The following is a 57,671-nucleotide window of genomic DNA, read 5'->3' as shown; positions in this document are numbered from 1 at the left end:
TCAAATGATCAAATTATACTTTTCACTAATCGAAACAGCACCACTGATTATCAGATAAATGACTTTAAAAGATTAGAAAAAAATGGAGAAATTGACACCACATTTGATTCAGGTGAAGGATTTGATGGTAACATCACTGCTATTAAAATTCAAAAAGACGGGAAACTTTTGGTGACAGGCAATTTTGTAAAATACAAAAACATCTGGTCTAATGGAACAGTCCGCTTACTTGGCACTGAAACTACATTAGCCACTTCTGATTATTTCTTAAACAATGACAATTCCAATCTTGTTTTATTTCCTAATCCGGTTAAAGATGTATTGAACATTTCATCAGATGAAAATCTATCTATAAAATCAATACAAATTTATAATACACTTGGACAATCTGTATTAGATACCAAAAACATAAAAAACTTCTCAAACATCAATGTTTCAGAATTGAGTAAAGGGATTTACTTCGTTAAAATAAGTTCAAACAAAGGAACAATAACAAATAAATTTGTAAAAAATTAGCAAAATGCTCTCTTAGTTGAGAGCATTTTTTTTGTTCCCTTATTCCCGTAAAATCTCCATTGCAAATAATTTAGTTATTTGCCAGATCTTTTACGGCTCATAACTTTTGTACATTTGCGGTACATTTCAAACTAAAAAACTAAATGTCTTCACACCATATCGTACGCGACGACCAGGAACCCGCTTTAATTATCGCCAACGGAGCAGCATGCAATCCGGAATTATTAGGACAATTACTCGAATGGTCTCCACTGGTTATCGTACTCGATTCAGCCATTGAAAGAGTAATTGAACTGGGCATCAAAGTCGATGTCCTTCTGGGAGATTTCGACCGTGGCTTTGATCCTGAAATTTACAAAACAACACAATACCCTATCGAAATCGTTCATACACCCGATCAGGACAAAACCGATTTAGAGAAAGCTTTTGACTATTTAATCGATCGCAAAATACCTGCTGTAAACGTCGTTTGGGCTACCGGAAAACGTGCAGACCATACCATCACCAATATTACCAACATTGCCCGTTACCGCGATTTGCTAAAAATTGTTATTCTGGACGACCATTCTAAAGTTTTTTTACTGCCTCGTAAATTCGAGAAGTGGTATACTGCAAAAACACCTATCTCCTTGATTCCGATTGGGATTGTCAATGGCATTTATTCTACCAATTTGCTCTATCCACTTACAAACGATACCCTAACGATTGGCTACAGAACCGGAAGCAGCAATGCTGTTCTACAGGATGGTTTAGTAACAATCACCCACACCGATGGTGATTTGCTGTTGATGGAATGCATGGATTAATTTTACAGGACGTTTCCTAAGAAAGGAATACCTATCTTTGCACGGAAATTTACAAAAATGAAAACAACAGACAATTCCGAAAAAAACAATTTACATCCTCGAAATCTTCATCGTTCCCGTTACGATTTCGAACTTCTTATCGCGAATTGTCCTGAGTTAAAGGCACAGGTTGCCGTAAACATTCACGGAATTGAAACTATTGATTTCAGTAATCCTCTTTCAGTAAAACTACTAAACAAAGCTTTACTGAAAACCTATTACGACATACAAAACTGGGATATTCCTAAAAACTATCTTTGTCCACCCATTCCCGGAAGAACGGATTATATTCATTATCTGGCCGATTTACTGGCAGAAACCAACAACGGAAATATCCCTAAAGGTCCGTCAGTGCTAGGTTTGGATATAGGAACAGGCTCTAACTGCATCTATCCTGTTTTAGGAAATGCGATTTACGACTGGAGTTTCGTAGGAACAGATATTGACGAAAAAGCGATCGCAAATTGCAGCAAAATTATCGAAGCCAATCCAAAACTGATTGAGGCCATAAGCCTTCAGCAGCAAACCGAATCGCGTTTTATTTTTAAAAACATCATCACCCCCGAAGATCGTTTTACTTTTACAATGTGCAACCCGCCATTTCATTCTTCGGCCGAAGATGCCAACCAAAGTACCGTTCGAAAAGTTTCAAACTTAAATCCGAAAGAAAAGAAAAAAACAAATCCTGTTTTGAACTTCGGAGGTCAAAATGCCGAATTATGGTGTGATGGAGGTGAAATTGGTTTTGTGACTCAAATGATTTATGAAAGCGCTAGATATGCCATGCAATGCTTATGGTTTACCACTCTGGTTTCAAAAAGAGACAATCTTTCCAGTATTTACAAAACCTTAAATAAAGTAAATGCCGCTACTATCAAAACAATCGATATGTCTCAAGGTCAAAAAACAAGCCGAATTGTAGCCTGGTCTTTTTTAAGTGAGAGTCAGCAAAAAGCATGGAAGCTGGAAAACGCTTAACATTGAAATTCTAATATTTTAAAATAAAATTCTGATATTCTGAGGGTTCACATTTTTCGTACCTTTAAAGTAATTTGAATTTTATTCCTATGCCAAAATTACTCTTCAAAGCAGTATTGTTATTTTTGCTTGCCGGTTGTGCCGCTTCAAAAAAGGCAAAGTTTGACGATTATGTTTTTAAAACAAAAAGCGAAAAACAGGCCTATATCGATTCTTACAATCAGACTTTAAAGCTTTGGGACCTTCCTTATACCGAAGAAAACATACAGACAGCTTACGGAACAGCCCACGTAATTGTTACCGGATTAAAAAATGGCAAAGACTTGGTTCTGCTTCACGGAATGGATGCAAGTTCCAGCATGTGGTATCCCAACATAAAAGCGCTCTCTAAAAAACACCGCATTTATGCAATTGATTTTATAATAGAACCCGGAAAGTCTACTTTGACCTCTAAATCTCATTCCTCAGAAGAAATTGTTCTTTTGTACAATGAAATTTTCAATCACTACAAATTAAAGAAATTTGATATTATAGGAGCGTCACGTGGTGGCTGGATTGCAACATTATTAGCGACTCAAAACAACAATTCTATTGATAAAATAGTGCTATTAAGTCCCGCACAAACTTTTAAATTTATAGACAAAGTGAGGAAAACAAGTTCGGCCCTAATGTTGAAACTGTTCCCAAATGAAAAGAAATTCGAAAAAACACTCCAAACTTTTTCTACTCATCCCGAAAAGATCAGTACTGTTTACAAAAAGCAATTCTATCTGGCCAATAAATATGCGAAATCAAATTCAAGCATGTTCAAAATGCGTCCTTTTTCAGATACTGAACTCCAATCAATTACCAATCCGGTTTTGATTTTAATTGGAGATCGTGATGTTATCAATTCCGAAGAAAGCTTAGAAAGAGCAAAAAAGTTTTTAATTCATAGCCAAACAAAAACAATATCAGATGCAGGGCATTTTCTGTCCATCGATCAGTCGAAAATAGTGAATAACGCTATGATTGACTTTTTAGAATAAATAAAAGACACAGTTCTTAGGGGAATTTACAGTAAACACAACCCATTTAATTCATCCTCTTTTTAAGTTTTTATATAGAATCCAAACTTTGTATCTTTACAAAACTAATCTTTCATCGTCCAAAAATGAATTTCCAGGTATCCTCTGAATACAGTCCAAAAGGTGATCAGCCGCAAGCAATTGAAAAACTTTCACAAGGCATTATAGATGGTGAAAAATACCAGACTCTGTTAGGAGTTACGGGATCCGGAAAAACCTTTACGGTAGCCAATGTCATTCAGGAAGTTCAGCGACCAACTTTGGTTTTGGCACACAACAAAACGTTGGCTGCACAGTTGTATTCTGAATTCAAGCAATTTTTTCCCAACAATGCTGTGGAGTACTTTGTTTCCTACTATGATTATTATCAGCCGGAAGCTTTTATGCCAGTCAGCGGAGTATTTATTGAGAAAGACCTGTCCATCAACGAAGAACTCGAAAAAATGCGTTTGAGTACGACCTCTTCGCTGCTTTCCGGACGTCGCGATATTTTAGTTGTAGCTTCGGTTTCCTGCTTGTATGGTATTGGGAATCCTGTTGAATTTCAGAAAAACGTTATTGAAATAGCGAGAGATCAGATCATCTCCCGAACCAAATTATTACACAGTCTGGTGCAGAGTTTGTACTCCAGAACCGAGGCAGATTTTACGCCCGGAACATTCCGAATAAAAGGAGATACAGTTGAAGTATACCCAAGTTATGCCGATGATGCTTTTAGAATTCACTTCTTTGGTGATGAAATCGAGGAAATAGAATCTTTTGATGCCAAGACCTCACAAGTCATTGAAAAATTCCAGCGACTGACGATTTATCCGGCCAATATGTTTGTGACTTCTCCTGATGTTTTGCAAAACGCTATTTGGGAAATCCAGCAGGATTTAGTCAAACAGGTTGATTATTTTAAAGAAATAGGAAAACATCTGGAAGCAAAACGTTTGGAAGAACGTACCAATTTTGATTTAGAAATGATTCGCGAACTGGGCTATTGCTCCGGAATTGAGAATTATTCAAGATATCTGGACGGAAGAGAAGCGGGAACGCGCCCTTTCTGTCTGTTAGACTATTTCCCAAATGATTATCTGATGGTGGTCGACGAAAGTCACGTAACAGTCTCACAGGTTCACGCCATGTACGGAGGTGACCGCAGCCGAAAAGAAAATCTGGTCGAATACGGTTTCCGTTTGCCAGCCGCAATGGACAACCGACCTTTGAAGTTTGAAGAGTTTGAAGCCATGCAAAATCAGGTAATCTACGTATCTGCAACACCTGCCGATTATGAGCTACAAAAAACGGACGGAATTTACGTAGAACAAGTCATTCGTCCAACCGGCTTATTAGATCCCATTATTGAAATCCGACCAAGTTTGAATCAGATTGATGATTTGATCGAAGAAATTCAGGTGCGCTGTGAATTGGATGAAAGAGTTTTAGTGACTACGCTGACGAAAAGAATGGCCGAAGAACTAGCCAAATATTTAACTAAAGTAAACATTCGTTGCCGCTATATTCACTCTGATGTCGATACGCTGGAGCGTATTGAAATCATGCAGGACTTGCGTAAAGGTATTTTTGACGTTCTAATTGGAGTAAACTTACTTCGTGAAGGTCTGGATTTACCCGAAGTTTCGCTTGTTGCTATTTTAGATGCCGACAAAGAAGGTTTTTTAAGAAGCCACAGATCGCTGACTCAAACGATTGGTCGTGCCGCAAGGAACCTAAACGGAAAAGCAATTATGTATGCTGACAAGATTACGGCAAGCATGCAAAAAACGATCGATGAAACCAATTATCGCAGAACAAAACAGATCAATTATAATACTGAAAATAACATCACACCTCAGGCCCTAAACAAAAAAATTGATAGTGCTTTTACTAAAAATCCTCTGGTGGAATATGAATTAGGACATCCCATACCGGTTGCAGCAGAACCTCAAACCGCTTATTTATCGAAATCGGAGTTGGAAAAAATGATTCGTGAAAAACGAAAATCAATGGAGAAAGCAGCAAAAGAACTAGACTTTTTACAAGCGGCAAAGCTGCGTGACGAAATTAAAAAACTACAGGAGCAACTGTCTTAAATACATCATTTTAAAATAATACGCATAAAAAACAAAGGAGGAATTTATTCTTAAAATTATTTAAAAAATGTTTTATAAGGAATTTCAAATTGATTAGTTTTAACAAAATTTTCAAACTCCAAAATGAAATACCACCTATTCCTTTTTGTTTTTTTTGCTTTCAGCGCTACTGCTGTCGCACAATCTAAAAATAATGATTTTTGGAATACCGAAATAGAAAATTCCTCGGACATTATAAAACCGAATATCCTTTCTAATCATCCGTTTGGAATTTATATTTCCAGACTGAATCACAATTTTAATGTACGTTCTCCTGATAAATATTCTTTTTCATTTGAAGTTTCGAGCGGTAATGTCGCGCTTCCTTATGTTAAATCATACGAATTAACAGATCCTAACGATCGGGAAATAGCCAAAAATTTAGCCTGGCATACACGGGAGTTTTCCTTTGATTTAAATAAAGTTCCCGCCAATACTAAAGAGTTTGTTGCAGATGGAGTTATTCGATCGTATCGATTGACTTTTACATTACCTATTACGACGCAACACGAGCTTAATTTCGGTTTGCGAATGAACTCACTCGATGGCGGAAAATATCCTTACTCTATTTTTACCTCAGATGAAACAATCGAATGGTTTCACAGTAATATTGCCGGTGGCGAAGATCCGTTTTCACGTCGACATTATGGTCTCAACAAAGCAGGAATATCGTATAAGGATGATCAAAATAAGGTTCTAACCCTGAACAATGGCAATTTCACTATTCCCGGAATTGATATCAATTACAACTATTATCCTAAATTGGAAATGAATGAAAAACATCATATCTATTTGAATTTTGGAACACAACTTGGGATTAATACCTCCAAATACAATCCGGTAGCGGATCTTGGCGTTTCTGCTTCTATTCTGAAAAAGAAAATCATTAAAAACAAAAACATCCTAAGCTTTGGTGCGAGTGCAGGAGTTTTGCGCCAGCATTTTTTAGAATATGGCGACCGTGTAAACATCAGCAGTCAGGATTTCTTTTATAGTTTTGAAGGTCTTATTGATTATAAGGTAAAGCTCAAAAACAACAACCGTATTTCGTATGGTATTAATTATAATTTTCAGACTTCTTACAACAAAAGAAATGAGCGGGATTATATCGTTCTGACGGGAGAAAGAATAAATACCCATTGGCAAAAAACGATCTCTCATTTATATGAAAACTTAGAAGGTTGGAATTTTATCTGTACCTACTCCACAAAGAGATTTTCTTATTTTATATACTTCAGAGAAGATTTAAACTTAGACAATGCACCCGATTTTCAAACCGGTATAGGTTTAAAAATGTCTATTAAAAAAGGCTAACCTCCTTTATTTTAAATGGCATAAGCTTCGTTCAAACGATCAAAACTTTGGTAAAACTAATTGTGCTGTTCCTGAAAAACTTTCAATAAAACTTTAGGGTCAATTATAGCGTTTGGCGCATTTTTCATTAAATCTAAAACGCGTCTCGTAGCGTTTGGATTCAATCCCATTTCAATGGAAATTTGCTGTATGGCTTTTGCTTCTTTTTCATGCAAAATACCGTCACAATACATAATCAAGGCCAGTCTGTAAAACTGTTGAATGCGCTGAAACTCCGATTTTATAACAGTACCAGCGCTTTCCTGATGAAATAAATCGCGAAAATCATCCGGGCCAATATTAAGCTCCTGGGCTACCAGCCACAAAAAATCATACTCTCTCTTGTGCAACTGCCCGCCAACGGTAGAAAAAGCAATCATTTCTAAAAGTAAACTTCTCTTTTCTGTTTCGGTATTCATCAATTTATTATTTTTAGCTAAAATATTGTTTTTAAATCTAAAACGCAACAGTACTCATGATTAGGAGATTTTTCTTTTTTATTTTCTTATGGGTAACGGCTATTGCCGGCGCACAGAACAGTACTTCTTCCAAAAACGTATCGACTTTTACGATTGAAGCCCCTCAATTAAAAACAACCAAAAAAATATGGCTTTATCTTCCTGATGGTTATTCGGCTACAGCCAAAAAGAGATACTCCGTGATTTATATGCACGATGCTCAGAATTTGTTTGATGCCAAAACCTCGTATGCAGGCGAATGGAATGTAGACGAAAAACTGGATAGCCTTAAAGCACCCGTAATTGTAGTGGGTATTGAACACGGAAATGACAATCGTATAAGCGAATTAACTCCCTATAAAAATGAAAAATACGGCGGAGGAAATGCCGATAATTATCTCGATTTTATTGTAAAGACCTTAAAACCGTATATCGATCAGCATTACAAAACAAAAACCAAGGCAAAAAACACCCTTATCATGGGAAGTTCGCTTGGCGGATTAGTTTCGTATTACGCCATATTAAAATACCCGGAAACTTTTGGAAAAGCAGGCATATTCTCGCCATCCTTCTGGTTTTCAAATGACATTTATACTTTGACAACACAAACTCCTAAAATCAAAACCAAGATTTATTTTTTATGCGGAGACAAAGAGAGTGATGATATGGTAACCGATATGACAAAAATGGAACGTTTATTAGATACAAAACGCTGTTATTGCCTCCATCTGACCAAATCTAAAATTGTAAAAGGAGGCGAACATAATGAAAAACTTTGGCGTGATGGTTTTGCGAAAGCTATAATCTGGCTGGGGTATTAACTAAAAAACAGACTTATGGAATTAATTTTAAGAGAGTACAATCTAAAACTCAAACATACTTTTACCATTTCCAGAGAATCAATTGATTTTCAGCCTTCGCTAATTATAGAGCTCAAAAGCGATGGTTTTTCAGGTTTTGGAGAAGCCACTTCAAATCCGTATTACAAAACAACCGTTCCGATGATGATTCAGGATTTGGAAAAAATCAGAGGCATTATCGAAAGCACAACGAATGAAACTCCTGAAATTTTCTGGGCAAAAATCTATCCGTATTTAAAGAATGACATGTTTGCTTTATGCGCGTTAGACATGGCTTATAACGACTTGTATGCACGCAAAAAGGGTAAAAAACTATACGATTTATGGAATTACACTATTGATCGAAATCCGCTGACAGATTACACGATTGGTATTGCTTCTATAGCAAAAATGGTTTCAAAAATGCAGGAGCTGCCGTGGCCTATTTATAAAATTAAACTGGGAACAAAAGAAGACATCGCCATTGTAAAAGAACTCCGAAAACATACCGATGCAATTTTTAGAATCGATGCCAATTGTGGCTGGGAGGTTGACGAAACCATTCATAACGCCATTGAACTAAAAAAACTAGGAGTCGAATTTCTGGAACAGCCACTGAAAGCGGATCATTGGGACGCACACAAAGAGGTTTTCAAACATTCAGTTTTACCCATAATAGCCGACGAAAGCTGTATTATTGAAGAAGATGTCGCCAAATGTTTCAATCATTTTCACGGAGTAAACGTAAAATTGGTGAAATGCGGTGGTTTAACCCCAGGGAAACGTATGATTGAGGAAGCCAAAAAATTAGGGCTAAAAACTATGGTAGGTTGCATGACCGAATCTACCGTGGGAATCTCGGCAATTGCGCACTTGTTACCTCAACTGGATTATGTGGATATGGATGGAGCCCTACTTTTAGCAGAGGATATTGCCACCGGTGTCACCATAAAAAATGGTGTAATCCATTATTCGGAACTTAACGGAACCGGAGTTACTTTAATCTAACTACTATGAACGTCGATCAATTTCCGGACAGAATCATTGAAATCAATCTGGAGCATTATTTGTATTTTGGAGGAACAGCTTATTTGGGATTACCCACAAACAGGGCTTTTCAGGAATTGGTCATTAAAAATATGCTGCGATGGGGAACCACCTATGGAAGCTCCAGAAATGCCAATATAAAACTAACGGCTTATGAAAACGGTGAAACTTTTCTCGCCCGACACATACAAGCCGAAAGCGCGGTTACCGTATCCTCCGGAATGCTTGCCGGAAAACTGGTCCTCGAACAATTGCTTAAAACCACCGATTGTTTCTTTCATTTTTCAGATTTGCATACCGCAATAAAAACTCCCGATAGTTTACCAGTATTTATAAATAACCAAATAAATCCAAGGCTGCTGGATGCTAAAGCAGAAAAAATCAGCATTCTAACTGACGGAGTTCCCTCCCATCAAACCAAAGCTGTTGATTTGTCGCTTTTAAAAGAAATTCCCCATCATAAAGAAATCACTTTACTTATTGACGAATCTCATTCGCTTGGAGTTTTAGGCAAAAATGGCTGCGGACTTTACTCGGGTATCGACCTCCCGATTAAGCGTAAAATTATGGTGTCGTCTTTAGGGAAAGCACTAGGCTTAAGCGGTGGCGTAATTGCGAGTGATGCTTCTTTTATCAATCAGATCAAAAACACGGATACCTTTGTCTCAGCTGCCGGAATGAATCCTGCTTTTGTTCAGACATTGGCGGATGCAACCGAAATTTACAGTGTACAACATCAAAAACTGCTGGATAACCTTCAGTACATCGATCAGAAACTAATTAAAAATGACGCGATCCAATTTGATAAAACATACCCTTTGCTTTATTTAGAAGATGAAAATCTAATCGAAACATTAAAAGGAAATAAAATTATTATTGCCAATTTCAAATACCAAAAAGACACAGCTCCTTTAAATCGAATTGTGATTACTGCCAATCATACTAAAGATGATTTAGACAAATTAATTGAAGTTTTAAATCAAAGCGGCGGCTTATAAAAAAACAGCTCTGATCAAAAAATCAGAGCCGTTTTGGTTTTTATTTGTCCCACCAAACGGGTGTGACCATTGATTTAAAGTTTAATTCATAATTTGCTTTATTAGCATTTCTTTCGTTGGTAGAATAAATAAATCTTCTTACCCATTTTCCTCCATTAGCAGGATCAGCGGCTTTTGGCAGGGCTAATCCGGGGAAAACGTTTGTAGAAAAATCATAGCGTCTGTAATCGTTAAATGTTTCGCAGTTCAAATAGAGTGTTATATTTTTTTGCCTCATAATATCTTTCAACTGCAAATTGGCCGCACCTTTATTGATAGAAGCATCTCCCAAATAAGCAGTTTTATCAGGACCAGAAACTCCTAATTTATCCATATTTGCGCCAATCGCATCCATATAGGCGCTATACCCTATTGCATTTGTTCCGGTACTTGTCGCATTACCTCCATTTAAAATAAATTGTGCTTCGGCCTGCATTAGTTTAACCTCAGAAAAGGACAAAATAACAACTGGCGAATCTATTTTTGAGTAATAAGAATACAACCCTATTTTAGCATTAGGTGCTGGTGTTCCTTTTGATCCCTGTCCAGGTTCTCCGCCAACATAACTACCCGGAACATTCGGATTTGGATCTTTAGGATTAACAACGCCATCTGTTACGGGATAACTTCTAAGATCAATCAGGAATGGCATTCTGGGATCCATCGTTACTGTTTTAAAAGTAAAGGTACTCCCGTTCATAAAACCAATAAATTGCCTGGTTATCAGATAAGATGCATTTCCGGTATTAAGTCCTAATTGGTTATTGTACCATGGATTTGTCTGTACTTTATTGAAAATCAATTGAAAATCATCTGCATTGGATGTTATTCCTTTTGCCAAATAAGTAGCTACAGTATTGGCAGCAGTTGTGGCATTGATTTTTGATAAGTGCAACGCATATCTCGCTTTAAAGGTGTACGCCGCTTTTATCCATTTTCCTATGTTTCCGCCATAAACAAGGTCTTCTTTTCCCGGAGTAAAAGAGGATGTATTAGGAGCCGATAAATTGGCAATTGCCTGATCTAATAGGTTGTTTATACCTTTGTAAACCTCTTCCTGACGGTCATATTCCGGTTTAAAATTCTGTGATGCCAACGAGGCCTGCGAAAAAGGTATATCTCCGTACAGATCCGTCAGCAATCCAAAATTTACAGCTTGCAAAATTTGAACAATACCCTTGTAATGTGATGATTTTGTTTCATCGGCTTTATCGGCTACTTCTTTCAGGTTTCCTAAAGCTTTTACATACGCAGAAGACCAATAGCTATCTAAGGATTCTTCGTAATGATTGTCTACCCCTACTGACGAATTAAGTGCAGAGGAAGTATATTGGGTTAGCAAAGAAACTCTGGTCGCAGCAGTATACTGAGCATCAAATGTGTAGTAAATTGCAGGACCCAATAAATCTTTTAGATTTTTATTCGCATCAGGTATTACATTTCCCGGTGTATTTATATCAAAATAATCATCACTACAGCTATAAGTTGTCAGGACAATGCTTATTATCAAGAAGGTTTTGAGTATATTTTTCATCTTTTATAAATTAAAATCCTAGATTAATACTAAATGAATATGATTGTGTAAGCGGAGTGGTCAAACCTGTAAATCCGTAAACATTGGTACCGGCACTGTAACTGGAACCTTCCGGATCGAAACCATCAAAGGGTGTCCAAATCAAGAAATTACTCCCCGATACCGTAAAAGACAAATTAGAAACACCAATGGTTTTTAATGCTTCTTTGGTCATGTTATAAGTAACCGACACATTTCTAAGTTTAAACCAGGAAGCATCCTGTATAAGAGCATCTGCAGCTGTATTATAAATCGTATTGTTGTAATAATTGTTGCGCAACGATTTATTTATAGGGATATCATTAGGCACATATCCTCCCGCTCCATCAGATTTTACACCGTCTAAAACAGCACTTTCGTTTCGGTCTGAAGTAACTCCCAAAACACCATTTCTAATTCCGTTTCTTCTGGCGGTATCATACGCATCTCCTCCTTTTTTGTATTCCAGCAAAAATCCGATATCAAAATTTTGAATTTTGAACGTATTGTTTAGCGTAGCTACCCAGTCCGGAAAAGCCTCACCAATTTTATTTATGGCTATGGCTCCGGTACTTGTTTTATTAAAAACGGGCAATCCGTTTGCACCAATCACTACTTTACCATCTACGCGTTGCCAGGACTGGCCATAAAGTGTTCCCGCTGCATCACCCAAACGCACTTGTGAAGTTATATTGGTAGCCTGAGAGTCATATCCGAAAATAATATTTTCAAAAGGCAATTCTGTAACTTTAGTTTTATATTGTGTAAAATTTAGCGTAGATGTCCAGCTAAACTTTGGATTTTTAAACCAATCTGCACCTAAAGTCAATTCGTTTCCTGTTGTTTTTAAAGATCCCCCATTGTCCCAAAATGCAGTAATTGAAGAGGATTGCGGCACGATTCTTTGAATAATCTGATCGTCACTAACTCTGTTAAAATAAGTATATTCCAGTCGTATTCTATCTCTAAAAAAACGTAAATCTGTACCTATTTCCCAAGTCGATATAATTTCGGCTTTCAAATTTGGATTGGCATCAACAGATGTAGCAGATACTCCTCCAACTCCGTTGAATGGAAAGTTTACATCTTTTATATTTTTTCTAAAGATCGCAAACGGAGGCGTTTTTCCGCTTTGTGCCCAGGATGTTCTTAATTTTCCATAAGACAAAATAGATTTGTTCTGGTCAATCAGATCTCCAAAAAGAAAAGACAAATTCGCAGAATAATAATCAAATTTATTATTTTTTACCGGCAAAGTAGATACCTGATCGTATCGCCCCGTAACACCCAGATAAATAATTTCTTTATAATCTGCTTTTGCTTCAAAAAAGTTTCCCACGTTTCTTACGCGCTCTTGACCCGAATTGTAAGCAAACAAATTGGTCGCATTAGAAATATTATTAAAATCTGTAATAAAAATTCCTTCTCCTCTTACATTTGAATAGGTGTTTTTGGTATCCAAAATTTGATTTCCTAAGGTAAGGGTGGTATTAAAATTTCCAAATTTTTTATTGGCCGTAATCACAAAACTGGAATTGAGTCCGGTAAAACCAATATTTTCATCCAGAATAAAACCATTTACTGCTGTTCCCACATCAAGATTAGCAGGAACATATCTGTTTCTCGTTTCAGAATAATTATCTACACTAGCTCTATAAACAAAATTTAACCATGAAGTTGCCTGATAGTTAAAATCGGCCGAAGCAATAATACGATTTACATCATCTTTTAAATTACTTACAGAAGTAAAATACCTTGGCTGATCGATAATGCCATTTGTATAATCTTTTTCTTTTCCCTCAGCAGTAAGATAATCATTTACATCAATAGAAGGTGACCAATATGCCAGAGAACTCATAACCGATTTGTCTCCATTATTAGATCTGATACCTCCCGATTTTGTATAAGCAAAAGAAGTCCCTATTTTAAATTTTTCAGAAATTTGATACCCTCCATTTGCTTTGAAAGTTTTTCTTTGGTAAGAAGTGTTCGGTACAATGCCTTCGTCTTTACTGGTAGAAGCAGATACAAAATAATTGATTTTCTCTGTTCCTCCGCTTACACTCACACCTAAATTTTGAGTCACACCCGTTTTAAAGAAATCTTTATAAAAATTTCTGTACTTAATTCCCGCACCATCTGAACTCGAATATTCCGGTCCAAAACTCCAGAATCCTCCCGGGCTTGCAGGATTTACCCATTCAAAACCACCAGGACTATTCGATACGGTACTTTTTACATAAGAAGCTCCGTTTAAACCTTCTCTGTATTTAGATTGCAGCTCTGGATAATGATTTACCTCACTAAAAGAAATACTGGAATTGATATTAATTTTTGGCTTTCCTTCTTTTCCTCTTTTGGTAGTGATAATAATCACACCATTACCCGCCAAAATACCATACAATGCTGTAGCACCGGCACCTTTAAGAACGGTGTAGCTTTCGATATCCTCCGGATTAATATCTATTGCTCTGTTAGAAAATGAAAACTGCTCTCCGCTACTCACAGAATTAGAGCCTTTTGAGGGAGCTACATTTCCTATAGCCGTAGAATTATTTACAGGGTTCCCATCAATAATTATCAAAGGCTGATTATTATTAGACGGATCTAAAGAAGAAACACCACGAATAACAATATCTACACCTGCACCAACTCCTCCGGAAGTTTTACTTATGGTTACTCCCGCTACTCCTCCTTGCAAACTCTCAAGAGCATTTAATTGGCCTGGTCGTTCAATATCCGAAGCCTTCAAAGTCTGGCTGGCATAACCCAAAGATTTTGTTTTATTTTTTATACCAAAAGCGGTTACCGTCACTGCATCCAACTCTTTGGAATCGGGATTCATTTTTACATTCAAAATACTTCCGGTTACGGTAGCTTCATTCATTTTGTACCCAACGAACGAAAATAGCAGGACTGATCCTTTATTTACGCTAATGGCAAAATCCCCGTCTAAACCAGAAGTAGCAGTATTGGATGTTCCTTTTTCCAGAATGTTTACACCTGGCATTGAAACTCCCCTCTCATCTGTTACGCTTCCTTTTACCGTTATTTTTTGTGCAAACAGTATGCCTGAAGCAAGTAAGAACAAAACGAAGGAAAAGGTGAAATTCTTTTGTTTCATAAAAATTTAGTTAAAAATGGTTAATAATTTGGTTTGTTAGACCCGTAATTTAACACTTTATTTCACTAAAAATCCTTTTTTACATCAAAAATTTAAAGATATTTCTTATAAATACCCTTTTGAGCAAAAAACAGTCAAAACCACATCAATAGCAAATTCATTAACCAATTCCGTGAATTTTCACTAATTAAATTTGAACGCAATACAATTTGCGAAAATTCGTGAAATTCGTAGCAAAAAAACTTCACCCCACTCAATAAATTGCAATCAAATTACTTTTAAAACGTACCTTTGTAAAAAATTAAACGATGACGAACAACGATATCCTAAAAACACTTCGCGTGGCTTTGATGCTCCGTGACGACCAAATAGTAGAAATTTTAGAATTAGTAGATTTTAGAATTTCAAAATCAGAATTGGGCGCTTTTTTTAGAGCCGAAGATCATGAGAATTATATGGAATGTGGCGATCAGGTTTTGCGTAATTTCTTAAACGGACTGGTGATTCATTTAAGAGGGACAAAAGAAAACCCTAAAAACCCAAATGATGTTTTAGCCAAGCATAAAGCTGAAATTCCAAAGAAAGACAGTTCAAACCGACCTGAATTTAAAGCTGCTCCAAAAGATCCTGAAAGAGCAAGAGGCGATCAAAGTTCATCTAAATCAAGTTCGGCTGCCAAAAAACCTAAGAAGAAAGAGTTCCCAAAAGGCAACGGAAAACCATCAGTGGTAGAAAAAGTGGTTTACAAAAACGGGAAGAATAAAAAATAGTACTGTTTGCTTAACCGCAAAGAGTGCAAGGATTTTTAATTATAAGAATCTATACAACCGCAAAGTTCGCAAAGCTATAATGGATAAAGCTTTGCGAACTTTGCGTTTATTAAGCACAATCTAAGAAAAAAACTTTGCGAACTTTGCGGTTACTAAGCGCAATCTAAGACAAAACTTTGCGTCCCTTGTGGTTAAATAACCACCATCAAAGTAAACTTATATCTTATTCTGATCAATTCGTTCGAAGAAACCATCTTTAAAAGTCGCTCCAATAGGCAGTTCTTTACCATTGACAAAAACCGAAAAACTATCTGTCGATTCAATTTGTTTCAAAGCCACCACATACGATTTATGTATCTGGACAAAATCTCTTTCGGGCAGCGATTCAATTACATTTTTTAAAGACGAATGTGTAATAATTTGCTGATTCTGCGTATGAATACAAACATAGTTCTGAAGACTTTCGACATACAGAATCTCGTCTAAAAACAGCTTTACAAACTTATTTTTTCCGTCTGTTTTAATAAAAATAAAGTCAGCGGAGTTGTTCGGTACAACCTCTGTTTTTGAATCAGTATTTAGTTTAGAAACGGCCTGATAAAATCGTTCAAAAGCAATTGGTTTCAATAAATAATCGACTGCATTTAATTCAAAACCTTCTAAAGCAAAATCCGGATAAGCGGTCGTAAAGATCACTTTGATCTCTTTCGAAATAATTCTGGAAAGCTGTAAACCAGTTAACTGTGGCATCTGAATATCGAGAAAAATGACATCAACCTTTTGCGTATTTAAAAATTCTAATGCCTTCAATGCATCATTAAAAACAGCTGTTTTTTCCAAAAAAGAGACTTTCCCGATGTAATTTTCCAGAATACGCGTTGCCGGCGGTTCGTCATCAACAATCATACACTTATATTTCATATTACTTATTTAACGGTATTTTTAAATAGGTCTTAAAGGTATTCTTTTCTGCTGTTTTCTCTAGTGTAAATTCCCCTTTATAAGCATGCTCCAAACGTTTCCTTAAATTATCAAAACCAATTCCGGTTGAAGAATAATTCTCCCCTTCAACATTATAGTTAAAGGTTGACAGCTCTAAAAAGTTGTCTTTTATTACAATCGAAATAACGGCTTTCTCGCTCTCATTGTTCAGTTTTCCATGTTTGAAAACATTTTCAATAAAATGAATCAAAGCCGATGAAAGAATCTTTTCTGTTGCATACTTTCCTTCAATTATAAAATCCAGGTAAAGCAGATCTTCAAATCTTTTTTTCTGCAAATGAATATAGTTTTGTACAAACTGAATTTCTTTAGAAAGCAAAACCTCATCCTTTTCCGTTTCTGTAATTACGTAACGCAGCAAATCCGAAAGTACTAAAATATCCGAAGCCATAGCATCATCTTTCAAAACCAACTGACTGTAAAAGGAATTTAAAGTATTGAACAAAAAATGCGGACTCACCTGCGATTTAAGCATTTGGAGCTCGGCCTTTTTATTTTCTAATACTAATTCCTGATTTTGTTTCTGCGCTTCCTGAAAATGAAAAAACAGATAAGCCAGACTGCTTAAAACAACAGCAGGCAGTCCAAAGAAAAAATTATCCTTGATATAATAGCCTATCTCTCTGGTTTCTTTTGCATAATTATGAATTCCGGTAAGCTCATAAAGGATCACTTCCTGAACGAAATACCGTAGTGCCGCAAAAATTAACAGGGAGACAGGAATACTCATCACATAAAAAAGAATTTTCCTTCTGTTTAAAAACCAATTGCAAAAAGTATAAAAGTTTAAGAGGTAAACGATGAAGATTACCAGTACGAAACTAATGTTAAACATATAGGAAATCCAGTTGAAGACTAACTCCATGTCCCGATTGTTAACACCAATATCCCAAAGGTTTAAGGTGATAAACAATCCTAAAAAAAGAGCGATATGATAGGAAAATGGAATTTTTAGCTTCATAATAACCGTGTTGTTCTTTCAAAAATACAACTATACCTTCATATGGATACTATATTTATACGAAACCGCTATTTTGGGTGACAAACTATCAAAATCGATACACCAAATTTTTCAACCGCTGATTCTCAAGGTTTGTAATTTGAAATCTACTGTTCATCAAAAACCCGAATTTCACCTGAAAAACTGGTATAGATTTGTCTTGAATTTAAAAACCAATCATCATGAAAAAAATCGCCTTATTACTGTTTTTTGCTATCGCATTCCATACTGTTTCTGCACAGTCCAAAAAGAAACAAGTGCTATTACTTGGAACCTTCCATTTTGAAAACCCGGGGCTTGACGTTGCTAAAATAAACAGCTTTAATGTTATGTCAGACAAAAGCCAGAAAGAACTGGAAAACATTACCAATAAAATTAAAAAGTTTGGTCCGGACAAAATTTTTGTGGAATGGAATTATCAGAAACAAGACAAACTGGATAAATTTTACAATAAAAATACGGATAGTTTGTTGCATAAGCGCGCCGATGAAATCGTACAAATAGCTTTAAGATCGGCCAAAAAATTAGGACACAAAAAGTTATACGGAATTGATTATAACAATACCGACTTCCCATACGACAGTTTAGTAAAAGGTATGACAGCTGCCAATCAATTTGATCTGATCAAAAAAAATGAAGAGACGATGAAGAGTTACGAAAAAGACCAGAATGAAAAAATTGCCAAATATTCCCTAACCGAATTACTTGTGGACATTAACTCAAAAGAGTCTAATGAAGACAATGTTAGCTGGTATCTGGAAACGGCAATTAAAGGAGGTAAAACAGACAATTTTGTGGGGGCATTTCTAGTTTCAGAATGGTACAGAAGAAACCTTTACATGTATGCTTTGATTCAAAAACTAACAGAAAGTAAAGATGATAAAATCATGGTTTTATTGGGAGCCGGACATACCGCTATGATAAGAGATTTTTTCAAGCACAACTCCGATTTTGAAATTGTAGAACTACCGACGGTTTTGAAATAACTTTTTATTTTAACCGCAAAGTTCGCAAAGTTTTTTTAGCCACGAATTCACGAATTATTTTTTATAATCTTTGAGAATAAAAATTCGTGAATTCGTGGCTATTTTGAACAAATAGCTTTCCGGTTAAAGACAAAAAAAAATCCACTCCTTTCGGAATGGATTTTCTATATAAATTGATTTCTTATTTAATTAAGAAAGTGCAGCTTTAACCTGATCAGCAGCTTCTTGAAATTGAACAGCTGATAAAATTGGCATACCTGAATTGTCAATTAATTCTTTTGCAATTTCAGCATTTGTTCCTTGCAAACGAACGATAATTGGCACATTGATAGCATCACCCATGTTTTTGTAAGCATCAACAACACCTTGAGCAACACGGTCACAACGAACGATTCCTCCGAAGATATTGATCAAAATAGCTTTAACGTTAGGATCTTTTAAGATAATACGGAAAGCAGTTTCAACACGTTTTGCATCTGCAGTTCCACCAACGTCTAAGAAGTTAGCAGGCTCAAATCCAGCGTATTTAATTAAATCCATAGTTGCCATTGCAAGACCAGCTCCGTTTACCATACAACCTACAGTACCGTCAAGATCTACATAGTTCAATCCTACTTCTTTAGCTTCAACCTCGATTGGATTCTCCTCACGGATATCTCTCATCTCAGCATATTTTGCTTGTCTGTATAAAGCATTATCATCGATATTTACTTTAGCATCAACAGCCATAATTTTGTTATCTGAAGTTTTCAAAACCGGGTTGATTTCGAACATAGATGCATCAGAACCAACATAAGCGTTGTATAATGAATCGATGAATTTCACCATTTCTTTAAAAGCATTTCCAGAAAGACCTAAGTTAAAAGCAATTCTTCTTGCTTGAAAACCTTGTAATCCAACAGTTGGATCAATTTCTTCTGTAAAAATCAAGTGTGGTGTATGTTCCGCAACTTCTTCGATATCCATTCCACCTTCAGTAGAATACATAATCATGTTACGTCCTGTACCTCTATTCAATAAAACAGAAACATAAAACTCAGAAGTTTCACTTTCGCCAGGATAATAAACATCTTCAGCAACTAAAACTTTGTTTACTTTTTTACCCTCAGCAGAAGTTTGAGGTGTAATCAATTGCATTCCGATGATTTGTTCAGCAATTTCTTCAACTTGTTGCAAGTTTTTAGCCAACTTCACTCCACCACCTTTTCCACGTCCACCTGCGTGAATTTGTGCTTTTATCACATGCCATCCTGTACCAGTTTCGGCAGTTAATTGTTTTGCAGCAGCCACAGCTTCAACCGCATTGTTAGCCACAATTCCGCGTTGAATGCGTACTCCGTAACTTGCTAAAATTTCTTTTCCTTGATATTCGTGTATGTTCATAATATAGAATTTGTCTGGTTCTGAATTTATTTCAGAATAAAAGTGCGACAAAAGTAGCAAAATTCAACTTAATAGTAAAATCTTTTTCAATTAAATAATACCTGTGATATGCACGAAACGTTTATTCTTTTTGAATGCAAAGAAATGGTTAACTAAACAATTTATTAATATTAACTAAAAACTACTAAAACGTTTGATATTTAACAAAAACACCACCGTATTTATTAGCCTTACAGCGATTTTTCCTAATATATTTTAATCCTAATTGTCATTTTAATAATTCGCAATGGTTAAAATAACAATATTATCAATTAAGAAGCCTTTTTCTATTATTACAACAAAAATGAAAGCCAAATCATCATTTCAATACATTATGTTTAACGAAATCTCTATTTTTGTAAAAAAAATATCAAGAATGAAAGTTAAAGAACAAGGGCTTTATTTGCCTGAATTTGAACACGACAATTGTGGTGCAGGATTTATTTGTAATTTGAATGGTATTAAATCAAATGATATTATTCACAAAGCATTGGATATCTTAATAAAATTGGAACATCGTGGTGCAGTTAGTTCTGATGGAAGAACTGGAGACGGAGCTGGAATTTTATTCGACATCCCACATGATTTTTTTAAAAAGGTCTGTGATTTTGAAATCCCTGAAACACGTGAGTATGCAGTAGGAATGGTTTTTTTACCAAAAAGCAAAAACCAGGTTTCTTTTTGTATCAACGCTTTCGAATCGACTATTAAGGATCAGAACTTACAAATCCTTGGTTGGAGAGATGTACCTGTTGAAGTGGAAAATTTAGGGCAGATTGCCGCAGAAAAAGAACCAACAGTTAAACAGGTTTTTGTTAGCAAAAACGGTCAGGATTTAACTGAAAATGAATTCAATGCAAAACTTTTTGCAGCTAGAAAAATTGCCGAACATGCCGTTAGAGGATCTAAAACCTCAGAAAGCCACATGTTTTATTTCTCTAGTTTATCGACAACTACCATAATATATAAAGGTTTATTGATGCCAGAAGACATCAGCCGTTATTATGTTGACTTAAAAGATCCCGATTTAGTGACTCGTCTGGCATTGGTGCACCAGCGTTTCTCTACCAATACTTTCCCTTCATGGGAATTAGCGCAGCCGTTTAGATACATGTGTCATAATGGTGAAATCAATACACTTCGTGGAAACGTAAGTCGTATGCGTGCCCGTGAAGAATTGATGCAGAGCAAAGTTTTTGGCGATGATATCAAAAAACTATTCCCAATTATCTTAGAAGGAAAATCAGATTCTGCTTCTATGGATATGGTGGTAGAACTTTTATTAATGACCGGACGTTCCTTACCCGAAGCAATGATGATGGTTGTTCCGGAAGCCTGGGAAAAACACCAGACCATGTCTCCTGAGAAAAAAGCATTCTACGAGTTTAACGCTTGTATTATGGAACCTTGGGATGGCCCTGCCTCTATTCCGTTTACAGACGGTAATGTGATTGGTGCTTTACTAGACCGAAACGGATTACGTCCTTCTCGTTATACCTTAACCAAAAGCGGTTTTGTAATCATGTCATCAGAAATTGGTGTATTGGATATAGAACCGGAAGATGTGATACAACACGGTCGTTTAGAACCGGGAAAAATGTTTCTGGTAGACATGAACGAAGGCCGTATTATTGAAGACGAAGAAGTTAAAAAATCAATCGTCACCAAACGTCCTTATAAAGAATGGATCGATGCGAACCTATTGCCTTTATCCAAAATACCGTATACCAACAACCAAACTCCGGTTGAAAAACTGGATTTCTTAACCAGACAAAAGCTATTTGGCTATACGATTGAAGATTTAAAAACAATCATTAACCCAATGGGAGGTCAGGGGGCTGAAGCTATTAGCTCAATGGGTAATGACACGCCTTTGGCCGTTTTATCAGACCAGCCTCAATTGTTGTACAACTATTTCAAACAATTGTTTGCTCAGGTTACCAACCCACCACTGGATGGTATTCGTGAGGAAATCATTACCGATATCAGTTTAGCCATTGGTGGTGATTTTAATATTTTTGAAATTGAATCGAAACAATGTAAAAAACTAAAAATTCAAAATCCGGTTATTTCGAACGAAGATTTAGATAAAATCAGAAACATTGATCATGTCGATTTCAAATCGGCCACTATTTCTACCTTATATAAGATCGAAAAAGGAGTAAATGGCTTAGAACGCGCACTTGAAAAATGTGTTGAAGCAACATTCAAAGCCGTTTCTGACGGATGCAACATCATTATCTTATCAGACAGAGGGGTAAGCGAAGAACTGGCTCCAATACCAATGCTATTGGCTTGTTCATATATTCACCACTCTTTGAATATTTTACAGGTTCGTTCTAAATTCGGAATCATAATCGAATCTGCCGAACCTCGTGAACCGCATCATTTTGCTTTATTGTTCGGATACGGAGCAAGTGCGATCAATCCTTACATGGTAAACGAAATCATTCACGATCAGGTGAATCAGGGCTTTATCAAAGGGGTAAAAGCGGATTATGCGATTGTAAATTACAACAAAGCAATTGCAAAAGGAATCGTTAAAATCATGAACAAAATTGGTATCTCGACTTTACATTCGTACAGAGCTGCACAGATTTTCGAGATTTTAGGTTTAAACAAAACCTTTACTTCAAAATACTTCCCTTACACCCCTTCAAGAATTGAAGGAATTGGTTTGATGGAAGTCGAAAAAGAAGTTAAAAAACGTTTCCAGAAAGCCTTTCCAAATTCAAAAATTGCCAACTTACTTTCCCTTGAAATTGGAGGTATTTACAGATGGAGACGTGGCGGTGAAAAACACATGTTTAACCCGACTACTATTTCTAAATTACAACAGGCCGTTCGTTTAAACAGTCCTGAAAGTTATAAAGAATACTCCAACATGGTCAATGAGCAAAGCTCAAACTTGATGACCATCAGAGGTTTATTTGAATTCAATAATCTAGATCCGATCTCGATCGATGAAGTAGAATCGTGGACTGAAATTGTGAAGAAATTCAAAACCGGAGCGATGTCTTACGGATCGATCAGTAGAGAAGCGCACGAGAATTTAGCGATTGCCATGAACAGAATTGGCGGAAAAAGTAATTCGGGAGAAGGCGGAGAAGATCCAAAACGTTTCCAGAAAGAAATTAACGGAGATTCGAGAAACAGTGCTATCAAACAAGTGGCATCGGGACGTTTTGGTGTTTCGATCAACTATTTGACAAACGCCAAAGAAATTCAGATTAAAATGGCTCAGGGAGCAAAACCTGGTGAAGGTGGACAGTTACCCGGAGAAAAAGTGGTACCCTGGATTGCCGAAACCAGAAACTCTACCCCTTATGTAGGTTTAATTTCGCCGCCGCCACACCACGATATTTACTCGATTGAGGATTTATCGCAGTTGATTTACGACTTGAAAAATGCCAACCGTGAAGCGCGTGTAAACGTAAAATTAGTTTCTGAAGTTGGAGTTGGAACGATCGCTGCCGGTGTTGCCAAAGCAAAAGCTGACGTAATCTTAATTTCAGGTTATGACGGAGGAACCGGTGCTGCACCCTTAACTTCTTTACAGCACACAGGTATTCCGTGGGAACTTGGACTAGCCGAAGCGCAGCAAACTTTGATCTTAAACGATTTAAGAAGCCGTGTGGTTCTGGAATGTGACGGACAATTGAAAACAGGCCGTGATGTGGCGATAGCAGCATTGTTAGGAGCCGAGGAATTTGGTTTTGCAACTGCACCGCTGGTAGCCTCAGGATGTATCATGATGAGAGCTTGTCACTTAAATACCTGCCCAGTTGGTATTGCTACTCAGGATCCTGAATTGAGAAAAAATTTCAAAGGAACTCCGGAACACGTCATAAACTTCATGTATTTTATTGCCGAAGAGTTAAGAGAAATCATGGCGCAATTAGGTTTCAGAACTTTAAAAGAAATGGTGGGTCAGTCGCAAAAATTAAATGTGAACAAAGCGATCCAACATTACAAAGCCAATGGTTTGGACTTATCATCGATTTTATACAAACCGGAAAAAGCCAAAACGGTTCCAAATCACAATACGACTGCACAAGATCATCAACTTGAAAACGTATTAGACTTTGCCATTATCAAAGAAGCGATTCCGTCTATTTACAGAAAAGAAAAAACAAGAGTTACCTTTAAAATTAAAAATACAGACCGTTCTGTAGGTGCCATTTTGAGTAATGAAATCTCAAAAATTTATGGTGCACAAGGATTACCTGATGATACTATTTTAGTTGATTTTGAAGGTTCTGCCGGACAAAGTTTTGGTGCTTTTGCCACAAACGGATTGTCGTTTAAAATTCACGGAAACTGTAATGATTACTTAGGAAAAGGGCTTTCGGGCGGAAAACTAATTGTAAAAGTACCTCCAACTGCCACTTTTAAACCTGAAGAAAATATCATTATCGGGAACGTTGCCCTTTACGGAGCTATTACCGGAGAGGCTTATATTAATGGAATTGCCGGAGAGCGTTTCTGTGTTAGAAATTCGGGAGCAACTGCGGTTGTAGAAGGAATTGGAGATCACGGATGCGAGTACATGACCGGTGGTACGGTGGTAGTTTTAGGAAAAACAGGGCGAAACTTCGCTGCCGGTATGAGTGGCGGTGTTGCCTATGTTTACGATCCAAAACAACAATTCGATTCAAGGGTATGCAACATGGAAATGGTTGCTTTTGATCCTATCGAAGACGAAGACGTGAGAAAACTAAGAAAACTTATCAAAAACCACTCTCTGTACACCAACAGTCCATTAGCAAAAAGAATTTTGGCAGACTGGGAAAATGAACAGCAAAATTTCGTAAAAGTAATGCCAACAGATTATAAAAAAGCATTACAACGAATTGCAGAAGAGAAAAAAATAGAAGAATTAATAGCGGGATAAAAATCAATTTCAAAAAATAAAATTCCAAATTCCAATGGCAATGTCTTCCTGAGCGGAGTCGAAGGAAGCAAAGTCGAAGGATTGGAATTTGGGATCTTAAGAAATTGGAATTTAATTTAAAATGTCATGGGTAAAATAGGCGGATTTAAAGAATATAGCAGAGCCGACGAAAGTAATTTAGCAGTTGCAGAACGTGTTACGAACTACAACGAGTTTACTATTCCGTTAGCAAAAGATAAAATAAAAGAACAAGGTTCAAGATGTATGGATTGTGGTATTCCTTTTTGCCACAGCTCCTGTCCATTAGGAAATTTAATTCCTGATTTCAACGATATGGTGCATCAGGAAGAATGGCAAAGTGCTTTAGAGATTTTACAATCGACGAATAACTTTCCTGAATTTACGGGTCGTTTATGCCCTGCTCCATGTGAAAAATCATGTGTATTGGGAATCATCAAAGAACCAGTTGCCATCGAAAACATCGAGAAAAACATCATCGAAAGAGGTTTTGCCGAAGGCTGGATCAAACCACAGGCCCCAAAAACCAGAACCGGAAAATCGGTTGCTGTTATTGGTTCAGGTCCTGCAGGTTTAGCAGCAGCACAGCAATTAAACAGAGCCGGTCACACCGTTACTGTTTTTGAAAGAGACAATGCCATTGGCGGTTTACTGCGCTACGGAATTCCGAATTTTAAATTGGAAAAAGGAATCATCGACAGACGTGTTGCGATTCTTGAAGCAGAGGGAATCACTTTTAAAACCAATGTAAATGTTGGTGTTAACTTTAGCGTAGCCGAATTAAATTCTTTCGATTCTATCGTATTGTGCGGTGGAGCAACTGAAAGAAGAAGTTTACCAACGAAAGGTATCGAAAGCAAAGGCGTTGTTCAGGCAATGGATTTCCTGACACAGCAGACTAAAGTTTTATTTGGAGAATCGATTCCGGATCAGGTTAAAGCAACCGGTAAAGATGTAATTGTGATTGGTGGTGGAGACACTGGTTCAGATTGTATCGGAACCTCGAACAGACATGGTGCTAAATCGGTAACCAATTTTGAGATTTTACCAAAACCTCCGGTTGGAAGAAGCGAGACAACTCCTTGGCCTTTCTGGCCACTGCAGTTAAAAACATCTTCTTCTCACGAAGAAGGCTGTAACCGAAACTGGTTAATCAATACCAAAGAATTTATTTCAAACGACAAAGGAGAACTTACTGGATTAAAAACCGTTGAAGTACAATGGAAAATGACTCCTGAGCAACGTCCGGAATTAATTGAAAAAGAAGGTTCAGAGAAAATCTGGCCCTGCGATTTAGCTTTATTGGCTTTAGGATTCACAGGTCCGGAGAAAACTTTAAGCGAGCAATTAGGTTTGGAAATCGACATGAGAAGCAACTATAAAGCCAAAAATTACCAAACGAATGTACCACACATTTTCACTGCCGGTGATATGCGAAGAGGACAATCGTTAATTGTATGGGCGATTTCAGAAGGTCGTGAAGCGGCAAGAGAGGTCGATTTATTCTTAATGGGCTCTACAAATCTGCCAACTAAAGGAAACGGAGATTTACCGAGTTTGTAAATCGCAGACTCATTTCACCTTTATAAAAACAAAAGAGGCTGTCCGAAAAGTAAGGACAGCCTTGTTTTTATAAATAATTTAGATTGAACTATAATCCAAAAGCAGTTTATTTGGTCGGCAAAAATTATACGTCTTAATTTAACGCTGATTTGACAGATTCGCTATCGCGAAGACACTGATAAAAACGGATTCTAAAAATTAAAAAAACTTTTAAATGAGGAAAAAAATCTGTTTTTATCCGCTTTTTTACGAAGTAAATCTGTTTTATCCGCGTCGAACTAAAGTAGAGATTTTAAACAATAACATAACTGAGAGGAAGTTCATACTTTTCGGACAGCCCCTTTGTTATGAAATTATGGAATTACACTTCAAATCAGAAAGATTCTTCTAAATTTAAAAATTATACTGAATTTGTAAAGTCGTACGTCTTCCAGGAGCATTTACAAAGTCTTTATCTCTGGCTTGCCACCATGCAATATTGGGTGCATAATCTTTATTAAACAAATTCTCAACTCCCAATCCTAATCGGAATGATTTATTGATAAGGTAAGAACTGCTTAAGTTAAAAACGGTATATTTTTTTACTGGACCTTCGTTAAAACTGTACACATTTGTTGTTGGACTTGGATCAAAGCGGTCTCTTTTAAAGTTATGCAAAGAGCTTAATTCAATCTCTAAATTTTTTATAGGGTGTACCTGAATATAAGTCGTAAGTTTTGGAGCCATTATTCGGGATCCGTTAATGTATTTTTCGTAGGTTCCGTTATTGTCATTATCTACTTTACCTTCTATCCAGGCAAAAGCACCACCAAAACTTAAAATATCCAACGGTTTAAAACCTACAACCGCCTCGTAACCCCAAATATTTTCGGGAGCACGCTGCATCGCAAAAGAACCATCAGCAGACTGAATCGATGTAGCTCCTAACTCTGATGTACTCCAGAAACTGGTTACTTCATAGTTGAACCACTTTTTAATCGCTCCGGCCACACCCATTTCGTAATTGTTCACAATTATAGGATCGGTTGGTAATTTTGAAATCACACTTTCGGTAGACGTTCTTAAAATACGCCCTACCTCATTGATCGAAAAGGATTGAGAATAACTTGTAAAAACATTTACCTCCGGCATGATGTTATATCGTAATCCAATGTTTCCAACAAGGGCATTGTAATCCAATTCGCCTCCCTGAACAAAAATACTTTTGGTGTAGGTATTGTTTTTAGCATTCAATACCGGCAATGTATTAAAATCATCCGCCTTAACTTTGATATTTTCATATCTCGCACCTGCTTTTATGGTGAATTTCCCCCAGGCATCAAATTTGATTAAGGCAAACGGAGCCGTATTGACCATATTCATTTGTGGTGTCCAGAAACGACCATCTTCTAATTTTTGAACCGTTTTGTCCTGCAGCAAATCCAAACCATAAATTACCTCTGCTTTATAGGTATCATTTGCAAAAAGACGGGAATCAAAATTAATACGCAGCCCTTTCTTTTGCGAAGCTACATTCGACTGTCCTCCATTTAAAAACTGATCTCTGTCGTACGAGTAAACTGTTCTGAAGTCCTGTGCATAAACATTAACGTCCAAAGAAGTATTATTCCAAATCTCCGAATTGGAATACGACAATCTAAAATTATGATTTCTAGGAGTTCCTTCAGGCGTTCCTAAACGGCCACCGGCATCCACTCCAATAGTTGGAATTTCTCCCCACTTACCAATCTTAACATCCTGATCTAAAAATGACTTCGATGCATAACCCATATACGAGAATTCCAGTCTTTGCTTGTCTGTAAGCGAATATCCAACTTTAAACAGTCCGTTATAGGTATTTAAATTGGACAAACTGTAAAAAGGCGAAAGATTAACACCATTTGCATCTTTAGACACACCTGATCTTTCCTGTGTAAATCCAACAACATAATCGAACTTTTTTAGTTTTCCGGCTAAGGAAAGTGAAGCTCTGTAACCAAATGATTCTGCAAATGTTTTAGGCTGTGTAATCAAACCAACTTGTACCGAACCACCAATCTTTTCTTCCGAATGATTTTTCTTTGTAATGTAATTGATGATTCCTCCATCGGCACCATTACCATAAATTGAGGTGGCCCCTTTAATTACTTCCACTCTTTCGATAGACGAAGGATCAATTACCTGAAGATCTCTACCTCCATTTCTCAAAGGCGTAGATTGTGGTATTCCATCAATCATCACCAAAAACGGTCTTCCTCTTAAAGTCTGACCAAAATTTGAAGTCTGATTACTTGCCGTTGCTAAACCCGGAACTGTATATTGTAAAATATTGCTGATATTTGAATTCACCATTGTCTGACTTTGGATCTTTTTCGCTCCAACAATCGTAATAGAAGAAACAACTTCTTTGATACTCTCTTTTTTTCGACTTGCCGTTACAATAATATCATCTAAATTATTGGTCTGCAAACTGTCTTTTGATTTTTCCTGAGCAAATCCTACCGTAGTTGTAAGGATAATCAAGCAAAATGTAGTGATTTTTTTCATAAATAATCTTTAAAAATAGAAATTTTTTGCAAATATAATTTTAATTTGTTCTAAATAAGAAATTATTCATTTTAAAAAAACTTCCAATTTTTCATTGTTATTTTTATAACAATTTGTTACAATTTGTTATTTTTCATTTTAAAATTTGTCAATCCCCAAAAGAGTAATAAGTTTGCTGAAAATAGTTTACAGATGCAAGCAAAAGATTTACTGCAGTTAGCAGAACAATTTGGAAGTCCATTATATGTATATGATGCCGAAAAAATCCAATCTCAGTACAACAGATTAACTAAAGCTTTCTCTAAGGTAGAAAACTTAAGAGTTAATTATGCCATGAAAGCATTGTCTAACGTTGCTATTCTTCAGTTATTAAAGAACATGGGGTCTGGCCTGGACACTGTATCTATTCAGGAAGTTCAATTAGGACTTCATGCTGGCTATGATCCTGACAAAATTTTCTTTACACCAAACGGAGTTTCTTTAGAAGAAATCGAAGAAGTTGCTGCAATGGGTGTTCAGATCAATATCGATAACCTATCTATTCTGGAGCAATTCGGAACAAAATATCCACAAATTCCAGTATGTATTCGTATCAATCCGCACGTAATGGCGGGTGGAAATGCCAATATTTCTGTGGGACATATCGATAGTAAATTCGGAATTTCGGTACATCAGATCCCTCATATTTTACGAATTGTAGAAAATACAAAAATGAGTATCGTGGGAATTCACATGCACACAGGATCGGATATCCTTGATATCGAAGTATTCTTGTATGCAGCTGAAATTTTGTTTGACACCGCAAAACATTTCAAAGACCTGGAGTTCTTGGATTTTGGAAGCGGATTCAAAGTGCCTTACAAAAAAGACGATATCGAAACCGATATTGAAGAATTAGGCAAAAAATTATCAAAAAGATTCAACTCTTTCTGTGCTGAATACGGTAGAGATTTAACGCTGATTTTCGAACCTGGAAAATTCCTGGTAAGTGAAGCCGGTTTCTTCTTAGCCAAAGTAAATGTAGTAAAACAAACTACTTCTACAGTTTTTGCCGGAGTCGACAGTGGTTTCAACCACTTAATTCGTCCTATGTTTTACGGTTCGTCACATCATATCGAAAACATCTCCAATCCAAAAGGAAAAGAGCGTTTTTACTCGGTAGTTGGATACATTTGTGAAACTGATACTTTTGCCAACAACCGCAGAATCTCGGAAATTACGGAAGGTGATATTTTAGCATTCAGAAATGCCGGAGCTTATTGTTTCTCTATGGCATCCAACTACAATTCAAGATACAAACCAGCCGAAGTTTTATGGATGAACGGAAAAGGAATCTTAATCCGTCAACACGAAACATTCGAGGATTTACTTAAAAATCAAATTCCGTTGCCACAAGAAGTTGCTGCAACAGTTTAAAATAAAAAAAAGAGAATATCACTTTAATCCCGTTTCTTAATTGAGGCGGGATTTTTTTTGAAGTTTTTCACGTTATTCAAACCCGACAGGTTTTAAAAACCTGTCGGGTTTAATTGATCTTATAAATTTTTAATGAAGCACACTATTCGCTCAACTTCGGTAAAACCAGCTTTTTGATGAAAATCAATGCTTGCTGAATTACCCAAGTCGGTGTCAGAAGCGATTTGTTTAAATCCTTTTTGTTTCGCCCAGTCTTCGGCAACTTTTGTTAACCTTCTGGCAATACCTTGTTTTTGATAAGCAGGCTTCACATAAATGGCTTCCATATAAGCAACTGGTAAATCTTCAGCACCTTCAACGTAATCATTTCGCGTACTTAAATGTACAAACGCAATGTAGTCTTCCTGATCCCTAACCACATAACAAATTTCATTTTCTGAATCTATAATCGATTTATAGCTTTCAAATTCTTCGTCAAACGAGCAGTCGTTCCAAAGCTCTAAAACCAATTCGACAAGCTGTTTTAAATTTTGTGATGAGATTACTTCAATGTTCATTTTAAAATTCCGGTCTTTTTAATTCAACAATTCAGTCAAAATTATAAAAATTCCGCATAAGATGTTTGGCTAGAGCATACTTAACCAATAAATAAATTATCAAAATAAATCTCATTCAAACCCGACAGGTTTTAAAAACCTGTCGGGTTTAATAGCGAAAAATGAATTTCAAATAACTCAAATAAAAAAACTATTTTAGTTTGATAAATTAAAACCCTAAACCATGAAAATTACGATTCCCCTGTCGGTATTATTCTTATTACTTACTACTACTTTATTCGGCCAGACAATTGCCGATTTAAAATTAAAAAACAAAGAAATTCCCAAAGGCTACACTTTAAACGATGGCAATATTTGTATCACTCCCCAAGCCTGTACATTTTATAATGATATTGAAACCTATGCTAGCATTGTTGGAACCTTAAAAAGTAAAGCGATTCAAAATTTTAAAAGTAAAACGGATCGTGGATCTGTAATGTATTTTGAATTTGAGCACACCTTTAAAGGCGATCGATTTCTGCAAGGCTTGCTTTGGGGAAAAGACGGTCAGCCAACTGATGAGCGTCCGGAAGAATATCTTGCAAAAGGAAAATTCTTGATTATCTGGAATTTTCGTCCTAACAGTGTCCTCAAAGAAAAATCAGAAACTAAGATCGAGGCGATTTTACAATAAGAAAAAACAGAGTATATCTACAATTCTAAACTCCTTAATACAATTTTACATCATAACCAGATCTCTATGAAAAGCCCCTTTTTACTAATTTTAATCACAACAATTAATTTCTACTCTCAAACCAAAATCGAATTGCGAGATGTCAGTTTTCAGGTTCCGAGCGAGTTTTCGCAAATAAAAAAAGAAAATAAGGGATTAAATTATGATGCTTTTTATGAGAATGGAAAAATTTTCACAGACTCTACTGCGATTGGCAAAACACCAATAATTGCATATCAATATTATGAAAATCCAGGAGCTGGTGCAGAAAGATCAGAAAGTGTGCTGAAAATGCTAAATAAAATTACTGCCGAAGATTTCAAATGCGATACCTTAATAATTAACGCCAATCAAAATTATTCGCTTGCCAGATATAATATGTTCGGAAGAACATTGTTTGAAGCAAAAAGTCTCGGAGAAAAAGGCTGGATCAACATTCTCCTTTCTGATGATCCTAAAAATGATAAATCAAATTTTCAAAAAATGCAATCTGTTCTCGGATCTATAAAACATTCCGGTCCTTATGGCAGAGAACATCAGGCACGAATGAGTGCATCCGGAAATGCATCAAAATTGGCAATCTTAGCTTTTATTTTCTTTTTAGTGGTTCTTTTTTTAAGAAAACAAATGAAAAAAAACGCTTTCTAAGGGTCAATATATAATACAAAATTCAACTAACAGATCTTAACGAGATGAGCGTCAAAAATTTAATTCCAAAAGATAAATTTGATTTCGAAACAGTCGAAAAATTAAAAAATTACTCATTTGAAGAGATCGAGTCTTTTATTCCGGATTTACTTAAATGGTTACAGGATATCAATTGGCCCATTAGCAGACCAATTGCAGAACTTTTAATTCCATATACAGAAAAAATTTCTTCTGAAATATTGAAAATTTTACAAAGTCAGGATCAAGTTTGGAAATATTGGATTCTTGATACTTTTGGAGAAATCACCAAAGATAAAATCGTTTTAAATGAAATCGAAAGAATCGCAAAAGATCCGACTAAAGAAGAAATCGACGAAGAAGTTTCTGAAATTGCAAAAAAAATAATCAACAAATAAGAAAATGAACAGACAAGGAGCAGTTGGCGCATTGCTTGATATCTACGAACAGGCAATTTTAGATCTTACCAACGTTATTAAAAGTATTCCGGACGATGCTTTGACCATTATTATAGACAAAGAAACAACAAACGAAGATTGCAAATCCATACAAACCATACTGTCGCATGTTGTAAGTTCCGGTTATAGTTATGCCATCAGCATCCATAACCTGAAAGGAAATACTATTCAACGACCTGACAAAATTTTTCATTTGACCATTGCCGAATATTTGAAAGATTTAACGAATGTTTTCCTCTTTACCGAAGACATTTTCAAAGAAATTAAAGACGATGAATTAGAACAATTTGACGATTCACTAAAAATAAAAACGGGTTGGGGACAATTGTACGACATTGAACAAATTACGGAACATGCGATTGTACATATTCTTCGACACAAACGACAAATTGAAAAAATAAAATCCAGCAAATTGAACTAAAATTTTCTCTAACTTCGCTTACACTAAAAAAATACCTTACAAAATGAAAAACAAGTCAAACCCCGTTGTTTATTTTGAAATTCCGGTAGCCAACATCGAAAGAGCCATACAATTTTACTCGGCCGTTTTTAGTTTTGAATTTGAGCGGGAGCGTATTCATGATAACGAAATGGCTTTTTTTCCGCTTACCGAGGGTAATAATGGCATTTCGGGAGCTTTGGCGCAAGGAGAAATATACAAGCCAACCTTAAACGGAACTCTTGTGTATTTTAATACTGAAGATATTGAAGAAACGCTGAATCTGGCTGTAAAAAATGGTGCCGAAATCTTATTTCCAATAACCTCAAATGGCGAATTCGGCTGGGTTGCAGAGTTTAAAGACTGTGAAGGAAATAGAATTGCGTTGCATATGAGGAAAAAAGAATAATTTAAAATAGAAAACAAATCCATTCCTGTCTAATTACTCCTATCCATAAAGACAACCTAAAACAAAATCAACATTTCATAAAACTTCTTTTCTACAGTTTTATCTAAAAAACATCAAAATGAAAATCCAAATACGAATCCTGCTTTACGCAATCCTTTTCTTTTTATACCTTACTTCAACTTCACTTTTACTTTCTCTGGGAGAACTATTAAAAACAGATCCGTATATCACGCTCGGATGTGGTTTTGCCGTTTTAAATATCATTTATTCCTTTTTGGGATTAAAATGGAAACCTATGCTGAATGTAGTCTGTTCTATAGCAATTGCAGCATTGTCACTATACTTAGCGGTTCAGTTTGCCAACTTACATCTGCTTTCCAAATACGATCCATATTTAGTTAAAACAGCTATATTCACCAATGCTATTTTATCAATCCTCTTTTGGGAAATTGTATATCAGGTGAAAATTAGAAAATAATGAGACCCTAACCATGTATTAGACGCACTGTTGCGTTCGTGCCTACGTTAAAAACGATACATAATAAAGTCATCAACATTCTCGCTGAACATCTGAATCTGTACGCGCGCAATAGTATGTGGACGTTTCTGCAATTCCTAAATTTAAATTTCATAAATTTATTATCCTAAAATTTTAGCAGTTAAAATCTAATATTTTAAAAAAACATCCTATGAAAACTAAAAAAATATGGGCAAATTTAGGCGTAGAAAATTTAGACCGAACAACTAAATTCTACAATGATTTAGGTTTTACACCAAACGGTCACAATACAAATGAAGAACTCCGAAGTTTTATTTTTGGTGACGACAATTTCATTATTCATTTTTTTATAAAAGAACGTTTTAAATGGGCCGTCAACGATGAAATGGCCGACCTTAAACTGGGAAACGAAATTATTTTCTCGCTTTCAGCCGAAAGCAAAGAGGAAGTAGACCAATGGTTATCTGACGTAAAAAATGCAGGAGGCGTTATTTTTGCTGAACCTCAAAATTATGCCAAAGGCTATTTCTTTGGATTCTCTGATCCGGATGGTCATAAATTTAATGTGCTGTATTGGCCGGAGTAAAACATAAAATTCCAATCGATTGTTCTTTATGAAAACTAAACTCTATTAACTAGCCCTGATGGAAGCGGTATCCTTTTTTGCCGGGTTTCGGCAAAAAAGATTTAGCGTACAGCGGGACTGAAGGTTATGATAAAAATTAAAACTTCTGCTTCTTAAATTAAAATCACAACCTCTAATTTGTCTAAAAAACAGATATCTTTGCTCCTTTAAAATCAATTGTCTTTAGCATGAAAAAAATCACTATACTGTTTTCTATATTATTTTTAACACTGTCGTCTTGTGGTGTAAAAACGACTCAATCAATGCTTAGCGATGGAAATTATGACGGAGCGATAGATCGTGCGGTCGAAGCTTTAAGAACCAAAAAAGATTCTAAAGGAAAACAGGATTATGTGTATTTACTGGAAGAAGCTTTCGCAAAAGCCAAAGACAGAGACTTGCGTAGTTTGGAGTTAATGATAAAAGAAGCAAATCCGATAAATGCCGAACGCACTTACAATACCTACATGCAGTTGAACAATCGTCAGGAGAAAATCAGACCGTTATTGCCTCTGCAATTGTTGAAACAAGGAAGAAGTGCCACATTCCAGTTCGATAATTATACGAATCAGATCATAAGCAGCAAAATTGCATTGTCGAGATATTTGTATGAAAATGCATCTGCACTTTTAAAATCAAAAAACAAAATGGATTTTAGAAAAGCCTACGATGATTTTTTCTATCTGGAAAGTATTAGTCCAAACTACAAAAACACCAAAAAACTGATGGACGATGCACAGTTTAAAGGAACTGATTTTGTAGATGTTTATGCTACAAATGAAACCAATATGGTCATTCCGAAACAGCTTCAGGATGACTTGCTGGATATTAAAACTTACGGACTAAATGATAAATGGACGGTTTATCACAGTTTTAGACAAAAGGGAGTCGTTTATGATTATAGTTTGATTGTGAACTTCGTACAGATTAATATTTCACCTGAGCAAATCAAAGAAAAAGAGTTCATCAAAGAAAGACAGATCAAAGACGGTGTAAAAACACTACTGGACAGCAGAGGAAGGCCGGTTAAAGACAGTCTGGGCAAAGAAGTAAAAGTAGACAATTACAGAACCCTTCGTGCAAATGTATACGAATTCAGACAATTTAAATCCTGTCAGGTTACGGCAAAAGTTGATTATGTCGATGCAAGAACAAATCAGTTGGTTCAGTCCTTTCCTGTGAGTAGCGAATTTATTTTTGAGAACGTTTACTCTACTTTTAAAGGAGACCGAAGTGCCTGTGAAGACAGTTACATCAACTATTTCAATAAACGAGCAGTCCCATTCCCGAACAACGAACAAATGGTGTTTGATACAGGAGAAGACCTGAAAGCCAGATTGAAAGACATTATCGTTAGAAATAAATTCAGAAGCTAAACCGATGGCAAATGAATTCATTTGCTGAAGAAATACCTGAAATCTAATGTTCAGCTATATATAGTGCTTGCCCTGAGTAGTACTGACATTAAAGTATAAATTTGATATCAAATGAAAAAAGTAACAATCCTGTTTTTAGTATCATTTTGTTTCACAGGCTGTGTCGCTCAAACGCAGACAGCCAAAACTCCTACCGCAATGACAGAGCAGCAACCTTACCCCAAAGCATTAGTTGATTATGATGATTTTAAAAATCTGGTTACCGAAGTCGAAAAAGCAAGAGCAAAGCATCTGGTGAGTCTTGATCGCTTTCTTAAAATGAGCCGCGAAGACAATACCATTATTCTGGACACACGCTCTGATTTTCGTTACAACCGAAAACACTTAAAAGGGGCTATCCATATTGATTTCACCGATTTTACGCAGGAAAACCTGCATCAGTTAATTCCCGATCCCAACACCAGAATATTGATTTACTGCAACAACAATTTTAATGGCGACCCGATAGATTTTGCCTCAAAAATGGCTTTGCCTAAAAGTGCCCTTGAATCTCAGATTTTAACCAACAGAAAACCTGTTATGCTGGCTCTGAACATTCCTACACATATTAACCTTTATGGGTACGGCTATAAAAACATCTACGAACTTGACGAATTGGTTCACGTAAATGATAAAAGAATTAAGTTTGAAGGAACCGAAGTGAAGTAATTTCCACTATCTATTTTAAACTTTTGAGGACAATTAATTTAGTTGATAAAAACAAAAATCTGCCAAAAAAAACTGCTTCATTTATCCTAACGTATACATTTACAAACGACAGGACAAATACCACTACTAAATTTCCCTACTAACAAATCGGGAGCTTTACGGCTTTACGTAATGTATTGCCGATTTCGCACATTACATTTACACTCAAAAAATAATGCTGCTATTTTTTTATTCAAGGATTTATCTAACTAACATTCACTAAATAAAACCAATAATAATCAACAACCAAATTTTAATGAAAAAACAAGCCTTATTTCTTGTATTAGCTCTTATAATAAGCATTAACAGTTATTCTCAAATAGTTTTCGAACACGGTTACATTATTAACCAAAATAATCAAAAAATAGAGTGTCAAATCGAAGATCAAGACTGGAAAAATACTCCTACCAACTTCAGATACCAACTCCCTGACAATACGAATATCATTACTGCGGATATAAAAACTGTAAAAGAATTTGCAATCACCGGACAAAGTAAGTACATCAGATCTTTAGTTAAAATAGACCGCTCCTCAAAAAACATAGAAAGTATGAGTACGGATAAAAATCCTGATCTTAAAGAAGAAACGCTCTTCCTGAAAGTACTTGTTGAAGGAAAAGCATCTCTCTATTCATATAACAACGGAAACTTAAGACGTTTCTTCTACAAAATGGACAATACCGAGATAAAACAGTTGATTTACAAAACATATCTAAGCGAAAATTATTCAATTGCCAAAAACAACTACTTTAGAGAGCAGTTATTTATTGACATGAAATGCGAAAATATCCTTCAAAAAGAATATGAATTTTTAGACTACAACTCCACTAAACTGCTAAAATTTTTCATCAAGTACAACAAATGCAGTGATACTAATTTTGCCACTTTTGAGCCTAAAGAAAAGAAAGATGTCTTTAATTTAACCTTAAGACCAAGACTAAATAATAGTTCTTTATCAATAAGCGATCATTTTGACTTTAAGTTTGATTCGAAAACAAATCTTAGTCTGGGTATTGAAGCAGAATTTATTCTCCCTTTTAATAAAAATAAATGGACAATAATCGCAGAGCCAACTTATCAATACTATAGTGGAGAAAAATCAAAACAAACCTCCAATTTGTCTGGTGGTGAAGTAAACGCAAAAGTAGATTATAAATCAATAGAACTGCCAATAGGAATTAGGCATTACTTTTTCCTTAATAATAATTCCAACATATTTGTAAATGCTTCTTTGTTGTTTGATTTTGATTTGAACTCGAAAATAGAACTCACCAGAAAAGACGGTTCGTTAGTAAATAAATTAGATGTTAGTTCCCGTAACACCTTAGTATTTGGAATTGGTGGAAAATTTCGTGACAGATACAGTATAGAGTTTAGATATTTGGCTGGCAGAAAGATTTTAAGCAATTATCAAACCTGGAGCTCCTCATTTTCAACGACATCTGTCATACTAGGTTATTCCTTTTTCTAAAACATTTCACTAGCATCAAACACTTAATAAATCCCTTTCATTGCTTGATGAAAGGGATTTATTTTATAGTCGTTTTTTAACAATGTTTTCCCTTTTATTAAGATTTTAGCATGCTATAAATTTGTATTTTCGTTCTACACAACTTTCCTGTTTCACGCTGTGACATTTTACCCTATTACTATTAAATAACACCATAATGAACAAACTTTTTACCCTTGCCCTTTTATTTCTCTCTACAACTTTTATGTTTGGCCAAACCAATAAAACCAAAACAGCAGAAACCAAAAAACCATTTGTATTAGGAGTTATCGATGAAATTCAATCGAAAGAACTGGGCGAAAAGAGGATACTGAATATTTATCTTCCGGAAGGATACAAAGCGGAAGAGACAACAAAATATCCGGTAATTTATTTGCTAGACGGCTCAGCTGATGAAGATTTTATTCATATCGCCGGTCTGGTACAGTTTAATAGTTTTGAATGGATCAATCAGGTGCCTAAATCAATTGTTGTGGGAATTGCAACTGTCGACAGAAGAAGAGACTTTACCTTTCCGACAACTATTGAAAAAGATCAAAAAAGATTTCCAAGTTCCGGTCATTCTGATAAATTCATTGCTTTTATCGAAAAAGAACTGCAACCTTTTATTGAAAAAAACTACAAGGCCAATGATTCAAAAACCATCATGGGGCAATCATTGGGAGGCTTACTCGCTGCTGAAATTTTATTAAAGAAACCAACACTTTTTAATAAGTACGTTATCGTGAGTCCAAGTATTTGGTGGAATAATGCATCGATTCTAAATCAGGATAGTGCTCTTTTTCAGGAAAATTTTAATCAGCAAACCCAAATTTACCTTGCAGTGGGCAAAGAAGGGCTTACTCCAACCGAAATTTCAAGAGTAATGGAAGTGGATGCCAATTTACTGGCTGAAAAGATTAAAGCCTCAAAAAGCAAAAACATAAAAGTCTATTTTGACTATCTCCCACTGGAAAATCATGCTACTATTTTACATCCCGCAGCTTCGAATTCGTTTCGTTTTTTCTATCCTGTAAAAGAGAAAGAATAAAAACTAAATATAGCGTGCTCTGGAAAATTATTTTCTAAACTAATGAAAAATAAAAACGAGAATAAATTAGATAATCCGGTTTGGCATTCCTTATCCGAAAGTCATTCCGCATTTGCTCTTGATTATGACGGTACTAAATTTTACAATCCGGAGTATTGCCCGTTTGGAGGTTTTATAAAACCGGAAAGCACTTTAAAAGCCGCAAAGCAATATGCATCTATATCGGATTCTTTTTTTATAGTGGGTGAAAAACCTGAAATTGCCGATTCTTTAAAAATAGTCAAAGAACTGGTTTGTCTGCAAATGGTTGTTCCCGACAAAATTCAGCTTGCAATAGACACTGAAATTGTCAAACTTACCGAAAATCATAATGCCGAATTATTACAATTGGTTAACTTGGTTCAGCCGGGGTATTTCAAACCCAAAACTCCTTTATTAGGCAATTATTACGGAATATTTAAAGAAACCCAATTGGTCGCAGTTACTGGCGAACGCATGAAAATGAATGATTATACAGAAGTGAGCGCTATTATCACACATCCCGATCACACCGGAAAAGGTTATGCCAAACAATTGATTACAGCTGTTGTCAATAGGATTTTAGACGAAAATAAAACTCCTTTTTTACATGTGGTCGAAAGTAATATTGGAGCCATTAGCCTGTATGAAAAACTAGGTTTTAGGACAAGAAGAAAAATCAGTTTTTGGAATATTTCTAAAAAACAGTAACTTTATACTACACCTAAAATAGTCGTTCAAAAATCAGTTTTAACATCGTAATCCTAAAAACATGACAGTAAATAAACAAACCGTAACCGAATATATGGAAGCTTTTAGGGTAAGCGATCATAAACGAATTTTAGATTGTCTTACTGATGATGTGATTTGGGAAATGCCCGGAGTTTATCAGCATGTTGGTAAAGAAGCTTTTGATAAAGAAATTGAAAACGACAATTTCACAGGCAGTCCCACCATTCAGATCCTAAAACTGATTGAAGAAAATGATATCGTTATTGCTGAAGGTGCGGTTCAGGGAAACATGAAAAATGGCAATAAACTGGATGCTGTTTTCTGTGACGTTTTTGAAATGGAAAAAGGAAAAATTAAAAAGCTCACCTCCTATTTAATGTCTAAAAATGCCAGTTTAAAATTTGAATAAGGTGAAACTCAAATCTTAAAAACTATTTTTTGTATCTTTGCAGCAATAAATAAACCGTACCATCTCTATGTGAATAAAAATTTCTTTCGGACAATTTTAAGGTAAGCTATTAAAATGGCTTGCACATTTGCTTATTCCCTAAAGAAAGAAATTATGGTTATTTTACAGCATATCTCCTACTTACATTCAAACAAGAATTTGTTGTTTGATAAAATTACTTTTACAGTTAACCCTCACCAAAAAATTGCTTTAATTGGCAATAACGGTGTTGGAAAATCAACCTTATTAAAAATTATTGCAGGCGAATCAGAACCTGTCGACGGTTTATTAAAAACAGATTCCAAACCCTATTATCTGCCTCAAATTTTCGGGCAGTTTAATCAGCTTACGATTGCTCAGGCGCTTCAGGTTGAAGACAAACTGAATGCTTTGCACGAAATTCTTAACGGAGTCGTTTCTGAAGAAAACCTTACTATTTTAAACGACGACTGGACAATTGAAGAGCGTTGCAATGAAGCCTTACAATACTGGCAGTTGCAGGATTTAGATCGGAACCAAAAACTCGGAACGCTGAGCGGCGGACAAAAAACAAAAGTTTTCCTGGCCGGAATTTCGATTCATGAACCAAAACTGGTTTTACTCGATGAACCAAGTAATCATTTGGACATTTCGGGAAGAGAATTATTATATGAATTTATAAAAAAGAGCGCTTCAACTTTGATTGTAGTAAGTCACGATCGAAAATTATTGAATTTACTGCAGGTTGTTTATGAATTATCAGGACAGGGAATAACAGTTTACGGTGGTAATTATGATTTTTATACTGAACAAAAACAGATCGAAAATAAGGCTTTGAGTCAGGATATTCAAAGTAAAGAAAAAGCGTTACGCAAAGCAAAAGAAAAAGAACGTGAAACTCTGGAACGTCAAAACAAACTGGACTCCCGTGGTGAAAAGAAGCAGAAGAAAGCCGGAGTTTCAAGAATTATGATGAACACTTTGCGAAACAATGCCGAAAACAGTACGGCCAAAACAAAAGGTGTTCATGCCGAAAAAATTGGAACTATTGCTAAGGACCTGCAAAAATTGCGGTCAACATTACCTGATATTGATCAAATGAAATTTGGTTTTGATAAAACAAACCTTCATAAAGGAAAAATACTTTTCAAAGCATCAGCAATTAATCATAGTTATAACGATCAGTTGTTGTGGAAAAATAAGCTTCATTTTCAAATTCTAAGCGGGCAGCGTATCGCCCTCAAAGGTGCAAACGGCTCCGGAAAAACGACATTGATAAAAATAATCACGGGCCAATTGCAACCCAAAACAGGAAATGTTTACAAAGCCAATTCTAAATCAATTTACATTGATCAGGATTATTCACTTATTGAAAATCAAATTTCAGTTTATGAACAAGCACAGAAATTTAATACTTCCGGTTTACAAGAACATGATCTGAAAATGAAACTTGATAAGTTTCTGTTTTCACAAAATGATTGGAACAAACCCTGTTTTGCTTTAAGCGGAGGTGAAAAAATGCGACTGATGCTTTACTGTTTAACCCTCAATAGTGAGGCTCCGGATATGATCATTCTGGATGAACCAACAAACAATCTTGATATTCAAAATATCGAAATTCTGACCGCAGCTGTAAACGAGTACAAGGGGACTTTAATTGTGGTTTCGCATGATATCCTTTTTTTAGATGAAATTCATATTGAGAATTTTATAGAATTAAGTTAAATTTTCGCTCCAAAACAGTAAAATCTAAAATCTCAAACTCAGCCAGCCCTCACGATCCAAACTTCTGTACTGAATCGCTTCGGCAATATGCTGCGAGATTACATGGGGCACTCCTTCTAAATCGGCTATCGTTCGCGCTACCTTCAAGATTCTGTCATAGGCTCTTGCTGACAGATTCAATCGGTCCATGGCCGTTCTCAGCAACTCTTTTGATTCCTCATCCAATACACAAAACTCCCGAATGAGTTTACTGCTCATTTGTGCATTGTAATACACATTTTCGATTGCTTCAAAACGTATGCTTTGAATTTCTCTCGCGGCAGTAACCCGTTTGCGAATTTCGGCACTGCTTTCGGCTTTTTGATCATCGGCCAGTTTTTCAAAAGGAACCGGTGTGACTTCAATATGAATGTCGATTCTATCCAGCAATGGCCCCGATATCTTACTCAAATACCGCTGCATCTCATGCGGCGAAGAAGTATTGGGCATCGCAGGATCATTGAAAAAACCACTGGGACTCGGATTCATACTAGCCACAAGCATAAACGAGGAGGGATAAGTTACTGTAAATTTAGCACGCGAAATAGTGACTTCCCGATCTTCAAGCGGCTGGCGCATTACCTCTAAAACATCACGCTTGAATTCCGGCAATTCATCTAAAAACAAAACGCCATTGTGAGCCATCGAAATTTCTCCGGGCTGCGGATAACTTCCTCCACCCACAAGCGCAACGTTTGAAATAGTGTGATGTGGACTTCTAAAGGGTCGTTGATTCATTAACCCTACTTCTTTTAACTTTCCTGCAACGCTGTGAATTTTTGTTGTTTCAAGAGCTTCACGCAAAGTCATTGGGGGTAAAATACTAGGCACTCGCTTGGCCAGCATCGTTTTTCCTGCTCCGGGCGGACCAATTAAAATAATATTATGACCGCCGGCCGCCGCAATTTCCATACAGCGTTTTATACTTTCCTGCCCGCGTACATCTGAAAAATCAAATTCGGGGAAATCCAGGTTTTTATAAAATTCGGCACGAGTATCAATAATGGTAGGCTCAAGCGTTCCTTTTCCATTAAAAAAGTGAATAACATCCTGCAGTTTTTCAACACCATAAATCTCCAAACCGGTCACTATAGCGGCTTCTTTTGCATTCTGAATTGGCAGAAAAAAACCTTTATACCCCTCCTCTTTTGCTTTTATCGCGATAGGCAGTGCTCCCCGGATAGGCTGCAAACTACCGTCCAAAGAAAGTTCTCCCATAATAATGTATCTTTCAATCTCGGGTGCTTTTAGCTGATCGGAAGCTACTAAAATTCCCATCGCCAAGGTTAAATCATAGGCAGAACCTTCTTTACGAAGGTCGGCCGGAGCCATATTTATGGTTATTTTTTTTCCGGGAAAATTCAATCCGTTGTTCTTAAGCGCGGCAGCAATCCGGTAGCAGCTCTCCTTTATGGCATTATCCGGCAATCCAACTAAATGATAACCAATCCCTTTGTCCATATGTACCTCTACCGTGATTGTTGTTGCTTCTACTCCAAAAACGGCACTTCCGTAAACTTTTACCAGCATAAATCCTATTCATTAAATGTTTCTAAATCTAATGAAAAATATTTAAAAGTAGGTTTATTATTACAATTAAATAATTCAGACCCACATTAAATTATTTTAACAATCAATCCATCCCCTAAATCATTCATTATCAAATATTTTTCTCAAAATTTATCATAAAACTCTAAATTAGCGTTATAATATAAAAATCCAAAAGCAACATGAAGCACCTCCTCAAACCTTTTCGACACAAGATTTTTATTTTTTGCAACAAACCAGTTCTTTTCCTCCTTCTGTCTTGCCTTACACTATCGGGTGTAAACAGTCAGCAAAAGAAAATAACCGAGAAATTTAAAAAGGAAACTATCTTAAAAATAGATTCCCTGATACAAAAGGAATACATATTTCCTGAAAAGGGAAAACTGATGGGCGCTCATTTAAAAAAGGCTTATAAAGAAAATAAATTCAAAAAATACGATTTGCTGGATTCCTTTGCTGTAGCCTTAACAAAAGAAGTCCGGTTTATCAACGACGACAAACATCTTAGAATCAGACCCAAATTTGTTCCTGAAAAAGACAAAGCAATTGCGACCAAAGATTCGTACGAAGTTTATCTTCACAATTTAACCGACGATCGAAAACTCGCCAATGGTTTTAGAGAAGTTAAAATACTTGACGGCAATATTGGCTATCTTAAGTTTAACTATTTCATACACGAAACTCAAAAGACTATCGATTCTTATATGCTGCTGTTGGCTAAAACAGATGCCATTGTTGTCGATCTAAGAACTAACGGCGGTGGGAGCCCCAAAACCGTTCAGTACCTGTGCAGTTATTTCTTTAAAGAACCTATATTGTTAAATACTTTATACTTTAGAAAAGACAACTTTACAGAGGAATTTAAGGTCATCGAAGTAAACGGCAAAAAACGAACCGATGTTCCTTTGTTGATTATCACCGGAGCCAGAAGTTTTTCGGGAGCAGAAGAATTCAGTTATAACATGCAAACACAAAAAAGAGCAACCTTAGTTGGTGAAGTAACCGGTGGCGGTGCCAATCCGGGTGAAATTCTTGAAGTGAACCCTCTCCTGGAAATATTCATTCCTACCGGAACTGCCATAAATCCAATTACTAAAACAAACTGGGAAGGTATTGGTGTAATTCCGGAATATAAAACAGTCAAAGATTCCGCATACAACAAAACAATAGAATTGGCCGCAAAAGCAGCCGAAGGCTATCGAAACAAAATAGCAGCTGAATCAAAAAAACTGTATCTGGAATTGCAATCCGTTATCGATCAGCAAACACAACCTCTTAACGAAACTGATTCGGCTAAGATGGACCAGCAAATCGCAACGGTAGTTAAAAAACTAACCGAATCTGATTTGTTTTCAGAAGAAGACATTGCCACGCTATCTTCTGACTATAGTAAGACAAAACCATTTATTGCAGAGTCCATTTTAAAAAGCAATACCGAATTGTATCCAAAATCTCCGATGGCATTTTTAAAATATGGTGATCTTTTGGAACAAAATGGAAAAAAAGATCGTGCGGCGGCAGTCTTAAAAAAAGCAGTAGAAATTGCAACAGAAATCAAAGCTCCTTATCTGGAAGGTCTAAAAAACCGCTATGAGAAAATCCTAAAATAAAAAGACATTCTTAATAACTGCGCTCACAAAAACAATACAAAACATCAAAAACACGGAAAGTACTAAATCGTTTTTGGTACTTTCTGTATAATGTAAAAAATTAATTTTAATTAAAACTTGCTTAAATATTAATATTTGCTATTTTTATTAAAAATTTTATTAATTATCCATGAAAAGAAAACTACTACTACTATTTTTGAGTGTTTTTTTAACAAAAACGTATGCTCAAGATTACTTTCCTGTAAATGAAAGTGTCCACAACAAAAACAACAATTACACCGTTTTTACCAATGCCACGATTTATGTTACTCCAACACAAAAAATCGAAAAAGGAACTTTACTCATCCAAGATGGAAAAGTGGTTGCTGTTGGAAACAACATCACCGTTCCTAAAAACAGCATTGCGATTGATCTTGCCGGAAAAACTATTTATCCTTCGTTTATTGATATCTACACCAGTTTCGGGGTTGAAAAACCTAAAGCCCCTGCCGGACGTGGACGTGATCGCAGCCCTTTATACGATACTAAAAAAGTAGGTTACTACTGGAACGAAAGTGTTCGTCCTGAAGTAAATACTTATGAGACTTTTAAATACGATCAGCCTAAAGCGGAAGAATTACTAAAAGCCGGTTTTGGAGTAGTTGGAACGCATATTGCCGACGGAGTTGCTCAGGGAACCGGAATTCTGGTAGCCCTAAACAATACCGAAAACAGCAAACAAATTATTGCCAATAAACTAACCAACCATTTTGCTTTTACAAGAAGTGCCTTAACCAATCAGGCTTATCCAAGCTCATTGATGGGGATGACGGCTTTATTACGTCAGATGTATCTGGATTTAGACTGGTACAAAAAAGGAAATTCAGAAACGAAAGACTTATCATTAGAAGCATTAGCAGACAATGAAAAACTAGTTCAGATTTTTGCTACAGAAGACAAATTAAACAGCTTAAGAGCAGCAAAAATTGCTAAAGAATTTGGACTAAATTATATCTTGAAAGGTAGTGGAAATGAGTTTGAAAGAATCGAGGAAATTAAAGCTACCAATGCAAAATACATCATTCCAATCAGTTTCCCTGAGGCATATGATGTTTCTAATCCGTATTTGTCCAATCAGATCGAACTGGCTGATATGCGTTTCTGGAATCAGGCGCCAACTAACTTAAAAGTACTTGCAGACAACGGAGTTGTTTTTGCCTTAACCACAGACAAATTAAAAAAGACCGAAGATTTTAAACCTAATTTATTAAAAGCTATTAAGTACGGTTTTGATAAAACAAAAGCGTTAGAAGCTTTAACTACTGTTCCTGCTGCTTTACTTGGAAAAAGTAATGAAGTGGGAAGTTTAAAAACAGGTGCTTTTGCCAATTTCATTATTACTTCAGGTGAAATCTTTGACGAAAAAACTGTTTTATACGAAAACTGGGTACAGGGAACGAAATATGTAGTGAATGACGTTAACGCAAAAGATATTCGCGGTAACTACGACTTAACCGTTGGAAAAGACACTTACAAATGGAAAATTGAAGGAACAGCTGATGCTCCAAAATCTGAAATTACAACTGCAGATACCAAAAAAGTAAGCAGCACTTTTGCCGTTTCTAAAAACTGGATCACACTTTTGATTAAACCTACAGATTCTATCAAATCAAACTTTACACGTTTAACCGGATTAATAGAAAAACCGGAAAATTTATCCGGAAAAGCGGTTTTGGCCAACGGAACTGAATTGTTTTGGAGCGCTACAAGAACAAGTCCGTTTGTGGCAGTTAAAGACTCTACTAAAGTTGAAAAACTAAATCCGATTATCCCGACAACTTACCCAAATATTGCTTTTGGAGACTCCAAAAAATTAACTGCTCAAACTTTATTATTCAAAAATGCTACAGTTTGGACCAACGAAAAAGAAGGTATCCTAACCGAAACAGACGTTTTAATTAAAAACGGAAAAATTGCTGCCGTAGGCAAAAACCTTTCAGATGCTTCTGCTACGGTTATTGATGCAAAAGGAAAACACATCACCAGCGGAATTATCGACGAGCATTCGCACATCGCTATTTCAAAAGGTGTAAACGAGATGGGGCACAACTCTACTGCCGAAGTTACGATTCAGGATGTTGTAAACTCTGAAGACATTAATATCTACAGAGACCTGGCAGGAGGTGTAACCACTTCGCAATTATTACACGGATCTGCAAACCCAATCGGAGGGCGTTCTGCAATTGTAAAATGGAAATGGGGTGCTGCACCTGATGAGATGTTATACAAAAACCAACCAAAGTTTATCAAATTTGCTTTAGGAGAAAATGTAAAACAAGCCAATTGGGGAATTGATAACCCAACTCGTTTTCCACAAACCAGAATGGGAGTTGAACAAGTTTTTATGGATTATTTCCAACGTGCAAAAGAATACGATGAAAGCTGGAAAAAATTCAACGCAGGTTCTAAAAAAGGAAAAGCCCCTAGAGTTGATTTAGAAATGCAGACTATAGCTGAGATCCTTAACAAGGAGCGTTTTATTACCTGTCACTCTTATGTAGAATCTGAAATCTTAATGTTGATGAATGTTACCGAGAAATTCAATTTCAAAGTAAACACTTTTACGCACATTCTTGAAGGTTATAAAGTTGCCGATAAAATGAAACAACACGGTGTTGGAGCTTCTACATTCTCTGACTGGTGGGCTTACAAATTTGAAGTAAACGATGCAATTCCGTTCAACGGACCAATTATGCACAATGAAGGATTGGTTGTGGCTTACAACTCAGATGATGCCGAAATGTCAAGAAGATTGAATCAGGAAGCTGCAAAAGCAGTGAAATACGGAAATATCTCTGAAGAAGAAGCCTGGAAATTTGTAACCCTGAACCCAGCTAAATTATTACATATTGACGATAAAGTAGGAAGTGTGAAAGTGGGTAAAGATGCCGATGTTGTATTGTGGAGCGAAAATCCATTGTCTATCTATGCTAAAGTCGAAAAAACAATGATTGAAGGTGTGGTATATTTTGATGTTGAAAAGGATGCCGAAAAACAATTGGCTATTTCAAAAGAAAGAAGTTTACTTATTGGACAAATGTTGCAGGAAAAAAACAAAGGTATGAGCACGCAACAGCCAACCAAAAAAGAGAAGAAAGAATATCACTGTGATACTTTAGAACAATAATAACGGCTTTATAAAATTCATAAAGATAAAAACAGCTAACATGATCAATAAAAACATATATATAACTTTGCTCGCCTTTTGTGCCTCGCTACAAATGAAAGCGCAGCAAATACCTGCCCCTCAACAAACCAAATCGGTTTTGATATTAAATGCCACTGCTCACTTAGGTAACGGAACCGTTATTCCAAACAGTGCGGTTGGATTTAAAGACGGAAAAATAACACTGGTAGCCGATGCAACAACGATAAGACTTGCAGCCGATGCATACGACACCACTATTGACGCCAGCGGGAAACATGTTTACCCGGGATTTATCGTTGCCAATGCCACATTAGGTCTTGTAGAAATTGATGCTGTAAAATCATCAGACGATCAGGAAGAAATTGGAACTTTTAATCCTAATGTAAGAAGTATTATTGCGTACAACTCTGAATCAAAAGTAGTAGAAACTGTTCGTCCAAATGGTATTTTGATGGCGCAGATAACCCCTCGTGGAGGCCGAATTTCAGGAACCTCTTCTGTTGTACAGTTAGATGCCTGGAGCTGGAAAGATGCGATTATAAAAGAGAATGACGGAATTCATCTTGACTTCCCTTCTAATTTCAGAAGATCAGGATCATGGTTTGAGCCGGGAATTATTGAAGCCAACAAAGATTATCCAAAACAAGTGGAAGAAATTGCTGCTTTCTGGGGTAATGCTAAAGCTTACAATCAGGCTGCTTCAAAAGAAAGAAACATCATTTTTGAAGCTACAAAAGGTCTTTTTGACGGAACTCAGACACTTTATGTACACGCAGATGAAGAAAAACAAATCGTTGATGCCATTCAGTTAGCAGTAAACAATCAGATCAAGAAAATAGTTATCGTGGGAGGATTTGAAGCTTATAAAGCTGCCGACGTATTGCAAAAATATAATGTTGGTGTATTCTTAAGACGTGTTCACGACATGCCTTCAAGTGATGACGAAGATGTAAATCTTCCTTACAAAATGGCCAAAATACTTACCGATAAAGGTATCGTAGTTGGGCTTGAAAACAGTGGAGATCACGAGCGTATGAGTGTGCGTAACCTGCCATTCTTAGCCGGAACCTGTGCTGCATTTGGTTTAGATAAAGAAAAAGCATTACAGCTTATCACTTCAAATACAGCAAAGTTATTAGGTATTGATGCTACTTGCGGTACATTGGAAACGGGTAAAGATGCTACTTTATTTATCTCTGAAGGTGATGCACTGGACATGAGAACCAATAAACTAACGACTGCTTTCATTCAGGGAAGAAAAATTAATTTAGAAACTTTCCAGACGAAGCTGAATGATAAATTCAAAGCAAAATTCAATCAGAAATAAGCGATAGTTTTTTAAAACAAAAGGCATCATTTGAAAATTCATCTGATGCCTTTTTTATTTGAAACAAAAAAGAAGCCCGAACTTTAATGGTTCGGGCTTCTTTTTAAATGAGTGCCATCTCTAAAACTTGTAGAGATAGCTTAAGGTGAATCTGGCACCATTACCTTTTACATAACTCAAATTATCAGCCATCCATTGCGAAGGAACTGTAAAATAATCTTTATTGAAAACATTCTCTACCCCTAGTTGTATACTACTGTTTTTATCCAAATTATAATTACTAAAGAAACTAAAAGTCGTAAAGGAATCCATTGGTCCTGTTCCGTAGCTGTACTTACCATTTACAGGATCAAAACGCTTGCGGTTACCTGCGCTAAGCATTTGCAATCGCAATGTCCAATCGGATAAAGGACTATAAGAAACATAGGCCGTAGTTTTTGGAGGACCAATTCGGTCGCCACCAAGATAAACTTTCTTGTCGTTAATTTCTCTTTTGCCTTCGGTATACGAATAAGACCCTCCCAAGCTTAAATTATCTAATACGGCATAATCTGCAGCCAATTCAAACCCATAAATAGTCTCCGGAGATCTGGCAATTTGAGCTTTCCCATCCACAAATACATAAGAGGCCCCAAGTTCAGAAGTACTAACATATGTAGCAGCTTCGATATTCAGTTTTCCAAATGTACTGCTAAACCCTACCTCATAATTATTGGCTATTATCGCTTTGGTTGTAAGTTCCTTAACCGTATTTTCTTTGGCAGAGCGCAATACCAGTCCTAAATCGCCAAGACTGTAACTTTGTGAAAAACTAACAAAAGGCTTAAAATAAGATAGTTTATTGTAACGTAAACCTGCATTAAAAATCAAGGCATTGTAATTAATCGCATCCCCTTTTACAACAATTCCTCCACCCGAATAACCTCCGGTAACATAATTGCGGGTAGCCAAAGTGGTATATGTAGGAACATCAACATTAATATTCTCAAAACGCGCACCTGCCTTAAAAATCAGATTTTGCATAAAAACTGATTTCACCTGCAGGTATGGAGCAAGATTACGCATATCCATTTCCGGAACCGAGACACGCCCATCAGTAAGTATCGTAGAAATAACATCTGAAAGAACATCCAGACCATATACAAAATTACCATTCCAATTATCCGAAACAACAAAAGGAGTATTCAAATTAATACGCAAGCCTTTCTTTTTACTCAGGTTTCCGGGTTGTCCGTTTCCTTCAAAAAAATTGCTGGATGATAATAAGGTATAAAAATGCTGCAGGTATAAAGTTACATCCAAATCTGTTTCACCAATAATTCTCTCACTATTGTAATGAATGTACAGATTGTGATTGTATGGTGTTCCCTCTGCCAGACCCGGACGATCTCCTGGAACTCCTATTGTTGGCAAATTAGCATTTCCGTATTGCCCGGCCTGAGCAACATAATCTGTATTTTGCTTACTTGTAAAATAATTATACATTACTTCAACACGATTGTTAATATTGATGTCATAACCAACTTTTGCAAAAACGTTCCACATATCCAATTCATTCAATCCATATTCGGGAGAAAGGACGCGGCCTTTGGCATCTCTCGAAACACCAGTATTCTCAAAACGTCCTGAAACTACATAATCAAACTTCTTAATTTTACCCGTAAATTGTTGACCAATGTATCCTCCAAATGTCTGATCCGGTTTAGATAAAAAACCTGTACTACCAATTGAAGTCTGACCGCTTATTGCTTTACTAACATTTGGTTTCTTAGTAATATAATTAATAAGTCCTCCATCAGCGCCATTACCATAAATGGCTGTTGCCCCTTTTATAACCTCCACTCTTTCGATAGCAAGCGGATCTATGCTTCGAATATCACGCATACCATTGCGTAATGGAGTCGATTGCGGTACACCGTCGATCATTACCAAAATTCCACGCCCACGCAATGTTTGTCCAAGGTTACTGGTTCTGTTGGTATTAAATCCAAGTCCGGGAACCGTGTTTGCCAGAATCTCACTTAAATTGTTATTAATTGTTTTTTGCACCGAAAGACTTTTTAGTCCTATAATATTGATGGAAGAAGGAACCTCATCCAACGTTTCTTTCTTACGGCTGGCCGAGACTACAACCTCATCTAAATCTGAATCTTGTACCAAAGTAAAATCGGTATGAAGAGTCTCCCCCGCTATCAATACAATGTCTTGTTCTGTTGTTTTATATCCTACTGCCGAAACTTTAACAGTATACCTTCCCGAAATAACACTGAGAGTATAAACACCTTGCTGATCTGCAACTTCTCCAACTTTAAGTTCTGAAATACTTATAGAAGCAAAGGAAATAGGTAGGCCCTGATTGTCATTTATTCTTCCTGTAATAATAGATTTTTGCGCACTTGCAGTAAAGCTTATCGTAAAAATGGCGGATAAAAGTAAAAATATTTTCATTATTTAGAATTGTTTTAAATTACAAACTTACAAAACGAAGCCTTATATTTTGCAACCTAACAAAAACAAATTTGAATAAAAACACTTTCAAAAACATAACCCACTGAATTTAAATCGATAAGAAATTACAGAGACAAAAAAAACTCTAAAATCCTATTCTGTAGCAACTTCCTTAAACATAAACAAACCAAAACTTACATTTTGCAGCCGATTTTTAATTAAAAAAAGGATTTCTGCTAAAACCTCATTACCAAAACCTAATTTTAAGACATATTTAAAACACATACCCATAAAATAATAGGGGTCAAAATGAAAAATTAATAAAAATAAACCACATAACGCTATTTTTTACAGGGGTTTAAGTTGATTTTATACTTTTATAAAAAAATTAAAACCAATTAACTATGCGAAAAATTATTTTAAGTGTGATTCTTATCACGATTTTGGTACTAACCTTTTTGTCCAACTTCATCCTAACCGATAACCCAATTCCGGCAGAAGCTGTAAAGTTTGACACCGGAGATACTGCCTGGATGATCGTAGCAACCGCTTTTGTTTTGCTTATGACACCGGGACTAGGATTTTTCTACGGAGGAATGGTAGGTAAGAAAAACGTTATTAGTACTATGCTGCAAAGTTTTATGGCAATGGTAATTGTTACTATTTTATGGGTTATAGTAGCTTTCGGATTAGCATTTGGCCCTACCATTGGCGGAATCATTGGAGATCCAACTTCTAATTTATTCTTTCAGGGTGTAGGTACTTCTACTGCCTGGAGTCTTGCTCCAACAATACCTTTTATGTTATTCGCATTGTTTCAGGCCAAATTCGCCATCATTACACCTGCATTAATCACCGGTGCATTTGCAGAACGTGTGCGTTTCTGGGCTTATTTATTATTCATGGTTTTATTCATTATATTCATATACTCCCCTTTAGCACATATGACGTGGCATCCTGATGGAGTTTTCTTTAAAATGGGTGTATTAGACTTCGCCGGAGGAACAGTAGTTCACATGAGTGCCGGATGGGCCGCCTTAGCCGGAGCCATATTCCTGGGAAAAAGAAAACTTCAAAAAGTAAATCCGGCCAGAATCACTTATGTTTTACTAGGAACAGGTTTATTATGGTTTGGATGGTTTGGTTTCAATGCAGGTTCTGCATTAGGAGCTAACGGACTGGCCGTTCAGGCTTTAGGAACGACAACGGTTGCCGCTGCTGCTGCTGCCATGGCATGGGTTTTCCTTGACAAAATCTTAGGCCATAAATTATCTGCTCTTGGCGCTTGTATCGGAGCAGTTGTTGGTCTCGTTGCCATTACTCCTGCCGCAGGTTTCGTGAGCATTTCTCACGCTATTTTTATCGGAGCATTCTCTGCCATAGTGAGTAACCTTGTCGTAAGCAAATTCCCTAAAGGAAAAATCGACGATGCTCTAGACGTTTTTGCCTGCCACGGTGTTGGTGGTATGGTTGGAATGCTGTTGACCGGTGTTTTTGCATCCAAAGCAATCAACCCGGCCGTTGGAGACAATCAGGGTTTGATTTTTGGAACGCCAACCTTATTCATCAATCAGCTGACAGCTCTGGTAATCGTTTCCATCTTCGCTTTTGTGGGTTCATATGTTTTATTCTTTATCGTAAATAAAATTACCCCACTAAGAGTTACCGAAGAAAAAGAAGAATTAGGACTGGATATATCCCAACACGGCGAATTCTTATAAAACTCAATTTCCTCTTTTGCCATAAAAAATCCCTCTAAAGCTCAACCTTAGAGGGATTTTTGTTTTGAATTAACTTCACCTTTTGTTTATTGTAGATTTTAGATTGTAGAATTTAGATTATATACTCTATCCATCTCACATTTAACCTCTCACAAAAAAAACTATTTGAAATTCGAGATTCCTTCTTTCAGCCATTGCAGGTATTCCTCTGCATTTACATAACTGATCGTCGGTTTTGAAGGGTTTAAATTCTTCCCTTCCAAATCGGTGATCACGTATAAGGGCTGCGTATTGGTTTTATATTTTGAGATCATAAAATCGGTCCATTTATCGCCAACAGTTTCAATTTTATCTCCTTTTGCTGTAACATATTGCTCTTCTTTTGGAAGATCGCGTTTATCATCGACATAAAGGGAAATTAAAACTACATCATTCTTCAAGATTGGCAGAATCATTGGTTCTGACCATACATTGTTTTCCATTTTTCTGCAATTCACACAGGCATAACCTGTAAAATCCAGCATAATCGGTTTGTTGATTGATTTTGCATATGCTAAACCATCTTCATAATCATGAAAAACCATGATTCCATGAGGGCCTAACTCCGCTCCTGCCGGCATGCCTGAGACAATCTCAATACTGCTGTTACCCGAAGTAGAAGATCCTCCTACTCCAAACGGACTTTCACTATATTGTGGAGGTGGCGGGAATGCATTTATTAACTTCAAAGGCGCTCCCCAAAGTCCCGGAATTAGATACACCGTAAAGGCCAAAGTAACTACTCCCAAATACAATCTCCCTACAGAAATATGTTGTAACGGACTATCATGAGGCAAAGAAATTTTTCCAAATAAATATAAAGCTAAAGCCCCAAAAATAGCAATCCAGATCGCTAAGAAAACTTCTCTTTCCAATAAATGCATTTGTAAAACCAAATCAGCATTGGATAAAAATTTGAAAGCAAAAGCCAATTCTAAAAATCCTAAAAATACTTTTACCGTATTAAGCCATCCGCCCGATTTTGGCAATGAATTTAACCAGCCCGGGAACATCGCAAACAACATAAATGGCAATGCCAATGCTAGTGAGAATCCAAACATTCCAACAATTGGTCCAATTACACCATTTGTAGCTGCCTCAAACAGTAACGATCCAACGATTGGTCCTGTACATGAAAACGATACAATAGCCAAGGCCAAGGCCATAAATAAAATTCCAATTATTCCTCCTCTATCGGCTTGCTGATCTACTTTATTAGCCCATGAATTGGGTAACATAATTTCAAAACCACCTAAAAAAGAAGTAGCGAAAATTACCAACAGAACAAAGAATCCAATATTAAACCAAACGTTCGTAGCCAATGAATTTAATGCGTCAGCACCAAATATCCACGAAACTAAAAATCCTAATGTAACATAAATTACGATAATAGAAACTCCATAAATAATGGCATTTCTAACTCCGGCAGCTTTTGTTTTACTCTGTTTGGTAAAAAAACTAACCGTCATAGGAATCATAGGGAAAACGCAAGGAGTCAGCAATGCTGTAAACCCAAACAAGAAAGCCACAAAAAAGATCGACCATAAACTTCTTGGCGACGCTGGCATTGGGTTCTTTTCTTTCGCATTAGCCACCGAAGTCGCTACATTTACCTTTACATTTACATCTCCTGCCTTCGTTACTACTGCGGTTTTAGCCGTATCACTGGCTGCATCAATCACGATCACCTTAGTTTCATTTAACTTTGGATCTATCGCCATTGCAGCTGCATCCATTTTAAAGTTTGACGGAATTGCAATCGAGAATTTTTTACTTGAATTGATACAAACTTCTTTACAAACCTGAAAATCAAAATCAACATCAACCGTTTTTAGATTTGGATTGATGATGGTGATTTCCTGTTCGATATGTGCTTTACCTTCAAAGAAAGTTTCGTTTACTCCAAACACATCATTAAACGCAGTTTTGGTTTTTCCTTCTTTGGCTTTTCCAACCAAATTATAATTTCCCTTTTGATTTTTAAAAGCAATCTCCAAAGCAAGTGGCCCGCCTTCCGGTGTAAATTGCGAATACATGTGCCAGTCTTTTTCAATCGTCCCGTCAAAAATCAAAACGGCATTATTTCCGGCTCTCTTTTCAATTTTAGAAGTCCATTTTACAGGTTCCAGGATTTGGGCATTTCCCATTGCAAATGCAAAAAGAAAAAACAGCAAAAACAAAATGGATTTATTCCAGACACTTTTCGACATTGTTGTTTGATGGTAGTAGTTAGGGTTCATTATAATAATTCTATTTTAATTATTTTGTTTGTAGTATTCTCAATTTTAAAACGTTCATCCTGTCTGATTCCAATCACCCACACAATTTGATCCTCTGAGCATAAAATCCAGATCTTTTCCTTTTCAATCAGCGACAATTTTTCATCTTTAAAAAGCTTGCTTAGCTTTTTCGATTTCCCATCCATTCCAAAAGGATGAAAAACATCACCTTCTTTCCATTTACGTAAAATCAACGGAAACCGGATTTTTTCAGCGTCCACAAATATAGCTTTATTTGAATCTATTGTAATGTCGTCTACCTGACAAAGCCTCAATTTTAAGGGAAAATTAACGTCTTGCTCTCCTTCGTTAATTTCAAATACTTCCTGCTCCTCTTCTTCAGAAATTGGACTCAAAATCAAAGTATCCCTGTTTTTCAACAATCGGAAATCGGCCGAAAACACTTGTTTTCCTGATTGCCCGTCTACCAAATCATAAACATCATTCCAGGCCAGAAAACCAAATTCATTGAGCCACTGGTACAGATACGATTTATAATTGGGCAGTTTTTTGAGCTGATTCAGATCAAAATGAATATCATCACCCTCTTCTTTTGCCACCTGCTGGTAAATCATGATCGAAGCATCCTCAACCATTTCCTGCGATTCCTGCAGATAAGATTGTGTTTTTTGAAAGGCATTTAAAAAATTTGGATTGATCTCTTTTAATATTGGAACAAGATCATGGCGGATTTTGTTTCGAAGGTATTTATTTGACGCATTACTGCTGTCTTCCCGCCATTGAATATTATTTAGTTGGGCATAGTCTAAAATTTCCGTTCTGGAAAAAGGCAACAGCGGACGAATAATTCTATCATTCTCTTCCGGAATCCCTATTAATCCCTCCAATCCGGTGCCTCGGGTTAAATTGATGATGAATGTTTCCAGATTATCATCGGCATGATGGGCTGTTAAAATATAGTCGAAATTTTCGGTATCTAAAAGTTCGTAAAACCAGTTGTAGCGCAATTCACGAGCCGCAACCTGAGTGGATAGTTTGTAATCTTTGGCAAA

The 57,671-nt window shown here is 36.2% G+C and carries 44 protein-coding genes (2 of these 44 cut by a window edge); 32 read left to right on the top strand and 12 right to left on the bottom strand.

Annotated features, from left to right (window positions below; genetic code table 11):
- The 6 genes from ACN1CN_RS06765 to ACN1CN_RS06740 form a co-directional block, all read left to right on the top strand.
- Positions 1–516, top strand: the 3' end of a protein-coding gene (locus tag ACN1CN_RS06765; RefSeq protein WP_419135102.1) for a T9SS type A sorting domain-containing protein. Its footprint begins 2,025 nt before the window's first position; 516 of the gene's 2,541 nt are visible here — the last part of the coding sequence; the start codon falls outside the window, past its left edge; its stop codon occupies positions 514–516.
- A 143-nt stretch (positions 517–659) separates the two neighbouring features.
- Complete coding sequence (locus ACN1CN_RS06760) at positions 660–1,322, top strand: thiamine diphosphokinase (RefSeq protein WP_419135101.1); 663 nt, start codon at positions 660–662, stop codon at positions 1,320–1,322.
- A gap of 57 nt (positions 1,323–1,379) precedes the next feature.
- Positions 1,380–2,339 (top strand): 23S rRNA (adenine(1618)-N(6))-methyltransferase RlmF, encoded by a 960-nt coding sequence (gene rlmF, locus ACN1CN_RS06755; RefSeq protein ID WP_419135100.1) that lies wholly within the window; start codon positions 1,380–1,382, stop codon positions 2,337–2,339.
- A gap of 89 nt (positions 2,340–2,428) precedes the next feature.
- Complete coding sequence (locus ACN1CN_RS06750) at positions 2,429–3,367, top strand: alpha/beta fold hydrolase (RefSeq protein ID WP_419135099.1); 939 nt, start codon at positions 2,429–2,431, stop codon at positions 3,365–3,367.
- 125 nt (positions 3,368–3,492) lie between these two features.
- Positions 3,493–5,484: an excinuclease ABC subunit UvrB gene (uvrB, locus tag ACN1CN_RS06745; RefSeq protein ID WP_419135098.1), complete on the top strand. Its 1,992-nt coding sequence runs from the start codon at positions 3,493–3,495 to the stop codon at positions 5,482–5,484.
- A 123-nt stretch (positions 5,485–5,607) separates the two neighbouring features.
- Positions 5,608–6,837, top strand: coding sequence for a hypothetical protein (locus tag ACN1CN_RS06740; protein ID WP_419135097.1), 1,230 nt, complete (start codon positions 5,608–5,610; stop codon positions 6,835–6,837).
- Positions 6,838–6,893: 56 nt separating this feature from the next.
- On the opposite strand, the gene ACN1CN_RS06735 is transcribed toward ACN1CN_RS06740, so the two are convergent.
- Positions 6,894–7,295 (bottom strand): excinuclease ABC subunit B, encoded by a 402-nt coding sequence (locus ACN1CN_RS06735; protein ID WP_419135096.1) that lies wholly within the window; start codon positions 7,293–7,295, stop codon positions 6,894–6,896.
- Positions 7,296–7,351: 56 nt separating this feature from the next.
- Between ACN1CN_RS06735 and ACN1CN_RS06730 the strand changes: the two genes are divergently transcribed.
- Genes ACN1CN_RS06730 through ACN1CN_RS06720 form a run of 3 tightly spaced genes read left to right on the top strand, consistent with a single transcriptional unit; the run spans position 7,352 to position 10,218 of the window.
- Entirely contained in the window at positions 7,352–8,155 is an 804-nt protein-coding gene (locus ACN1CN_RS06730) for an alpha/beta hydrolase (protein ID WP_419135095.1), read from the top strand.
- Positions 8,156–8,170: 15 nt separating this feature from the next.
- Positions 8,171–9,181, top strand: coding sequence for a dipeptide epimerase (locus ACN1CN_RS06725; protein ID WP_419135094.1), 1,011 nt, complete (start codon positions 8,171–8,173; stop codon positions 9,179–9,181).
- A gap of 5 nt (positions 9,182–9,186) precedes the next feature.
- Positions 9,187–10,218 (top strand): aminotransferase class I/II-fold pyridoxal phosphate-dependent enzyme, encoded by a 1,032-nt coding sequence (locus ACN1CN_RS06720; RefSeq protein WP_419135093.1) that lies wholly within the window; start codon positions 9,187–9,189, stop codon positions 10,216–10,218.
- Between the two features lie 40 nt (positions 10,219–10,258).
- Here ACN1CN_RS06720 and ACN1CN_RS06715 read toward each other — a convergent pair whose 3' ends face one another.
- Entirely contained in the window at positions 10,259–11,791 is a 1,533-nt protein-coding gene (locus ACN1CN_RS06715; RefSeq protein ID WP_419135092.1) for a SusD/RagB family nutrient-binding outer membrane lipoprotein, read from the bottom strand.
- Positions 11,792–11,801: 10 nt separating this feature from the next.
- Positions 11,802–14,933: a SusC/RagA family TonB-linked outer membrane protein gene (locus ACN1CN_RS06710; protein ID WP_419135091.1), complete on the bottom strand. Its 3,132-nt coding sequence runs from the start codon at positions 14,931–14,933 to the stop codon at positions 11,802–11,804.
- Positions 14,934–15,241: 308 nt separating this feature from the next.
- Between ACN1CN_RS06710 and ACN1CN_RS06705 the strand changes: the two genes are divergently transcribed.
- Positions 15,242–15,703 carry a DUF1456 family protein gene (locus ACN1CN_RS06705; protein ID WP_419135090.1) on the top strand — a complete coding sequence of 154 codons (462 nt, stop codon included), beginning with the start codon at positions 15,242–15,244 and terminating at the stop codon, positions 15,701–15,703.
- Positions 15,704–15,919: 216 nt separating this feature from the next.
- On the opposite strand, the gene ACN1CN_RS06700 is transcribed toward ACN1CN_RS06705, so the two are convergent.
- Positions 15,920–16,624 (bottom strand): LytR/AlgR family response regulator transcription factor, encoded by a 705-nt coding sequence (locus ACN1CN_RS06700; RefSeq protein WP_419135089.1) that lies wholly within the window; start codon positions 16,622–16,624, stop codon positions 15,920–15,922.
- A gap of 1 nt (position 16,625) precedes the next feature.
- Positions 16,626–17,666 (bottom strand): sensor histidine kinase, encoded by a 1,041-nt coding sequence (locus tag ACN1CN_RS06695; RefSeq protein ID WP_419135088.1) that lies wholly within the window; start codon positions 17,664–17,666, stop codon positions 16,626–16,628.
- A gap of 221 nt (positions 17,667–17,887) precedes the next feature.
- On the opposite strand from ACN1CN_RS06695, the gene ACN1CN_RS06690 reads away from it, so the two are divergent.
- On the top strand, positions 17,888–18,691 hold the full coding sequence (locus tag ACN1CN_RS06690; protein ID WP_419135087.1) for a DUF5694 domain-containing protein: 804 nt from the start codon (positions 17,888–17,890) through the stop codon (positions 18,689–18,691).
- A 189-nt stretch (positions 18,692–18,880) separates the two neighbouring features.
- Here ACN1CN_RS06690 and sucC read toward each other — a convergent pair whose 3' ends face one another.
- On the bottom strand, positions 18,881–20,074 hold the full coding sequence (gene sucC, locus ACN1CN_RS06685; protein WP_173967052.1) for an ADP-forming succinate--CoA ligase subunit beta: 1,194 nt from the start codon (positions 20,072–20,074) through the stop codon (positions 18,881–18,883).
- 415 nt (positions 20,075–20,489) lie between these two features.
- Here sucC and gltB point away from each other — a divergent pair, with 415 nt between their 5' ends.
- Positions 20,490–25,007, top strand: a complete 4,518-nt coding sequence (gltB, locus tag ACN1CN_RS06680; protein WP_419135086.1) for a glutamate synthase large subunit — start codon at positions 20,490–20,492, stop codon at positions 25,005–25,007.
- Positions 25,008–25,133: 126 nt separating this feature from the next.
- The gene (locus ACN1CN_RS06675) at positions 25,134–26,588 is read left to right on the top strand and encodes a glutamate synthase subunit beta (protein ID WP_419135085.1); all 1,455 of its coding nucleotides are present in this window, start codon (positions 25,134–25,136) and stop codon (positions 26,586–26,588) included.
- Positions 26,589–26,981: 393 nt separating this feature from the next.
- On the opposite strand, the gene ACN1CN_RS06670 is transcribed toward ACN1CN_RS06675, so the two are convergent.
- Positions 26,982–29,114 carry a TonB-dependent receptor gene (locus ACN1CN_RS06670; RefSeq protein WP_419135084.1) on the bottom strand — a complete coding sequence of 711 codons (2,133 nt, stop codon included), beginning with the start codon at positions 29,112–29,114 and terminating at the stop codon, positions 26,982–26,984.
- Positions 29,115–29,249: 135 nt separating this feature from the next.
- Between ACN1CN_RS06670 and lysA the strand changes: the two genes are divergently transcribed.
- Positions 29,250–30,530: a diaminopimelate decarboxylase gene (gene lysA / locus ACN1CN_RS06665; protein WP_264526383.1), complete on the top strand. Its 1,281-nt coding sequence runs from the start codon at positions 29,250–29,252 to the stop codon at positions 30,528–30,530.
- A gap of 119 nt (positions 30,531–30,649) precedes the next feature.
- On the opposite strand, the gene aac(6') is transcribed toward lysA, so the two are convergent.
- Positions 30,650–31,087 carry an aminoglycoside 6'-N-acetyltransferase gene (aac(6'), locus tag ACN1CN_RS06660; protein WP_419135083.1) on the bottom strand — a complete coding sequence of 146 codons (438 nt, stop codon included), beginning with the start codon at positions 31,085–31,087 and terminating at the stop codon, positions 30,650–30,652.
- 223 nt (positions 31,088–31,310) lie between these two features.
- Between aac(6') and ACN1CN_RS06655 the strand changes: the two genes are divergently transcribed.
- The 14 genes from ACN1CN_RS06655 to ACN1CN_RS06590 all read left to right on the top strand — a co-directional run bounded on the left by ACN1CN_RS06655 (position 31,311) and on the right by ACN1CN_RS06590 (position 42,460).
- Positions 31,311–31,760 (top strand): hypothetical protein, encoded by a 450-nt coding sequence (locus ACN1CN_RS06655; protein ID WP_419135082.1) that lies wholly within the window; start codon positions 31,311–31,313, stop codon positions 31,758–31,760.
- Positions 31,761–31,826: 66 nt separating this feature from the next.
- Positions 31,827–32,447 carry a hypothetical protein gene (locus ACN1CN_RS06650; protein ID WP_419135081.1) on the top strand — a complete coding sequence of 207 codons (621 nt, stop codon included), beginning with the start codon at positions 31,827–31,829 and terminating at the stop codon, positions 32,445–32,447.
- A gap of 44 nt (positions 32,448–32,491) precedes the next feature.
- Positions 32,492–32,863 (top strand): DUF5071 domain-containing protein, encoded by a 372-nt coding sequence (locus ACN1CN_RS06645; RefSeq protein ID WP_419135080.1) that lies wholly within the window; start codon positions 32,492–32,494, stop codon positions 32,861–32,863.
- Positions 32,864–32,867: 4 nt separating this feature from the next.
- The gene (locus ACN1CN_RS06640; protein WP_419135079.1) at positions 32,868–33,344 is read left to right on the top strand and encodes a DinB family protein; all 477 of its coding nucleotides are present in this window, start codon (positions 32,868–32,870) and stop codon (positions 33,342–33,344) included.
- Between the two features lie 43 nt (positions 33,345–33,387).
- The gene (locus ACN1CN_RS06635; protein ID WP_419135078.1) at positions 33,388–33,771 is read left to right on the top strand and encodes a VOC family protein; all 384 of its coding nucleotides are present in this window, start codon (positions 33,388–33,390) and stop codon (positions 33,769–33,771) included.
- A gap of 118 nt (positions 33,772–33,889) precedes the next feature.
- Positions 33,890–34,249 carry a hypothetical protein gene (locus ACN1CN_RS06630; protein WP_419135077.1) on the top strand — a complete coding sequence of 120 codons (360 nt, stop codon included), beginning with the start codon at positions 33,890–33,892 and terminating at the stop codon, positions 34,247–34,249.
- A gap of 211 nt (positions 34,250–34,460) precedes the next feature.
- Positions 34,461–34,856 (top strand): VOC family protein, encoded by a 396-nt coding sequence (locus ACN1CN_RS06625; RefSeq protein WP_264523165.1) that lies wholly within the window; start codon positions 34,461–34,463, stop codon positions 34,854–34,856.
- Positions 34,857–35,083: 227 nt separating this feature from the next.
- Positions 35,084–36,271 carry a hypothetical protein gene (locus ACN1CN_RS06620; protein WP_419135076.1) on the top strand — a complete coding sequence of 396 codons (1,188 nt, stop codon included), beginning with the start codon at positions 35,084–35,086 and terminating at the stop codon, positions 36,269–36,271.
- A gap of 111 nt (positions 36,272–36,382) precedes the next feature.
- Entirely contained in the window at positions 36,383–36,979 is a 597-nt protein-coding gene (locus ACN1CN_RS06615; protein WP_419135075.1) for a rhodanese-like domain-containing protein, read from the top strand.
- Positions 36,980–37,274: 295 nt separating this feature from the next.
- On the top strand, positions 37,275–38,489 hold the full coding sequence (locus tag ACN1CN_RS06610; protein ID WP_419135074.1) for a tRNA modification GTPase: 1,215 nt from the start codon (positions 37,275–37,277) through the stop codon (positions 38,487–38,489).
- A 196-nt stretch (positions 38,490–38,685) separates the two neighbouring features.
- Positions 38,686–39,558, top strand: a complete 873-nt coding sequence (locus tag ACN1CN_RS06605) for an alpha/beta hydrolase (protein WP_419135073.1) — start codon at positions 38,686–38,688, stop codon at positions 39,556–39,558.
- Between the two features lie 42 nt (positions 39,559–39,600).
- Positions 39,601–40,287 (top strand): GNAT family N-acetyltransferase, encoded by a 687-nt coding sequence (locus ACN1CN_RS06600; protein WP_419135072.1) that lies wholly within the window; start codon positions 39,601–39,603, stop codon positions 40,285–40,287.
- A 61-nt stretch (positions 40,288–40,348) separates the two neighbouring features.
- Positions 40,349–40,717, top strand: coding sequence for a nuclear transport factor 2 family protein (locus ACN1CN_RS06595; protein WP_419135071.1), 369 nt, complete (start codon positions 40,349–40,351; stop codon positions 40,715–40,717).
- Between the two features lie 153 nt (positions 40,718–40,870).
- The gene (locus tag ACN1CN_RS06590; protein WP_291285220.1) at positions 40,871–42,460 is read left to right on the top strand and encodes an ABC-F family ATP-binding cassette domain-containing protein; all 1,590 of its coding nucleotides are present in this window, start codon (positions 40,871–40,873) and stop codon (positions 42,458–42,460) included.
- Positions 42,461–42,484: 24 nt separating this feature from the next.
- Here the strand turns inward: ACN1CN_RS06590 and ACN1CN_RS06585 are convergent, their stop codons facing one another.
- The gene (locus ACN1CN_RS06585; protein WP_419135070.1) at positions 42,485–44,029 is read right to left on the bottom strand and encodes a YifB family Mg chelatase-like AAA ATPase; all 1,545 of its coding nucleotides are present in this window, start codon (positions 44,027–44,029) and stop codon (positions 42,485–42,487) included.
- 404 nt (positions 44,030–44,433) lie between these two features.
- Here ACN1CN_RS06585 and ACN1CN_RS06580 point away from each other — a divergent pair, with 404 nt between their 5' ends.
- From ACN1CN_RS06580 to ACN1CN_RS06570, 3 genes are all read left to right on the top strand, one after another.
- Positions 44,434–45,657 carry a S41 family peptidase gene (locus ACN1CN_RS06580; RefSeq protein ID WP_419135069.1) on the top strand — a complete coding sequence of 408 codons (1,224 nt, stop codon included), beginning with the start codon at positions 44,434–44,436 and terminating at the stop codon, positions 45,655–45,657.
- Positions 45,658–45,826: 169 nt separating this feature from the next.
- Positions 45,827–48,823, top strand: coding sequence for an amidohydrolase family protein (locus ACN1CN_RS06575; protein WP_419135068.1), 2,997 nt, complete (start codon positions 45,827–45,829; stop codon positions 48,821–48,823).
- A gap of 40 nt (positions 48,824–48,863) precedes the next feature.
- Entirely contained in the window at positions 48,864–50,171 is a 1,308-nt protein-coding gene (locus tag ACN1CN_RS06570; RefSeq protein WP_419135067.1) for an amidohydrolase family protein, read from the top strand.
- Positions 50,172–50,291: 120 nt separating this feature from the next.
- Here the strand turns inward: ACN1CN_RS06570 and ACN1CN_RS06565 are convergent, their stop codons facing one another.
- Positions 50,292–52,619 (bottom strand): TonB-dependent receptor, encoded by a 2,328-nt coding sequence (locus tag ACN1CN_RS06565; RefSeq protein WP_419135066.1) that lies wholly within the window; start codon positions 52,617–52,619, stop codon positions 50,292–50,294.
- A gap of 404 nt (positions 52,620–53,023) precedes the next feature.
- Here ACN1CN_RS06565 and ACN1CN_RS06560 point away from each other — a divergent pair, with 404 nt between their 5' ends.
- Entirely contained in the window at positions 53,024–54,340 is a 1,317-nt protein-coding gene (locus ACN1CN_RS06560) for an ammonium transporter (RefSeq protein WP_291285225.1), read from the top strand.
- A 161-nt stretch (positions 54,341–54,501) separates the two neighbouring features.
- On the opposite strand, the gene ACN1CN_RS06555 is transcribed toward ACN1CN_RS06560, so the two are convergent.
- Both ACN1CN_RS06555 and tilS read right to left on the bottom strand, forming a co-directional pair.
- Positions 54,502–56,619 carry a cytochrome c biogenesis protein CcdA gene (locus ACN1CN_RS06555; protein WP_419135065.1) on the bottom strand — a complete coding sequence of 706 codons (2,118 nt, stop codon included), beginning with the start codon at positions 56,617–56,619 and terminating at the stop codon, positions 54,502–54,504.
- Positions 56,619–57,671 carry the 3' portion of a tRNA lysidine(34) synthetase TilS gene (gene tilS, locus ACN1CN_RS06550; RefSeq protein WP_419135064.1) on the bottom strand. Its footprint extends 258 nt past the window's final position, so only the last 1,053 of its 1,311 coding nucleotides appear in the window; its start codon lies beyond the right edge, outside the window; the stop codon is at positions 56,619–56,621. Before tilS ends, ACN1CN_RS06555 begins: the two co-directional genes overlap by 1 nt.

The sequence above is a fragment of the Flavobacterium sp. T12S277 genome, assembly GCF_048514875.1.
Taxonomy (GTDB): domain Bacteria; phylum Bacteroidota; class Bacteroidia; order Flavobacteriales; family Flavobacteriaceae; genus Flavobacterium.
Note: the sequence above shows the minus strand (reverse complement) of the source record. Positions and strands in the feature narration are given on the sequence as shown.

Coding starts and splice junctions, on each gene's coding strand:
- ACN1CN_RS06725 (WP_419135094.1), top strand. CDS start 8,171: ATGGAATTAATTTTAAGAGAGTACAATCTAAAACTCAAACATACTTTT.
- uvrB (WP_419135098.1), top strand. CDS start 3,493: ATGAATTTCCAGGTATCCTCTGAATACAGTCCAAAAGGTGATCAGCCG.
- ACN1CN_RS06615 (WP_419135075.1), top strand. CDS start 36,383: ATGAAAAAAGTAACAATCCTGTTTTTAGTATCATTTTGTTTCACAGGC.
- ACN1CN_RS06705 (WP_419135090.1), top strand. CDS start 15,242: ATGACGAACAACGATATCCTAAAAACACTTCGCGTGGCTTTGATGCTC.
- ACN1CN_RS06645 (WP_419135080.1), top strand. CDS start 32,492: ATGAGCGTCAAAAATTTAATTCCAAAAGATAAATTTGATTTCGAAACA.
- ACN1CN_RS06690 (WP_419135087.1), top strand. CDS start 17,888: ATGAAAAAAATCGCCTTATTACTGTTTTTTGCTATCGCATTCCATACT.
- ACN1CN_RS06610 (WP_419135074.1), top strand. CDS start 37,275: ATGAAAAAACAAGCCTTATTTCTTGTATTAGCTCTTATAATAAGCATT.
- ACN1CN_RS06760 (WP_419135101.1), top strand. CDS start 660: ATGTCTTCACACCATATCGTACGCGACGACCAGGAACCCGCTTTAATT.
- ACN1CN_RS06580 (WP_419135069.1), top strand. CDS start 44,434: ATGGGCGCTCATTTAAAAAAGGCTTATAAAGAAAATAAATTCAAAAAA.
- rlmF (WP_419135100.1), top strand. CDS start 1,380: ATGAAAACAACAGACAATTCCGAAAAAAACAATTTACATCCTCGAAAT.
- ACN1CN_RS06625 (WP_264523165.1), top strand. CDS start 34,461: ATGAAAACTAAAAAAATATGGGCAAATTTAGGCGTAGAAAATTTAGAC.
- ACN1CN_RS06700 (WP_419135089.1), bottom strand. CDS start 16,624: ATGAAATATAAGTGTATGATTGTTGATGACGAACCGCCGGCAACGCGT.
- ACN1CN_RS06600 (WP_419135072.1), top strand. CDS start 39,601: ATGAAAAATAAAAACGAGAATAAATTAGATAATCCGGTTTGGCATTCC.
- ACN1CN_RS06655 (WP_419135082.1), top strand. CDS start 31,311: ATGAAAATTACGATTCCCCTGTCGGTATTATTCTTATTACTTACTACT.
- ACN1CN_RS06650 (WP_419135081.1), top strand. CDS start 31,827: ATGAAAAGCCCCTTTTTACTAATTTTAATCACAACAATTAATTTCTAC.
- ACN1CN_RS06570 (WP_419135067.1), top strand. CDS start 48,864: ATGATCAATAAAAACATATATATAACTTTGCTCGCCTTTTGTGCCTCG.
- ACN1CN_RS06595 (WP_419135071.1), top strand. CDS start 40,349: ATGACAGTAAATAAACAAACCGTAACCGAATATATGGAAGCTTTTAGG.
- sucC (WP_173967052.1), bottom strand. CDS start 20,074: ATGAACATACACGAATATCAAGGAAAAGAAATTTTAGCAAGTTACGGA.
- ACN1CN_RS06715 (WP_419135092.1), bottom strand. CDS start 11,791: ATGAAAAATATACTCAAAACCTTCTTGATAATAAGCATTGTCCTGACA.
- ACN1CN_RS06695 (WP_419135088.1), bottom strand. CDS start 17,666: ATGAAGCTAAAAATTCCATTTTCCTATCATATCGCTCTTTTTTTAGGA.
- ACN1CN_RS06750 (WP_419135099.1), top strand. CDS start 2,429: ATGCCAAAATTACTCTTCAAAGCAGTATTGTTATTTTTGCTTGCCGGT.
- ACN1CN_RS06635 (WP_419135078.1), top strand. CDS start 33,388: ATGAAAAACAAGTCAAACCCCGTTGTTTATTTTGAAATTCCGGTAGCC.
- ACN1CN_RS06675 (WP_419135085.1), top strand. CDS start 25,134: ATGGGTAAAATAGGCGGATTTAAAGAATATAGCAGAGCCGACGAAAGT.
- ACN1CN_RS06720 (WP_419135093.1), top strand. CDS start 9,187: ATGAACGTCGATCAATTTCCGGACAGAATCATTGAAATCAATCTGGAG.
- ACN1CN_RS06590 (WP_291285220.1), top strand. CDS start 40,871: ATGGTTATTTTACAGCATATCTCCTACTTACATTCAAACAAGAATTTG.
- ACN1CN_RS06560 (WP_291285225.1), top strand. CDS start 53,024: ATGCGAAAAATTATTTTAAGTGTGATTCTTATCACGATTTTGGTACTA.
- ACN1CN_RS06555 (WP_419135065.1), bottom strand. CDS start 56,619: ATGAACCCTAACTACTACCATCAAACAACAATGTCGAAAAGTGTCTGG.
- ACN1CN_RS06620 (WP_419135076.1), top strand. CDS start 35,084: ATGAAAAAAATCACTATACTGTTTTCTATATTATTTTTAACACTGTCG.
- ACN1CN_RS06735 (WP_419135096.1), bottom strand. CDS start 7,295: ATGAATACCGAAACAGAAAAGAGAAGTTTACTTTTAGAAATGATTGCT.
- ACN1CN_RS06585 (WP_419135070.1), bottom strand. CDS start 44,029: ATGCTGGTAAAAGTTTACGGAAGTGCCGTTTTTGGAGTAGAAGCAACA.
- ACN1CN_RS06640 (WP_419135079.1), top strand. CDS start 32,868: ATGAACAGACAAGGAGCAGTTGGCGCATTGCTTGATATCTACGAACAG.
- ACN1CN_RS06605 (WP_419135073.1), top strand. CDS start 38,686: ATGAACAAACTTTTTACCCTTGCCCTTTTATTTCTCTCTACAACTTTT.
- ACN1CN_RS06670 (WP_419135084.1), bottom strand. CDS start 29,114: ATGAAAAAAATCACTACATTTTGCTTGATTATCCTTACAACTACGGTA.
- ACN1CN_RS06710 (WP_419135091.1), bottom strand. CDS start 14,933: ATGAAACAAAAGAATTTCACCTTTTCCTTCGTTTTGTTCTTACTTGCT.
- ACN1CN_RS06575 (WP_419135068.1), top strand. CDS start 45,827: ATGAAAAGAAAACTACTACTACTATTTTTGAGTGTTTTTTTAACAAAA.
- ACN1CN_RS06740 (WP_419135097.1), top strand. CDS start 5,608: ATGAAATACCACCTATTCCTTTTTGTTTTTTTTGCTTTCAGCGCTACT.
- gltB (WP_419135086.1), top strand. CDS start 20,490: ATGAAAGTTAAAGAACAAGGGCTTTATTTGCCTGAATTTGAACACGAC.
- ACN1CN_RS06565 (WP_419135066.1), bottom strand. CDS start 52,619: ATGAAAATATTTTTACTTTTATCCGCCATTTTTACGATAAGCTTTACT.
- ACN1CN_RS06630 (WP_419135077.1), top strand. CDS start 33,890: ATGAAAATCCAAATACGAATCCTGCTTTACGCAATCCTTTTCTTTTTA.
- ACN1CN_RS06730 (WP_419135095.1), top strand. CDS start 7,352: ATGATTAGGAGATTTTTCTTTTTTATTTTCTTATGGGTAACGGCTATT.